Annotated in this window: 46 protein-coding genes and 1 pseudogene (2 of these 47 running past the window's edge); 19 read left to right on the plus strand and 28 right to left on the minus strand. The window is 46.1% G+C overall.

The annotated features are described in order from the left end of the window. Positions 1-376, minus strand: partial view of a formyltetrahydrofolate deformylase gene (gene purU, locus ACXAGP_RS14450; RefSeq protein ID WP_475262271.1) — the start only. It extends 482 nt beyond the left edge of the window; 376 of the gene's 858 nt are visible here — the first part of the coding sequence; its start codon is at positions 374-376; its stop codon lies off the left edge, out of view. Positions 377-448: 72 nt separating this feature from the next. Next, on the minus strand, positions 449-952 hold the full coding sequence (gene thpR / locus ACXAGP_RS14455; protein WP_475262272.1) for an RNA 2',3'-cyclic phosphodiesterase: 504 nt from the start codon (positions 950-952) through the stop codon (positions 449-451). Between the two features lie 91 nt (positions 953-1,043). On the opposite strand from thpR, the gene mrcB reads away from it, so the two are divergent. Next, the gene (gene mrcB / locus ACXAGP_RS14460; RefSeq protein WP_475262273.1) at positions 1,044-3,332 is read left to right on the plus strand and encodes a penicillin-binding protein 1B; all 2,289 of its coding nucleotides are present in this window, start codon (positions 1,044-1,046) and stop codon (positions 3,330-3,332) included. Positions 3,333-3,364: 32 nt separating this feature from the next. Here the strand turns inward: mrcB and ACXAGP_RS14465 are convergent, their stop codons facing one another. The 5 genes from ACXAGP_RS14465 to ACXAGP_RS14485 all read right to left on the minus strand — a co-directional run bounded on the left by ACXAGP_RS14465 (position 3,365) and on the right by ACXAGP_RS14485 (position 9,513). Further along, complete coding sequence (locus ACXAGP_RS14465; RefSeq protein WP_475262274.1) at positions 3,365-4,321, minus strand: hypothetical protein; 957 nt, start codon at positions 4,319-4,321, stop codon at positions 3,365-3,367. A 170-nt stretch (positions 4,322-4,491) separates the two neighbouring features. Then, positions 4,492-5,772: a glutamate-1-semialdehyde 2,1-aminomutase gene (hemL, locus tag ACXAGP_RS14470; RefSeq protein WP_475262275.1), complete on the minus strand. Its 1,281-nt coding sequence runs from the start codon at positions 5,770-5,772 to the stop codon at positions 4,492-4,494. 48 nt (positions 5,773-5,820) lie between these two features. Then, on the minus strand, positions 5,821-6,831 hold the full coding sequence (locus ACXAGP_RS14475; RefSeq protein WP_475262276.1) for an aspartate carbamoyltransferase: 1,011 nt from the start codon (positions 6,829-6,831) through the stop codon (positions 5,821-5,823). A 106-nt stretch (positions 6,832-6,937) separates the two neighbouring features. Then, positions 6,938-8,431 carry a methyl-accepting chemotaxis protein gene (locus ACXAGP_RS14480; RefSeq protein ID WP_475262277.1) on the minus strand — a complete coding sequence of 498 codons (1,494 nt, stop codon included), beginning with the start codon at positions 8,429-8,431 and terminating at the stop codon, positions 6,938-6,940. 227 nt (positions 8,432-8,658) lie between these two features. Continuing rightward, positions 8,659-9,513, minus strand: coding sequence for a hypothetical protein (locus tag ACXAGP_RS14485; protein ID WP_475262278.1), 855 nt, complete (start codon positions 9,511-9,513; stop codon positions 8,659-8,661). 132 nt (positions 9,514-9,645) lie between these two features. On the opposite strand from ACXAGP_RS14485, the gene ACXAGP_RS14490 reads away from it, so the two are divergent. Continuing rightward, complete coding sequence (locus ACXAGP_RS14490) at positions 9,646-10,569, plus strand: MBL fold metallo-hydrolase (RefSeq protein ID WP_475262279.1); 924 nt, start codon at positions 9,646-9,648, stop codon at positions 10,567-10,569. Here ACXAGP_RS14490 and ACXAGP_RS14495 read toward each other — a convergent pair. Then, a complete protein-coding gene (locus ACXAGP_RS14495; protein ID WP_475262280.1) occupies positions 10,544-11,179 on the minus strand; it encodes a TetR/AcrR family transcriptional regulator in 636 nt (211 codons plus the stop codon). The two genes, ACXAGP_RS14490 and ACXAGP_RS14495, sit on opposite strands and share 26 nt — an antisense overlap. Positions 11,180-11,298: 119 nt before the next feature. On the opposite strand from ACXAGP_RS14495, the gene ACXAGP_RS14500 reads away from it, so the two are divergent. Together ACXAGP_RS14500 and ACXAGP_RS14505 are read left to right on the plus strand one after the other, a co-directional pair. Next, positions 11,299-12,486, plus strand: coding sequence for an efflux RND transporter periplasmic adaptor subunit (locus ACXAGP_RS14500; protein ID WP_475262281.1), 1,188 nt, complete (start codon positions 11,299-11,301; stop codon positions 12,484-12,486). Between the two features lie 13 nt (positions 12,487-12,499). Further along, a complete protein-coding gene (locus ACXAGP_RS14505; RefSeq protein ID WP_475262282.1) occupies positions 12,500-15,691 on the plus strand; it encodes an efflux RND transporter permease subunit in 3,192 nt (1,063 codons plus the stop codon). Here ACXAGP_RS14505 and ACXAGP_RS14510 read toward each other — a convergent pair. Genes ACXAGP_RS14510 through ACXAGP_RS14520 form a run of 3 tightly spaced genes read right to left on the minus strand, consistent with a single transcriptional unit; the run spans position 15,658 to position 19,828 of the window. Then, the gene (locus tag ACXAGP_RS14510; RefSeq protein ID WP_475262283.1) at positions 15,658-17,661 is read right to left on the minus strand and encodes a S9 family peptidase; all 2,004 of its coding nucleotides are present in this window, start codon (positions 17,659-17,661) and stop codon (positions 15,658-15,660) included. The two genes, ACXAGP_RS14505 and ACXAGP_RS14510, sit on opposite strands and share 34 nt — an antisense overlap. 8 nt (positions 17,662-17,669) lie before the next feature. Further along, a complete protein-coding gene (locus tag ACXAGP_RS14515) occupies positions 17,670-18,098 on the minus strand; it encodes a CopD family protein (RefSeq protein ID WP_475262284.1) in 429 nt (142 codons plus the stop codon). 11 nt (positions 18,099-18,109) lie between these two features. Continuing rightward, on the minus strand, positions 18,110-19,828 hold the full coding sequence (locus ACXAGP_RS14520; protein WP_475262285.1) for a chloride channel protein: 1,719 nt from the start codon (positions 19,826-19,828) through the stop codon (positions 18,110-18,112). A 198-nt stretch (positions 19,829-20,026) separates the two neighbouring features. On the opposite strand from ACXAGP_RS14520, the gene ACXAGP_RS14525 reads away from it, so the two are divergent. Both ACXAGP_RS14525 and ACXAGP_RS14530 read left to right on the plus strand, forming a co-directional pair. Then, complete coding sequence (locus ACXAGP_RS14525) at positions 20,027-20,737, plus strand: DUF6776 family protein (RefSeq protein WP_475262286.1); 711 nt, start codon at positions 20,027-20,029, stop codon at positions 20,735-20,737. Between the two features lie 10 nt (positions 20,738-20,747). Continuing rightward, positions 20,748-21,158, plus strand: a complete 411-nt coding sequence (locus tag ACXAGP_RS14530) for a DUF4112 domain-containing protein (RefSeq protein WP_475262287.1) — start codon at positions 20,748-20,750, stop codon at positions 21,156-21,158. Between the two features lie 6 nt (positions 21,159-21,164). On the opposite strand, the gene ACXAGP_RS14535 is transcribed toward ACXAGP_RS14530, so the two are convergent. Next, a complete protein-coding gene (locus tag ACXAGP_RS14535) occupies positions 21,165-21,542 on the minus strand; it encodes a PH domain-containing protein (protein ID WP_475262288.1) in 378 nt (125 codons plus the stop codon). A gap of 18 nt (positions 21,543-21,560) precedes the next feature. Further along, on the minus strand, positions 21,561-21,743 hold the full coding sequence (locus ACXAGP_RS14540; protein ID WP_475262289.1) for a YqaE/Pmp3 family membrane protein: 183 nt from the start codon (positions 21,741-21,743) through the stop codon (positions 21,561-21,563). A 153-nt stretch (positions 21,744-21,896) separates the two neighbouring features. Here ACXAGP_RS14540 and erpA point away from each other — a divergent pair, with 153 nt between their 5' ends. The 7 genes from erpA (at position 21,897) to ACXAGP_RS14575 (ending at position 31,815) form a co-directional block, all read left to right on the plus strand. Then, positions 21,897-22,241, plus strand: coding sequence for an iron-sulfur cluster insertion protein ErpA (gene erpA, locus ACXAGP_RS14545; RefSeq protein WP_338291307.1), 345 nt, complete (start codon positions 21,897-21,899; stop codon positions 22,239-22,241). Between the two features lie 186 nt (positions 22,242-22,427). Beyond that, a complete protein-coding gene (locus tag ACXAGP_RS14550) occupies positions 22,428-23,522 on the plus strand; it encodes an efflux RND transporter periplasmic adaptor subunit (protein ID WP_475262290.1) in 1,095 nt (364 codons plus the stop codon). Continuing rightward, complete coding sequence (locus tag ACXAGP_RS14555; RefSeq protein WP_475262291.1) at positions 23,522-26,662, plus strand: efflux RND transporter permease subunit; 3,141 nt, start codon at positions 23,522-23,524, stop codon at positions 26,660-26,662. The genes ACXAGP_RS14550 and ACXAGP_RS14555 overlap by 1 nt, the downstream gene beginning before the upstream one ends. A gap of 23 nt (positions 26,663-26,685) precedes the next feature. Next, positions 26,686-27,261: a glutathione S-transferase family protein gene (locus tag ACXAGP_RS14560; protein WP_338291310.1), complete on the plus strand. Its 576-nt coding sequence runs from the start codon at positions 26,686-26,688 to the stop codon at positions 27,259-27,261. A 5-nt stretch (positions 27,262-27,266) separates the two neighbouring features. Then, entirely contained in the window at positions 27,267-27,662 is a 396-nt protein-coding gene (gene gloA2, locus ACXAGP_RS14565; protein ID WP_475262292.1) for an SMU1112c/YaeR family gloxylase I-like metalloprotein, read from the plus strand. Between the two features lie 204 nt (positions 27,663-27,866). Then, positions 27,867-28,256 carry a DUF1842 domain-containing protein gene (locus ACXAGP_RS14570; RefSeq protein WP_475262293.1) on the plus strand — a complete coding sequence of 130 codons (390 nt, stop codon included), beginning with the start codon at positions 27,867-27,869 and terminating at the stop codon, positions 28,254-28,256. Positions 28,257-28,497: 241 nt separating this feature from the next. Next, positions 28,498-31,815 carry a ligand-binding sensor domain-containing protein gene (locus ACXAGP_RS14575; protein ID WP_475262294.1) on the plus strand — a complete coding sequence of 1,106 codons (3,318 nt, stop codon included), beginning with the start codon at positions 28,498-28,500 and terminating at the stop codon, positions 31,813-31,815. Between the two features lie 7 nt (positions 31,816-31,822). On the opposite strand, the gene ACXAGP_RS14580 is transcribed toward ACXAGP_RS14575, so the two are convergent. The 5 genes from ACXAGP_RS14580 to ACXAGP_RS14600 all read right to left on the minus strand — a co-directional run bounded on the left by ACXAGP_RS14580 (position 31,823) and on the right by ACXAGP_RS14600 (position 38,861). Continuing rightward, entirely contained in the window at positions 31,823-32,836 is a 1,014-nt protein-coding gene (locus ACXAGP_RS14580; RefSeq protein WP_475262295.1) for an acyltransferase family protein, read from the minus strand. Between the two features lie 84 nt (positions 32,837-32,920). Continuing rightward, entirely contained in the window at positions 32,921-33,829 is a 909-nt protein-coding gene (locus ACXAGP_RS14585) for a hypothetical protein (protein ID WP_475262296.1), read from the minus strand. Between the two features lie 144 nt (positions 33,830-33,973). Then, positions 33,974-35,527 carry an adenylate/guanylate cyclase domain-containing protein gene (locus tag ACXAGP_RS14590; protein ID WP_475262297.1) on the minus strand — a complete coding sequence of 518 codons (1,554 nt, stop codon included), beginning with the start codon at positions 35,525-35,527 and terminating at the stop codon, positions 33,974-33,976. A 29-nt stretch (positions 35,528-35,556) separates the two neighbouring features. Then, positions 35,557-36,150: an HD domain-containing protein gene (locus ACXAGP_RS14595; RefSeq protein ID WP_475262298.1), complete on the minus strand. Its 594-nt coding sequence runs from the start codon at positions 36,148-36,150 to the stop codon at positions 35,557-35,559. A gap of 14 nt (positions 36,151-36,164) precedes the next feature. Further along, positions 36,165-38,861: a DUF2339 domain-containing protein gene (locus ACXAGP_RS14600; protein WP_475262299.1), complete on the minus strand. Its 2,697-nt coding sequence runs from the start codon at positions 38,859-38,861 to the stop codon at positions 36,165-36,167. A gap of 134 nt (positions 38,862-38,995) precedes the next feature. Here ACXAGP_RS14600 and ACXAGP_RS14605 point away from each other — a divergent pair, with 134 nt between their 5' ends. The 5 genes from ACXAGP_RS14605 to ACXAGP_RS14625 all read left to right on the plus strand — a co-directional run bounded on the left by ACXAGP_RS14605 (position 38,996) and on the right by ACXAGP_RS14625 (position 46,147). Further along, the gene (locus ACXAGP_RS14605; RefSeq protein WP_475262300.1) at positions 38,996-39,415 is read left to right on the plus strand and encodes a hypothetical protein; all 420 of its coding nucleotides are present in this window, start codon (positions 38,996-38,998) and stop codon (positions 39,413-39,415) included. A 110-nt stretch (positions 39,416-39,525) separates the two neighbouring features. Further along, positions 39,526-40,452 (plus strand): substrate-binding periplasmic protein, encoded by a 927-nt coding sequence (locus ACXAGP_RS14610; RefSeq protein ID WP_475262301.1) that lies wholly within the window; start codon positions 39,526-39,528, stop codon positions 40,450-40,452. A 114-nt stretch (positions 40,453-40,566) separates the two neighbouring features. Next, positions 40,567-43,212, plus strand: coding sequence for an alpha-amylase family glycosyl hydrolase (locus ACXAGP_RS14615; RefSeq protein ID WP_475262302.1), 2,646 nt, complete (start codon positions 40,567-40,569; stop codon positions 43,210-43,212). Continuing rightward, positions 43,209-44,156 carry an alpha/beta hydrolase gene (locus ACXAGP_RS14620; RefSeq protein WP_475262303.1) on the plus strand — a complete coding sequence of 316 codons (948 nt, stop codon included), beginning with the start codon at positions 43,209-43,211 and terminating at the stop codon, positions 44,154-44,156. Before ACXAGP_RS14615 ends, ACXAGP_RS14620 begins: the two co-directional genes overlap by 4 nt. Positions 44,157-44,329: 173 nt before the next feature. After that, positions 44,330-46,147: a trans-sulfuration enzyme family protein gene (locus tag ACXAGP_RS14625; RefSeq protein WP_475262304.1), complete on the plus strand. Its 1,818-nt coding sequence runs from the start codon at positions 44,330-44,332 to the stop codon at positions 46,145-46,147. Positions 46,148-46,177: 30 nt separating this feature from the next. On the opposite strand, the gene ACXAGP_RS14630 is transcribed toward ACXAGP_RS14625, so the two are convergent. The 8 genes and pseudogenes from ACXAGP_RS14630 to ACXAGP_RS14665 all read right to left on the minus strand — a co-directional run. Then, complete coding sequence (locus tag ACXAGP_RS14630; RefSeq protein WP_475262305.1) at positions 46,178-47,434, minus strand: alpha/beta hydrolase-fold protein; 1,257 nt, start codon at positions 47,432-47,434, stop codon at positions 46,178-46,180. A gap of 166 nt (positions 47,435-47,600) precedes the next feature. Next, a complete protein-coding gene (locus tag ACXAGP_RS14635) occupies positions 47,601-48,950 on the minus strand; it encodes an amidohydrolase family protein (RefSeq protein WP_475262306.1) in 1,350 nt (449 codons plus the stop codon). A gap of 37 nt (positions 48,951-48,987) precedes the next feature. Continuing rightward, positions 48,988-49,695 (minus strand): LytR/AlgR family response regulator transcription factor, encoded by a 708-nt coding sequence (locus tag ACXAGP_RS14640; protein ID WP_475262307.1) that lies wholly within the window; start codon positions 49,693-49,695, stop codon positions 48,988-48,990. Further along, a complete protein-coding gene (locus ACXAGP_RS14645) occupies positions 49,689-50,672 on the minus strand; it encodes a sensor histidine kinase (protein ID WP_475262308.1) in 984 nt (327 codons plus the stop codon). The genes ACXAGP_RS14640 and ACXAGP_RS14645 overlap by 7 nt, the downstream gene beginning before the upstream one ends. A 21-nt stretch (positions 50,673-50,693) precedes the next feature. After that, complete coding sequence (locus ACXAGP_RS14650; RefSeq protein ID WP_475262309.1) at positions 50,694-51,227, minus strand: hypothetical protein; 534 nt, start codon at positions 51,225-51,227, stop codon at positions 50,694-50,696. Between the two features lie 201 nt (positions 51,228-51,428). Next, on the minus strand, positions 51,429-52,544 hold the full coding sequence (locus ACXAGP_RS14655; protein WP_475262310.1) for an anhydro-N-acetylmuramic acid kinase: 1,116 nt from the start codon (positions 52,542-52,544) through the stop codon (positions 51,429-51,431). A gap of 102 nt (positions 52,545-52,646) precedes the next feature. Next, entirely contained in the window at positions 52,647-53,858 is a 1,212-nt protein-coding gene (locus ACXAGP_RS14660) for a peptidoglycan DD-metalloendopeptidase family protein (protein WP_475262533.1), read from the minus strand. Between the two features lie 372 nt (positions 53,859-54,230). Beyond that, a pseudogene (locus ACXAGP_RS14665) lies at positions 54,231-54,326 on the minus strand (OapA N-terminal domain-containing protein); the annotation flags it as partial. 361 nt (positions 54,327-54,687) lie between these two features. Here ACXAGP_RS14665 and tyrS point away from each other — a divergent pair. Further along, a complete protein-coding gene (gene tyrS / locus ACXAGP_RS14670) occupies positions 54,688-55,887 on the plus strand; it encodes a tyrosine--tRNA ligase (RefSeq protein WP_475262311.1) in 1,200 nt (399 codons plus the stop codon). 54 nt (positions 55,888-55,941) lie between these two features. On the opposite strand, the gene ACXAGP_RS14675 is transcribed toward tyrS, so the two are convergent. After that, the gene (locus tag ACXAGP_RS14675; protein WP_475262312.1) at positions 55,942-57,297 is read right to left on the minus strand and encodes an NAD(P)/FAD-dependent oxidoreductase; all 1,356 of its coding nucleotides are present in this window, start codon (positions 57,295-57,297) and stop codon (positions 55,942-55,944) included. Between the two features lie 11 nt (positions 57,298-57,308). Next, on the minus strand, positions 57,309-57,671 hold the 3' portion of the coding sequence (locus ACXAGP_RS14680) for a GNAT family N-acetyltransferase (protein WP_475262313.1). It continues 204 nt past the right edge of the window; only the last 363 of its 567 coding nucleotides appear in the window; the start codon falls outside the window, past its right edge; the stop codon is at positions 57,309-57,311.

A 57,671-nucleotide genomic window follows, 5' to 3' on the forward strand; every position in this document is an offset into this window, starting at 1 on the left:
GAGGATGGTTGGCGATAATGCAGGGAATGTCGCAATGCAATTCGCCCGTGTGCCACCGGTGCAAGATATCGTTTAGACAGTGAGACTCTTTACTGGCCAGCAACGCTACTTTTTGCTTTTCGTGGGAATCGATGAGCTTCCATTGCATGTTGAACTGCTCGGCAATGGGCACGAATTGGCTTTTAAATTGATTTAAGTCCATGGAAATATTGTCGGCGCAAATTTCGTGGCGCATAAAGAATCGACCCGTCTGAAGATCCGTGTGGTGGCTGGCCTCAACGATAGTGGCGTTGTGCTCTGCCAAAAACTGACTCACTGCTGCCACCAGGCCCACCTGGTCAGGACAGTCAATGATAAGGCGAAACGTTTGTCGCATAGTGTTCCTGAAAAATTTTGACTAAGTGGTCCAGTATACCCAATTTTTTTGCAAAATGGTTTTTGCTTATTTTTATATCCTATTCCAGGTGTGGATAACGCGGTAGTGCACTCTGCCTTTGCCGGGCAATGATTGGTACAAATGATAATCATCCACTTCAAACTTAAAATCAGGTGCGATTGCCGGTGCCGGTAAAGCGTTTTCAATGCCGCGACAAAAACTAATATGAGGCACAAACTGAGACTGTTTACGCAATCGTATCAGGCTGCTGAGTTGTTTTACCAGTTGGGCTTGCAGCAGAGCAAGTTGAGACGTTAACTCAATGGCCAGAAAGCCAATAGCGGGTTTGGCAAAGTAGCCAACTTCGTGACTGCTCAGTTGCAAATAGGTGGCAATACTGTCCAATTGAGTAATGTGCTCTAGTTGCTGTTCATCGATGTTACCCAAAAAGCACAGTGTTAAATGCAAGTTCTCAATTGGAATTTCGCCCTGCAATTGCGGATAAGCTTTCTCCCGCCAATTTGCGATGCTTATTTTGGTTTGAGGGGATGGCTCCAGGCCAATAAATGCGCGCATTTTTTCCATGTTTTGCTAACGATTTCGCGATAGTATAGCCCCCCAATGGCCATTGGGCATAGATCCACCATCTTAATATCAGGATTGAACTTTGAAATTATTAAGCACACCATTTCGCTGGTTCAAACAATATTTCTGGAAGCTTACCGTTGTCTTTTTAGTGGCGTTATTCGCTTACGGTTTTTATCTGGATGCACAAATCAAAACGCGGTTTGCCGGCAATAAATGGGTGGTTCCGGCGCAACTCTTCGCACGGCCTCTGCTGTTACAACAGGGGCAGGAGATCAGCAAAGCTGAGATATTGCAGGAGCTGGAATTATTGGGCTACCGCAAAGTCGCCATTCTCAATCAGCCCGGCGAGTTCACTGAACAAGGTAGTGAGCTGCGTATCTTCCGACGTGCGTTTGCATTTGCTGAAGGATTTGAGTCCGCCAGACAACTGCGTATTAAGCTGCAGCATAATCGACTGGTGAGTATTTTCGATAATGCGGTATCCAGCCAGGTTAACGCAGCGCGCCTTGAGCCTATGATGGTGACGCGTATTATTACCCAGAGCCGGGAAGATCGAATTTTATTGCCGCTGGAGGAGGTTCCACCATCGTTAATTGAAACCCTGGTGATGACCGAAGACAGAAACTTTTATCAGCATCATGGTGTGGCGCCATTAGCCATTTTAAGAGCCTTGGTGGCCAATATAAAAGCAGGCAGAACGGTGCAAGGTGGTTCTACCTTAACGCAGCAATTAGCCAAAAACCTGTTTTTAACGCGGGAGCGCAGTCTGGTGCGCAAAGTCAATGAAGCAATTATGGCGGTCATCATTGATTTGCGTTACAGCAAAGATGAAATTATTGAAACCTATCTCAATGAAGTCTTTCTCGGTCAGCGGGGAAATCTGGCCATTCACGGTTTTGGGCTTGCCAGTTACTACTATTTTAATCGCCCTTTGGCGGAACTAAATCTAGCGGAACAAGCGACGTTGGTAGGCATGGTTAAAGGACCTTCCGCCTATAATCCGTTTCGTCATCCTAACAATACCCGCAAGCGCCGAGATGTAGTATTACGCACTTTATTTGAGCAAGATAAGATTGACCGGGAAACCTACACTCGTGCAGTAGAGAGTCCGCTTAATGCAGTGAATAAGGGCATATTAAGTCAGCATAAGTATCCGGCGTTTATGCAGCAGGTAAATCGCGAACTACGCGAAGTGTTGCCTGCCCAGGAATTAAGAGACTCCGGCATCAAGATTTTCAGTACCCTGGATCCGCATATTCAGCGAGCGGCGGAGCATGCAACAGAGCAGACCTTGGCGGGGTTACAAACAAGCCGAAAAACCGTGGAGTTGAACGCAGCCATTATTGCTTCTGATTTTCGCAGTGGCGCTATTCGGGCATTGGTGGGCGGAAAAGATTTCGATTATCAAGGTTTTAACCGGGTGCTGGATGCCAGACGACCGGTGGGGTCATTAATCAAACCGGCTGTTTATTTAACGGCACTTGAACAGCCTGAGGTTTATACCCTGGCCAGCCCTATTGAAGATAAACCTATTAAGTTAAAAAGCACTTACGGCAAATATTGGGAGCCACAAAATGTGGACAAAAAATTCCGTGGAAGCGTACCCCTGCTGACGGCGCTTTCCCATTCTCTCAATGTGCCAACAGTGAAACTTGGGATGTCTCTCGGACTTGAAAATGTAGCGGATACTATTGAGCGCCTGGGCGTTAGAGAGAAGTTCGATACTTACCCCGCTATGACGCTTGGAGCGCTGAATTTGTCTCCTAAACAAGTGAACCAGATGTACCAGACTGTGGCTAATCTCGGGATCAGGCAAGAACTGCATTCCATTGCTGCTATTTCCTCTCACGATGACAATCCCATCTGGTATCGCATGAATGTTCCGGAGCAGCGAGTGGATAAAGCCGCCGCGTACCTGGTGAACTACGCCTTGCACAAGGTAACCCGAGAAGGCACCGGAAAGCGCCTTAAACAAGTGTTTCCAAGGGTGAACTTTGCCGGTAAAACCGGCACCACAGATGACTATCGAGATAGTTGGTTTAGCGGTATGGACAACCGCATGGCTACTACCATTTGGGTGGGCAATGACGACAACCTGGAAACCGGGCTTACTGGCTCCGCTGGTGCTATGTCTATTTTCATCAACATGCAGAAGTCGATTTATCCGAAAACCTTCAATCAGACCTTTCCTGAAGGGGTTGGTATTGCTCACTTTTCTGGTGTGGATGGTAGTCGCAAGGTACCCGGTTGTACTGATGGTTTGAGTGTGCCGGCCTATTTACCTGCATTGCCAGATGCCACCACCTGTGATGGCAAGGTACCTGAGCCGAAGAAAAAATCCTTGTGGGAGCGGCTGTTCGGTTCCTGAAGTGCTTTCTATATCTGGCGGCTGGAACCGGATTATTTTTGTTTTGACGGCTTATTCAGTCGCGCGTCTATATACTTTTGGAAGTCCGGGGTGTCACTACAGCGCAGCGTGCCGCCCATCAATCCAGATAATAATCCTGCAGCTTTGCCAGCAGTGCCGCTGCAATCTATTTTCTTTATTTTCATTTCCGGCTCGGCTTGTGGTAATTGGTAGCCTTGCGTCTGTTGCTGATAAAATTGTTGCTGTCGATTGGCAGTAGCCGCTTCGCTCATCGCTTGCATTTGTTGCGTATTAATGCGGTTTAAATGTGAACTGAGTGCCTGGTTGAGTCGCTCAAGTTGATTTCCCGTTTCTGTTGTTTCGACTGCCGACTCCGTAATGGGATTTTCATTAGCAACGGCCACTTCAGGAGACGGCTCGGTTGGTTCAGTTATCGCTGCATCGGATACTGTTGCTTTTTCTGACTCTGGGAATGTTTGGGCCAATGGCTGCTGATCTGACTCGAGAATGTTGTTTTGGAGCTCAGCAACAGGTATTTCAGTAGGGGCTGTCTCGATGGGCACTGTTTCTAAGGCTTCTGGTGATTCAGCCGGAACTTCGTTAAGCTGGGGTATTGGTGGATAATAGAGCGTTGCCTGAATGGGGGTGATTTCTTCAGGGATACTCAGAATGTGAGGGATATGACGGGCGCTCAGCCAGGCTAGCGCAGCAATTCCCAGTGCATGTATAGCTAACGAACAGAGCACCAGCGCTTTATTGCTTTTATCCCTGGTCTTGTTGGCCTGATTGTCCTTTGTCTCAACCTCAAGCCCCAGGCTGATACCGGGCAAGGGCAACACCGCAATATCTTCCGTTAAGCGGATTTTTATGGCCGCCTTCGAATCGGTATCCGAAATACCCGCAATGCTTTGCACCACAATACTGTGTGATGGTTCTAGCGAAACTTCGTCCAGATTGAGATTTATCAGGTTTAAATTAATGGTGTGCAACTTAGCTTACTTACCAAATAAAACTAAGTGATAGAGGCTTATGCGAGAAATAAGTTCCCAAAGGAATGTTACCAATTGCTACTGGAACTAAAAATAACGGATATCACGGATAGTTAAAAAATGTATTTGAGAGCCGGAGCGATACAGTCGCCCCGGCTTTTCGTGAGCAATTACAGGCTTTCCAGCGCGCTACGGGCCACCTGAATTGTTTGGTCGATGATGGCTTCAGAGTGCATGGCTGATACAAAGCCTGCTTCGTAGGATGCAGGAGCCATGTAAACTCCTAGCTCCAACATTTTATGGTAAAAGCGATTAAATTGCTCGGTGTTGCAATTGATAGCTTGCTGGTAGTTCACCACCTTCTCTACCTCTGTAAAGAAAATGCCAAACATGGAACCGGCGTAGTTTACCGTCATTGGTATGCCAACGGTCTTGGCTTCCGCCTGAATGCCCAGTGCCAGCTTTTCAGTGTTGTGGCTCAGGGTTTCATACAAACCCGGCGCCTGAATCGCATTCAGCGCTGCAAGACCTGCGCTCATAGCAATGGGGTTACCAGATAGCGTACCCGCCTGATACACGGGGCCGCTTGGTGCCAGATGGGCCATAATTTCGCGTTTGCCACCAAACGCACCTACCGGCATACCGCCACCGATAACTTTACCTAAACAGGTAAGATCTGGTTTGATGTTGTAGTGCGCCTGTGCGCCACCCAATGCCACGCGAAAGCCAGTCATAACTTCATCGAAAATCAGTAATGCGCTGTGTTTGTCGCAGATTGCGCGTAAACCTTCGAGAAATCCGGGGACTGGCGGGATACAATTCATATTCCCGGCTACGGGTTCGACAATAATACAGGCGATATCATCGCCGCATTGGGCGAAGGCTTCTTCCACAGTTGCCAGGTTATTAAATTCAACGGTTAAGGTATGTTGTGCCACGCTTTCTGGCACGCCTGGTGAACTAGGGACTCCGAAGGTCAGGGCACCTGAGCCCGCTTTCACTAATAAACTGTCGGAATGGCCGTGATAACAACCTTCGAACTTCAATATTTTGTTTTTACCGGTAAAACCACGGGCCAGACGGATGGCACTCATAGTGGCCTCGGTGCCCGAATTAACCATACGTGACATTTCCATGCTTGGTACAAGTGTACTGATGAGCTCTGCCATCTGTACTTCCAATTCGGTGGGGGCACCAAAGCTCAAGCCGTTTTCTATGGCGTCAGCCACTGCTTTGCGGATCATCTCATTGTTATGACCCAACACCATGGGCCCCCAGGAGAGAACGTAATCGATATACTGTTTGCCATCGGCATCAAACAGGTAAGGGCCATCGGCTTTGCTGATGAAAGGCGGGGTACCACCAACGGCTTTAAATGCGCGCACGGGGCTGTTTACACCGCCGGGTATATGTTGCTTTGCTTGGGAAAAAAGTTGTTCAGATTTTTGCATTGATGCTCTCTTTGCTGGTCTGGTTTTAATATGTCAAATGAGTCGTGATTAATTGCTGTGATAATGCCAAGGCACGGCGCGCTCGTAGTCCTTAACCTTATTTTCAACACCCAATGCTAAGGCAAATAACGCCATTCTTACTAATACACCGTTATCAGTTTGACGGAAAATCGCCAGATTGGGGTTTTGATTCAGGTCGTTGTCCAACTCGTTGGCATCGGCGCGTGAATCTCGCGGCAGCGGATGCATTATCACTGTTTTGGACTGAAAATGCTGGGTGTAAATCGCCTGATTGAGGCGAAATTTCCCTCGGTACTTATTGGCCTCTTCTTTGGAGGGGAAGCGTTCCTCTTGCACTCGCGTCTGATAACAGATATCGGCATCAACCTGGCCATCTAATGAGTCCTGGATGTTGAATTGGTGTCCGGCATTCGTGATGGTATCCAGAATGTAATCAGGCATGCCGAGCTCTTTCGGCGCAATAAACGTAAAGCGAATATCTTTAAACAGGCATAATAGCTTGGCCAATGAATGTACGGTGCGGCCAAACTTTAGGTCACCTACCATGGCAATGTGCAGTCCGTTAATATCACGCTGATGGAAAGCCAGTTCTTTTTTAATGGTGTAGAGATCTAATAAGGCCTGAGTAGGGTGTTCATTGGGACCGTCACCGCCATTGATACAGGGGACCCGGCTGCCTTTGGAAAATTCCTCAACCGAACCCGCATCCGGATGGCGCATGGCGATGACATCAGAATAGCCGCTCAGTACTCTGGCCGTATCGTATAAGGACTCTCCCTTGGCCAGGGCAGAATTGCTCACACCAACCGTTTCCCGTACTTCACCACCTAATAAGTTAAAGGCAGTACCAAAACTGACTCTGGTACGGGTACTAGGTTCAAAAAACAGGTTACCCAAAATGGCACCATCTAACACGGTAGTGCGCTTTTCCCGGCGCGTGTATACCTGCATGGTATCGGCGACATTAAAGATTTGGGTTATGGCATCCAGATCAAACTGATTAACCGAGAGAATGTGTTGACCCAAGAAACGACTCATGGCGCAAGTTCCTGCTGAAAGATAAAATTGCTCTATTGTCCTTTGGTTATAAAAAAAAGGGAAGCGTTAGCCTCCCTTTTGTTGTTATCTGCAGGAACGTTATACGTTAATCCAGTTTAAAGCGACCTAATACGCCTTGCATATCGTGACACTTGTCTTCCAGCTCTCCAGATATTTCATCTACTTCACTCATCGTTGTGGCAAGTGCATCTGCTGAGTGGCTGATGGACTCTATGCGTTTGCTCAAGTCGTTGCTCACTGCGGATTGCTCCTCAGATGCCACTGCGATTTGGTGATTCATATCACTCACATTGACGACGGTTTCCTGAATGCCATCCAGGATCTCACTAATGCTATCGGCCTCTGTTGCCGCTTGCCCAACAGCATTGGTGCTGGAAGACATGGACTGATGCGCGTCTTCTGCGGAGCTTTGCAGGCCAGTAACGATATTTTCAATTTCTTCAGTTGAAGATTGAGTGCGTTGTGCCAGGGTTCGAACTTCATCGGCAACCACCGCAAAGCCACGACCTTGTTCACCTGCACGGGCTGCCTCAATGGCTGCGTTCAGGGCCAGCAAGTTAGTCTGTTCGGCGATGGATTTAATTACAGTGACCACAGAGCCGATTTTTTCACTGTTATCTCTGAGGCGATAAACCTGGTCTGCCGTACCTGAAATACTACTTTCCAGACTCTTAATAATGCCAACACTGCTCACTACCCGACTTCGGCCTTGCTCAACTTTTTCTTTGGCAATATCGGTTTGCTCTACCGTGTGTTGTGAGTGTTCTGCCACTTTCGACGCGGTAATGGACATTTCCTGCAATGCTGTGGCTATCATCTGCACATCAGATAACTGTGCGTCTGTGGATTTGTTAGCATCCACCATCATGGATTTGATGGTTTCTGAGCGATTCTCGATCACATTGCCCGTTTGCAAAACGTTTTTAATCAGCTCGGTGAGCTTTTCCAATAGTAAGTGGAAGTTGCGGGCGAGGCTGGCAAACTCGGTGCTGCGTGCGCCTTTGAGTTTCCGCGTTAAGTCGCCATCACCCATGGCGATCTCTTTGATAGACAGTGTCACGTCTAACAGTTGTGAAAGAACCAGTTTTCGGGTGGTGATAACCGCAGCAACGAGCATAACCACTACCAGAATCAAGATGTTTAGCATGGCGGAGAATGCGTTGCTGGCTAATTTGCTTTGCATGGGCTCTTTGGTAAACACCACGCTTATTTTCCCGATCTCTTTGTTGTCTCGATTGATAAGACCGGATTCGTACACTTCCACTGAATCGTCCGTAAGGCGGGTTTTACCGGATTTGCCTAACTCTTTATCACGGTGATCCGTGATGGTAACTCCAGAGACGATGTCGATGTCGGTCATGGCTTTGGCGATTTGCTCCACCTGGCCATAATCATAAGTAAACACCGGTTCGATTAATGCGACTCTGGCATAGCCCAGCTGTGCTTGCATTTGCTTTTCGAAATCACTTTCCGCTTGCCCTGATGAGACCATATAGGCCACCGAGCCTGACAAAGTCGCTGCAATAAAGCCACTGACAAACAACCAAAATACGAGTTGGTTACTAATCGATTTAAACATGGGCGTCTTATGCCTCTTTTATTTGTACGTTCCTGAATCAATCAGTCTCAAAAATGGCTTTATCGAAGCTGATAAATTGGGGTCATTAAAGAAACTGAAACGTTTTTGTAACACTATAGTTACAATGTTCGGGCACAGCAAATCTTTGCTTACCGCCTTCCAATGGCGATTTTGTATATTGTTTTTATTATTTTTGTTAACAAAGAATATAAAATCATCATCCTAAATCAAAGATTAAAATAATATTTTTTTTCTTTATCGTCTGGTTTGTGAAAAAATCCATTTTTTAATGAAAGTATTTTTCGTTCAGATAATTGTGCTTTATCTAAAATGTGTTGGTAAGTTTGCTGGAACATACGTTCGTACTCACCAGACTCTATCAGTCGATTGAAGCCTTGTTCAATATCCTGCGCTAGTTGCACATCATCTCTGTGTACAAAATAAAAATTAGCATAGGGGTAGTGCACTGCTACATTGGGCTCAATGGCAATGCCCATGTTTTTATAGCTTTCCAGTTCGCCCCAGATTTCCAGTACTGAACGCGGGAACAAATCAAAACGGCGTTTTTGCAACATCTTGAACAAGGCTTCGTAAGATGTCGTCGTATGGACTACAAAACCATTGTCGCTGAACAGGGCCACATCGGGCCATCCGCCGCCCAGCCCGACACTAAATAGCTTTAATTGCTCTGTGGAATGAACGTCTCTTAATAGGTTTTTTTTGTCCTCATTCACCAATAGCAAGCGCCACCCCAGTAATCCTTTTTGAATGGGAATGCGCACTGCGCGGTAATGTTGTTCTCGATGATCGGAAGTACCAGTCCAGACAATATCCAGTTTTTTATCGTTCAGTAATAACAGCGCTCTATCCTGCTGGGCGGGATACAGTGATTCTTGAAGCTGATATTTGTGGGGGATTTCGGCAAGAATGGCCTGTAAAACATCAATGGCAAAATCCTGGCGTTTATCAACACCCGCTTCCGGACGTGGATATATCAATAATCGCTCTGTGCTGGATACTGAAAAAGACATCAGTATTAAGCTACAAATCAAACTGCTTAAAATAGCTTGTAGACCTTTCAAAATCACGCCCCGGGGCAAAAGCATTTTGGAGATAATTGTGTATTATGATAATCATAGTTGCTTAATCTCTCCTTTGCTTTCTGCTAAGGTCTTACCAGTGATGGAATTTTGAACCTGGAGCAGTTACTCCTTATGCGTATTTTGTGGATGGCACTAGTATTATTAGTCTTGGCTGAATCGGCCAATGCTTCCAGTTGTGGGGCTGAAGTGCAATTGCAGGTTTTGGGAACAGGGGGGCCGGAAATAACCGACAGTCGAATTTCTTCGGGTTATCAACTTTGGCTCGATGGACGCAGCCGACTGTTACTGGATACTGGCAGTGGCAGCAGCTTTAGTTTTGAGCAAAGTCAAGCCGACTTTGCCGATGTAGATGCCGTTTTACTTTCTCATTTGCACACCGACCACAGTGCAGATTTACCCACCTACATTAAAGGTTCTTTCTTCACTCACCGAAATCGGGATTTGTTCGTTATCGGTCCTGATAAAAATTCTCGTATGCCTGCAACCAGCGAATTTGTCACCCGTCTATTTGGTCAAGAGGGCGCTTTTCCTTATCTTTCTGATTATTTAGTGCAAGGGCAGGAGAGTTATCAGCTCCTAAGTGAGGATGTGCCGATGGAAAAAGGCACAGCGTTATATGAAAAAACATTTCCGTGGGGCAGGGTAACCGCCATTGCGGTTGATCACGGTCCTATTCCCGCTCTTGCCTGGCGCATCGAGATGGTTGGCTGTGTTGTGGTATATAGCGGAGATTTGAGCAATAAAACTGATAAACTGGCCCAGTTTGCACAGCAGGCAGATTTGCTGGTGATCCACATGGCTATATCGGACAGTGCCGGTCAGATAGCGAAAAATTTACATGTAACACCAACAGAAATTGCACGGATTGCCCAAAAAGCTAAACCGAGAAAGCTGTTGATATCGCATTTGATGCGTCGTAGTGAGCCCGAGCTAAGTAAAACCTTAAAACAAATCCAACAAAATTACGGTGGGGAGATTATTGTGGCGCAAAGGCTATTAACCGTGCCTGTTAGCCCGCGTGACGCTGCAAAATAAGTAAATAATCCTCAACCACAAGGTTAACAAAGTCCCGTTGTTGTTGCTCATCCAATTCACCGGGAAGACCCATCAAGCTTAGCATGTGGTGCTCTCCTTTGAGCATATTGAAAAACGCCATGACCAGATGCTTTAAGTGTTGCTGAGGAATATGGACTTCCTGTTGTTTTAACAGATAGTCTTTTAAAATCAACATGGCCTGTTTGGGACCCGCTTCGTAAAATAGTTCCGCTACATGTACGTTGGTGCTTACTTCGCCCATGACTACTCTGTACATTGCAACTACATCTTTGTCATGCAGTAATCTGACAAATTGCTCTGCAATTAAAAGTAATACAGCTTTCAGATTTTTCGGGCATTCCAGAATATGTTCTTCGTCCATCTGATATTGGCGACACTTTAATGAAATAACCGCAGTAAAAAGGGCGTCTTTGTTTTTGAAGTGGGAATACACGGTTTGCTTGGAGACACCTGCCTCTTTTGCAACGTTATCCATCGAGGTGGCATTGAACCCCTGGCGTAAAAACAGACAACTTGCCGCCTTTAAAATTTGCTGCTGTTTTTCTGTACTTTTCGGGCGCCCCGCCTGTGATTTTTTCTCATTCGTCATGCGTTATATCACTTTGCATTAATTATCAAACTAAACAGTCTAGTATTTTTATTTGAAATATCATACTATACAGTCTAGTATTATTTTCGGTTAGTGGCAATTACTGGTTTGGAGTTCACATGTCATCTTCTCAATTGCGTTCATGGGTTACACAACGTCCCGGTTTAGTGGTGATGTTATTTTTTGTTGTCCCTGCGCTGTTTTTATTTTTATTAATGAGTGCTGCAGGCGCAGGTCAGGTGCCGCAAGCACCCGCTGAACCTTTCCCTAATAAAGTGGATGTCATTAAGGTGGAACGTCAAAACGCCTATAGCCGCTCAGTCAAGGTTGTCGGCAGAGTGGAGGCCAGTAAACAAGCTAGTTTGGGCTTTGAGCGCGGCGGTACTTTGCTGACTGCGCTGGTTGATGAAGGTGATAAAGTCACTGAAGGGCAATTGCTTGCTGAATTGGATACACAACGGCTAAATGCCCAGCTACAAGAAATTGAAGCCGGAATTGCCAGAGCGACAGCGGATGCGCGCTTAGCCAAGCTTTCTGAAAATCGCATTGCTTCACTGGTAAAGCAAAAACTTGAGTCTTCCCAGCGCCTTGACGAAACGCGAGAAGCAACGCTGGCTGCACAAGCACTGGTGCGAGAGATGGAAGCGCGTAAAGCCAGTGTGTTGGTGGAGTTTGCCAAGTCCAAAATAATTTCGCCTTTTACCGGCACCATCTTGTCCCGTCCGGTTGATCCCGGCTCTGTTGTGGGGCAGGGGATGACCGTCTTTACCTTACAACAAGATTCAGGTACCGAAGTGCGCATGGCGATGGCTGCTGATAAAGCGTTTCAGCTGGTAAAAGGGCGCTCCTACCAGGTATTTAGCGGACCTGAATCTTTCAATGCCAGGCTGAAGTCTATCGCCAATGCCAGAACCATCAGTACCCGTACAGTCGACGCGATATTTGAAATTGAAGCCGGTAGCAATGATAAAGCCGCGATTTTACCGGGCGACTTGTTAACCTTGTTATTGCCAACGGAGACGCAATTGGCAGGATACTGGGTGCCTAAATCCGCCCTTACCAATGGCATACGAGGCATGTGGAATCTGTTTACGGTATCAGATGCTAGTGGTGCCCAAACCATAAAAACGCGCGCCGTCACAGTGTTATTTTCAGATGAGAGCAAGGCTTATGTAAGTGGCGCATTAAATGCGCAAGACTATGTCATTTTGCGCGGTGGACAACGTCTTGTTCCCGAGCAAATGGTTTACGCTACACAAGTCCCTTTTCCTGAATCTGCTAAGCCTATGGCTGTGGCCGGTTTGTAGTTGCCGGGAGTAAATGATGTCATCACATAATTCCTCCGTTCGAAAAATGCCTTGGTACAGTTTGTTTTTCCGCAATGGTCATCTGCTGCTTTTGAGTATTGTGATTGTCATGGTGGCGGGGCTGTCAGCTTTGGTGAATTTGCCACGACTGGAAGATCCTCGAATTGATTTGAGAAATGTCATTGCGCTTACCCCTTTTCCGGGGGCCTCCGCCGAACGCGTTGAAGCCTTGGTGAGTGACGTTATAGAAGATGAGTTACGCCAGCTTGATGAAATCAAAGAGCTCAAATCTACCTCCCGAGCGGGTATATCCGTGGTGAGTATTGAGTTGCAGGCGTGGGTCGATAACAGCACCAATGAGCAGATTTTCTCAGAGATACGAGATCGCTTATCAGAAGCTGCCAAAAAATTTCCGCAAGGAGCAGGTGAGCCCAATTTAGATACGCAACGGGGAGCCACATCTTTTACCTTGAAAGTAGCCTTATCCCCTGTTGCAGATGTGCAGACAGAGCAAGGGTTTAAAGACCTCAGCATCGCGACGCGTTTATCGGAAGAGTTGTCGGATCGTTTACGCAACGTGCCCGGAACGGAAATCGTACGTATTTATGGCGATCCAGAAGAGGAAATTCTGGTGAGTATTGATGCTGTGCAACTGGCGAACGCCGGTTTAACCGTAGCACAAGCTGCTGCACTGATTGCCGCCAATGATCCCAAAGCTCCGGCAGGTGTGGTGCGAAACCAAAACAATAATTTGCGGGTTCAGGTGGCCAGTGAACTGGATACCCTGGAGTCGGTACGCGACATTCCGCTGCGCAGCGATGCGATTAACGGCTATTTGCGAGTGGGAGATATCGCTCAGGTTGAACGCAGTTGGCAGCAGCCCCAGCAAGATATTTCTTTATTGGATGGTGAACAAGTCATCCTTGTGGCAGCCCGTATGCAAACCACTGTGCGTGTCGATAAATGGATGGCCAATGCCAAGGAAGTTGTCGCTGAATTTGACGAAGAATTCGCCGGTACGGTGCACACAGAGGTTATTTTTGATCAGAACATCTACACGGAACAGCGCCTTGCCGATTTGACTCAAAATTTGTTACTGGGGAGCGTTGTGGTGATGTTGGTGGTGCTGCTTTTCATGGGGGCCAGAGCCGCCTGGATTGTGGGATTGTCCCTGCCGCTTTCAGCCGCGTTTGCGATATTTTCTTTGTCCTTTTATGGACAGCAAATTCACCAGATGTCAATTTTCGGTATTATTGTGGCCATTGGCTTGTTGATTGATAACGCAATCGTGATCACCGACGAGATACGCGCCAATTTGCAAAACAAAGCCATGTCTCGTCTGGATGCACTAGTCACTAGCTTGCGGCATCTGTTTGTTCCCTTATTAGCCTCAACCCTAACCACTATTCTCGGGTTTATGCCGATATTCCTGCTACCGGGTAACATTGGTGATTTTGTCAGCCCCATCGCCATCAGCGTTGTGATGGCCTTAATTGGCTCACTGTTTATTTCACTGACCATTATTGCGGCTCTTGCGGCGCGATTTCTACCGCGCAAACCCGGTGACAGTGAGGCTTCCTGGTACCAGGCTGGGGTACAAATGCCTTTGATAACACAGCTGTTTAAGTCACGTTTGCAATCAGCGCTTGAAAACCCGTTGAAAGTACTATGGTTACCTATCGGGCTACCCATTTTAGGTTTTGTGCTGGCGGGGCAACTGGGCAATGTGTTTTTCCCCAGCGCTGACAGAGATCAATTTGAGATGTACATCTGGATGCCTGCAGGCACCAGTATCGAGCGTACTTATGATGTAACTCGTGAGATAGACGTGCAAGTGCGCGATCATGATTTGGTACAGCAGGTGACCTGGTTGGTAGGCGGCTCAGTACCTTCGGTATATTACAACCAGGTAATGACTCGAGATAACACACCCTATTTTGCTCAGGCTGTGGTGTCTGCCGTTAGTGTTGATGGTGCCGCGACACTGATTTCAGAATTGCAATTTGAATTGAGTGAGCAGTTTCCGCAAGCTCAAATTGTAGTGCGTCCTTTTGGTCAAGGCCCACCGATTTCGGCCCCGATTGGCGTCGACATTTTTGGCCCCGACCTGGAAGTATTGCAGCAGCTGGGTGAGCAAGTGCGCCTGGCGATGTCAGAGATACCGGGTATTACTCAAAGTATTGCTTCAATTGAAACCGGAGAGCCAGAATTAATTTTAAGTACCAGCTACAACGAGTCATTATTAGCCGGATTGAGTTATAACGATATCGCAGCACAATTGCAATCTGCGTTAGATGGTGCAACTGGTGGCTCTATTCTGGAAGGCACGGAAGAAATCCCGGTCCGGGTGCGTCTGAGTAATCAAGAGCGCAAGGATACCAGCGAGTTGGCCAGCTTACCTATCTTAAACAGTCAATTGTCGCAACAGCAAACATGGGTACCGCTTTCAGCATTGGGGGAATTTGAGTTAAAACCCACAATGTCAGGTATTTCCCGAAATGATGGGGTCAGAGTCAACCACATTGAAGCGTTCTTGTTGCCCAATGCCACAGCCATTGATGTTTCCAATCGGTTATTGGAGTTGATCAATGACGGACGTATCCAATTGCCTCAGGGTTATAGCATCAAAATGAAAGGTGATGCCGATAAACAGCAAGAAGCGTTAGGCCAGTTAGCCACTTATGCCCCGGTTTTACTGGTACTCATGCTGGCAACCCTGATCCTGTCTTTTAATAGCTTCAGACTGGCGGGTGTTATAGGGGCGGTTGCAATGTTATCGGTGGGATTAGGCATGTTAAGCCTTTGGATTTCTGGTTTGCCCGTGGGTTTCAATCCTATTTTGGGCAGTGCGGGTTTGATTGGTGTGGCTATTAATGGCTCCATTGTGGTGATTGCCGCAATTAATGCTGATGAGCGAGCCGTGATGGGGGACAGTGCAGCCATAGTTGAAGCTACCATGAGTTGTAGTCGTCATATTCTGTCTACTACCGTCACCACAGTGGGCGGTTTTATTCCACTACTGCTGTTCAGTGAAGGCACGTTCTGGCCACCGCTTGCTGTGGTACTTGCCGGAGGCGTAGGCTTTTCAGTGATACTGTCTTTGATTTTCACTCCGGTTGTGGTGAGTGTGATCAATCGCCGTAAAGCGAGAAAAATCAGGGCCGGAAAAGCTCAATCTGCAGCATCGCTAGCCTTTGGTCGATAAGTATTGAGCCATTTGGTAACGCGTTCTGCGATATCTAGTTGTGTGTGGGCATCGATGATGTGATGCCCTTGCTCAGGGTAAAGCAGCAGTGAAACTGGCGCATTGTTGCGGACTTTAAGGTGACGATACAGCTCCACCGATTGACTGTAGTGCACCCGGTTATCTCTTATGCCATGCATGATGAGAAGTGGCGTATTGTGCTTCTCGCTATAGTAAATGGGACTGGCCTGTAACCATGCATGCCAGCTTTGCCAGGGCGTGCTCAAGGCATGGGTTTGCAGCATTTCTGTGGGAATATCCGTGGTACCGAATTTAGAAATCTGATTACTAATCCCGGCGATACTCACTGCTGCCGAAAAGTATTGTGAAAATTTTGTTGCTCCCCAGGCTGCGGCATAACCGCCATAAGACGCACCTGAAATTCCCAGCCAATCAGTGGACAACTGCTTATCGAGTAAGTACTGTCGTGCCGCCAGCAAATCGTTAAATTCGGCTCCTGCATAATCTCCTTGCCCCAGTTTTAAAAAGGCATCGCCGCGTCCTGAAGAGCCTCTGTAATTGGGTAAAAAACTTTGAATGCCCATAGCAGCAAGGCTATGCACTGGCTGGCTATATCGGGCAACCCAGCCATCACTAATATGGGATTCTGGACCACCATGGACAAATATCACTGTGTCATACCTGGAAGAGGTATTTGCATCGCGGGGAGATATCAGGATTCCTTCCAGTTCAACGCCGTCTTCGGCCATAAATTTGTGAACTTGTTGCAGGCCCAAGCTCAACTCGTCTAACTGGCTATTGGAGTTAGTGGAGCGCAGCATTTTACCCCGCTTAAACCAGAATAATTCGTCAGGATGCAAACGGCTGTTGGCGATAACCGCCAGGTTGTTATCACTATCTGTGCTGTGTATGCCGCGGATGATGAGTTGTCCATCATACAAGGTGCGGTAACTGTCGCTATTGTTGTTAGCGCGCTTGCTGGCAATAATAGAGCGAACCCCGATATCGGCGCTAAATACCAGATTTCTGGTTTCAGGCCACAACACATTAGTTATCATGCCTTCAAAGTTACTGAGTAATTGCTGACTTTTCTGGCGCTTTATATCCATCAAAAACAGGCTGCCGTGATCCGGTGAGTTTGGGGTTTGTGCAGCAACAAAGGCAAGCTTGTTGCCATCAGGAGAGAACACTGCTTTCCCCAGTTTTCCTAACCCTGAAACTAGCGTCGTTGTTGTGCCTTGGGCATCGTTCAATACATACTCAGCGCGCATGGTGACATCATCTTGCTTGTAGGATGGCGCTTTCTTAATCAGTAGTTTTTGGCTTTCCGGAGCGAACTGAGCCTCTATTACGTGGCCATCAATAGCAATTAGCTGCTCACCCTTGTCCAGCTGAGCTAGAGATAACAGGTACAGGCGGTGGTTCTTGTGTGGTTCATTTTCAAATTCGTATACGCTATCCAGCTTAGGCGTCTTGCTCTGCTCTGCTTGTGGAGTGGGGTACCAATAAGCGAGTGACCCGCCATCATCGTGCAAATCAAAGCCGTGAATATGCTGCTTTTTTGCCACTGCTTTAATGGCTTCCCCACCATCCGTCCTTATCATGTAAATGCTAAAATAAGGCTCTGCCTGGCGTCGCATCAGCAGCCAGATTTGTTGCCCGTCGGCACTCCATTTTATTTGCTGAATCTGATTCATACCTCTTATGAGGTGGCGCATTTGGCCTTTGTGATCCAATAGAAATAGTTCCTGCCAGTCAGGGCCGGGAGAGGCTTTGCGGCTATCACGAGGAATATTTTGAATAAAGGCGATGTGTTTGTTATCGGGGGAAAGCCGAGCATCATTGATTTGTTTTAAGCCCACCAATAACTCAGGCTTCATACTTTGAGGTGTCGCCTCGGTAACTGAGGCGACAATTGAAAACAACATCAGCAGCGCTAGTTTCAACTGCTCTTTAAAAAATTGTTCCATGTTTTTCCCTAAAAGGGCTTAACAACCGCAAGTACGATGATGGCCAGAAAGATAAACACCGGTGATTCATTTAATAAGCGATAAAACTTATGACCATGGCGGTTTTCATCCCGTTCAAAGCGCTTCATTAAAATGAAAAGATAAGCATAGTAGGCATAAACCAGTAGTACTAATAACAACTTGGCGTGTAACCAATGGGAAGCACCTAACCAACCCATACCGTATTGATAGATTAAAGCAATACCAAATACCAAAGTTAAAATGGCGAAGGGTAAAACGAACCACCAAAGTCGCCGTTCCATGATCTTGAATTGTTGCTTTACTTCATGGGATTCAGATTGAGCGTGATAAACAAATAGTCTCGGCAGATAAAATATGCCCGCCATCCATGCCACCATAAAAAAAATGTGAAGTGCCTTAAGCCACAAAATGGTCACAATCTGACTCCTTAATATTCTTTGCGATATAAATAGCTTCGCACCGCATCCCAAGTTATCACGCCAATAATGGAATGAGGTGTCGAACCCTGAACATACACAGCACCTTCTCTGCGATTTTGCAGTATTTCATAGACTTCCGCCAATGTAGCCTGTGCGGATACCCCTTGCATTGGGAAGAAGCGCAAGGGGGAACCCTCTTTGTTCAGACTGAAATCGTATTGTACCAGGAAGTATTGCACATCGATTTCGTAGGTGGATTTTTGCACCACCGGATGTGTGGGAGCCGTATCCAGAAAGTCCAGAATATGTTTGTCTGTGGCATCCATAAACAGTTTGTATTCACGGTCGATAAGTGCCAGCACGCCGACTTTCTGCAAGGTAGAGCGTATGGAGGAAGTTGAGTAGGGCAGGTTTTGATAATCCAGTTGTCGAATAAAAATGGAGCTGTTTTTAAACAACTGGTTGGCCGTTACATAAGAAGGTACGATTACCATCATGGCAGGTAGCACAACATCTACAGAATTTGATAATTCCATCACTGCAGACAATGCCGCCAAAGGGGCATGCACTACAGAGGTGAGAAACGCGGCGATGCCCAAAATAGCAAAGCTACTGGTTAAGTGGCTGGGATCATCATAGGCCAGGCCCAATGGATACATTAAAATTGCCCCAAGTAGTGCACCCAATCCCAATACCGGGCCAATCAGTCCTCCGGGAATACCCAATCCAATGGCAAAAATGGTTAGAATAAATTTAGCCAACAGTATGGCAAGCAGTAGTTGGATGTCTTGTGGTGCAGCCACCACCCAATGAATGGCACTAAAACCGGTACCCATGGCGTTGGGAATAAACCAGCCAACCAAGCCTGTAATTACCCCGGCCAATAGCAGACGACTGAACATGCTCATGGGACGGAACCAACGAATAATGTTCATTATTTGCATATTGAACAAAGTCGAAATACCGCCCAGTACGGCTCCAAATAAGATGAAATACAGATACATCCAGGTATCAAATTCAGCAATAGTCAGAAAAGCCAGTTCATGGTCATCGCCAAACACCAAGCGACTCAATACTGAGCCACAAGCCGCAGAGAGCATTATGGGGATAAAAATATGGATTTTATACTCTCTTAGCACCACTTCCATTACGAACAAAACCGCTGCAAAAGGGGTGTTAAATGAGGCTGATATGCCGGCGGCGATGCCACAGCCGGTTAAAATTCGGATGCTGTTGTAAGGTAGTTTGAGCCAGTTCCCAATGAAGCTACTACCGGCTGCCCCCAAGTGCACGGAAGGGCCTTCTCGACCCACAGAAAAACCGCTGGCCAGGGCCGCCATTCCGCCGAAAAACTGGTTTAAGGTATTTTTAAAGGGCATGAGTCCGTTGTGATTTTTAACACGATAAATTACAAACGGAATACCCGTACGATAGTGTTTAAAGCGGGTGATGATAGCGAATAAGAATATCGCCAACGCCCCTAAAATGGGGATCAATAAACGCATTTCCGGCTCTAGTGAAGCGAAGTTATCCACCTCGTCCAGCCAGAGTAATTGTAAACTCTCGTAGCTGAGACGAAATAATATGATTAAGCTACCGGAACAAATACCTGCGAGGACACCCAGCAAACTGAGTTGTACTGACGTACGGGGATGGGAGAGCGCTACTCGCAGTGAAGCGAGAGAAAGGCGCCTCTTCATTGCTCTGATAAAGACTTTTATCGGCATTGGGCGGCTCGGTTCAAGAGAAAGTCCATAGGATCGTTTAGCTATATTGGTATCATAAAATAGGCTACTTGGCGATAGTAAACACAACGCAAGTCTATGAAAAATTTCTGGTTTTGCGCTCTCCCGAGACAATTAATCAATACTTTAAGATGTTGTCGCTGCTGTCTATAATGGTGGAAATTCCACAAGGGCCAACATGTGACCAGCCAACTTCTCAAAAAACGACTCGGTGCATTCCGATATTATCTGGTGGTGATTGCCTTGCTAATATTATCCGGGTGGCTTGGCTATCAATGGGCAGGTATTGAGCAGCAACGGTTAAATGAAGAAATTAATCGTCTAAACCAATCTATGAATAACCTGGTGACGGAGAACAATCGTCTGACTCGAGATATTAATATTCTGGGAGTCGACCTTGAAGTCGCTCGACTAGCGTCAGAAGAGAGTCGAAAACAGATATTGCAACAAATGACGGCTGAAAAAGAGCTGCGTAGAGAGTTAAGCTTTTATCAAAAGGTTATGGCCCCGGAACTGGAGCAAGACGGTTTCATCATTGATTCTTTTAATCTCGAGCCCAGTGCCAGCGAAGGCTTTTTTCGCTATGCGCTTATTCTGATGCAAAAAGACAAGCATCGCACCACGGTAAAAGGCAAGGTGGATATTACGCTGATTGGTAGTCAGGATGGCAAGCCTACAGAGCTAAAACTTAACGAGGTGCTGATTGAAAACTCTGATGCGCTCAGTTTTAGTTTTCGATATTTCGAAGTGCTCAAGGGGGAGTTTATGTTGCCCGAGGCCTTTGCTCCGGAAATCATCGTGGTGGAGTCTCGTTTAAAAGACAAGAAGTGGGGCAGTGACTATTTAAAACGCAGCTTTGACTGGCAGCTGTTTGAAACTCAAGCGGAGTAGCGGATACATTATGAGTGAAATTAAGGCACCTGATGAGTTATTGAAAGCACAGTGGATTGCCAATATTACTGATACGGCAGTGCGTATACCCATTTTAAATATCAATGTCGGTTTAGACTTTCTTATCGGTTTAATTCCGGGGTTTGGTGACGCTGTCATGACTCTGGTAGCGCTACGCATTGTGTATCTGGGTAAGAAGCTAGGTATGCCGAAACACTTGCTACGCAAAATGGTGCGCAATAGCCTGCTGGATTTTGGCTTTGGTTTTATTCCGGTGGTGGGGGATCTGGTGGATCTGTTTTACAAAGCGAATAAGCGCAATGTTCGTTTGATGGAGCGCTGGTGGCTGCAACAGAACCAGTCTGAGCTTGCGAGCAATACGCAAGCCAAACTGGATTCATGGCAAGCGCCACAGGATTAGTACTAATTAGCAGAACATGCTATTGGCAAGGGTCTTTTGAATGCCCACTACATCAGTGCCGCGCTTCAGCTCTTTTACTAGTGGGGTAGGATCGCTACCTATCCAGATTTTCAGTTCACTATCCGTATCAAAGCTGCCGGCGGTTTCTACCGCAAATTTGGCTATGGATTTATAAGGTATTGATAAGTATTCCACCTTTTTACCAGTTACGCCTTGTTTATCGATTAAAATCAGGCGCTTATTGGTAAAGACGAACATGTCCCTGAAGACTTTGTAGCCCATTTGAATGGTTTCATTGTCCGCGGTGATAGCTTGTAGTTCTTCTTCTAATTGCTCCAGATCCACCTCTGAAGCATCGCCCATTAAACTTGATAATAATCCCATAATATTTCCTTGTTGTTATTAAGCTGTTCTTTTCGATACCACTAACCAAGCGGCGTGGATCATACCGGGAATACCACCCATTAGTGTGAGCACAATATTCAGGAAAAAGTGCAGTGTTAAGCCAACTTGTAAAAAGGCTCCTACTGGCGGCAGAATTATGGCCAGAATTAGATTTAATACACTCACGTCTTTGTTACTCATGCGGTTAGCCCTATTTTTGTTTTATCGAGTTAAGTGTAGGCAAAAAATCAAGCCTGTCGAATAGTTGACTGATTTACTCAGGTATTAGATAATCTGCCGCAATTCGCCATCGAGATCTGATGGCGCTCTATATGATGTTAATCCGAGGTATCAATGTCCGACACGCCAGAATTTCCTATTAACTTTTCTGATGCAGCCGCTTTAAAAGTGAAAAGCCTGATCGAAGAGGAAGAGAATCCGGAACTGAAACTGCGTGTTTATGTCACTGGCGGTGGTTGTTCTGGGTTTCAATATGGCTTTACTTTTGACGAGAAGGTCAATGATGGTGATATGGTTATCGAAAAGCAAACCGTTTCCCTGGTAGTGGATCCTATGAGTTTGCAATACCTTATGGGGGGGACTGTAGATTACAGTGAGGGGCTACACGGCGCTCGCTTCCTGGTAGATAATCCCAACGCTGAAACCACCTGTGGCTGCGGCTCCTCCTTTAGTATCTAAGCTTTTTCTACTCACCTTTCACTAGTACGCGCAACTGAATTCACGCGGTTGCGTTTTGTCACACTTTTTGTAAGGTTTTTGACCAATTTTTGATAGTTTTTCTGGTCAATTGCCTTAAAATGATCCCTTGTATTTCGTTTTATCGCCTTCTCTGGCGATGGTTTCTATTGTTCGCAAGGATTGTTCATGTCTGCTTTGATTACCCGGTTTCGTCAACAGCCTGTTTGGCTGGCATTAATTATTACCTTATTTCTTATCCTATGGATTGTATCTGGCATGGTCTCTGGGCAGACCGAAGGGCCGGTTAAAGAACAGCATGAGGCACCGCTGCAAAAGGTAGAAGTGACTACTTTTGTGGCAGACAGGGTCAATAAGGAGGTTTCGGTATATGGCCGTACTGAACCAGACCGAGAGGCTGTGCTCAAGGCCGAATTTGCTGCACAAGTCATCGACATTTTGGTGCCCGAAGGTAGTAAAGTAGAAAAAGGTGCGCTGCTATTCAAATTAGATGAAAGAGATCTGCAACAGCAATTGCGCTCTGCCGAGGCAACCGTTACTCAAAGAAAACTGGAATTACAGGGCGCAGAATCATTAAAACAAAAAGGTCTGCAGTCTGAAGTTAATATCGCTCAGGCGATGGCCAATTTAGAATTGGCAAAGTCACAATTGGTGAGTTTGCAAATCATGTTGCAAAACACAGAGATAAAAGCCCCCTATGCCGGGGTATTAAATACCCATGAAGTGGAAATTGGCGACTATGTCAAAGTCGGTGATCCGGTAGCCACTTTAGTAGACCTCGATCCTTTAGTCATCAGAGCGGATGTCACCGAAAATGATGTTGCAGCCTTACGCAGAGGCCAGGCAGCAATGGCCCGATTGGTTTCAGGGCAAAGAGTGGCAGGTGAAGTGCGCTATATTGCTGCAGTCTCTAACGAGGGTACCAACACCTTTAAAGTAGAAGTGGCCGTGCCCAATGCCGAGGGGCAATATCTGGCGGGTATGAGTACGCAACTTATTATTCCGTTGCAGGAGACATTGGCAGTACGTGTTACTCCTGCCGTGATGTCACTGGATGAGCGCGGTGAGCTGGGAGTGAAAACCGTGGATGAAGACGAAACCGTGCACTTCGTGCCCATTGATATGGTGAAAAGCGATAGCGAAGGCGTTTGGTTAAGTGGCTTAGGACCTCAAGCTGACATCATTACATTAGGGCAAGGCTTTGTGCGTGATGGTGACAAAGTGGAAGTCGTGCGCGCTTCTGATATCGCACAGGTGAACTAATGCGAGGTTTAATTTCTTCTTTATTAACGCGCACCCGAACGGTGCTGATGATCTTCCTGTTGCTGTTGATTTCAGGGACGGTGACTTATATCAATATTCCCAAGGAATCCAACCCCGATATTCCTATTCCTTTTATTTATGTTTCTATTGTGCATGACGGTATTTCACCGGAAGATGCTGAGCGCATGTTAGTTAAACCTATGGAAAAAGAATTGCGTTCCATTGAGGGGGTGAAGGAAATGACCGCCAATGCCGGCGAAGGTCACGCCAGTATCACTCTTGAGTTCTTGGCGGGAACAGATTCCAAAGTGGCATTGGCAGATGTGCGGGATAAAGTGACTGTGGCCCGAGGCAAACTGCCTTCTGACAGTGAAGAGCCCACGATTCACGAAGTTACGATGGCAGGACAGCAGCCCGTGGTGACAGTGGTGCTATCGGGTGAAGTCAGCGAGCGGGCTTTGATTAGCTTAGCCAGAGAGCTGAAAAACCGTCTCGAAGGTATCAAAGAGGTGCTGGAAGTTGAGGTAGGCGGGCAACGTGAAGACCAGGTGGAAATCATTGTCGATCCACTACTTCTGGAAAGCTATGGACTGGATCAGAATGACATTCTCAATCTGCTTTCTCGCAATAATCGCTTAGTACCTGCGGGTACATTGGATACTGGCGCAGGAAGTTTCGCTGTAAAAGTGCCGTCGGTTTTTGAAACCGTGAAAGATATTTTTGAGCAACCCATTAAAGTAGAAGGCGACAGGGTGATCACCTTCCAGGATGTGGCCACCATTCGTCGTGCCTACAAAGACGCTAACAGTTTTGCGCGGGTAAACGGCAGTGCCTCGGTTTCCCTGGAAGTTAAAAAACGTCCCGGCGAGAACATTATTGATACCGTAGCAAAAGTAAAAACCATGATCGGCGCGGCCCAGCAAACCGCACTTTGGCCCAATAGTGTAGAGGTGGCTTACACTGGCGATCAAACCAAAGATGTATTGATGATGCTCAGTGATTTGCAAAACAACGTTAGTACTGCTGTGCTTTTAGTGGCGATTGTCATTGTAGCGATTTTGGGGATACGTACAGCTACCTTAGTGGGTATCGCTATTCCGGGCTCGTTCCTGACAGGAATACTGCTGATTTCACTGTTTGGCTACACCCTTAACATGGTGGTGTTGTTCTCCCTGATCATGGCGGTAGGTATGCTGGTGGACGGTGCCATCGTGGTGACCGAATACGCCGACCGATTGATGAGTGAAGGTGTGGACCGCAAACAAGCTTATGCCCGGGCGGCGCAGCGCATGGCGTGGCCAATTATCGCTTCAACAGCAACAACATTAGCCGCATTTGCACCGTTAATGTTTTGGCCAGGCATGATGGGCGAATTCATGAAGTACTTGCCCTTTACGCTTATTGCGACCTTGTCAGCATCATTACTTATGGCACTGATCTTCGTGCCTACTTTAGGCACCATAATTGGCAAACCCCGCTATGTGACTCCTGAAGCTAAAGCGCAAATGATTCAGGCGGAAGAGGGCGATATCCGAACTCTGTCGGGCTTTACAGGGAAATACGTGCGGGTATTGGACAAGCTAATCTATCATCCATGGAAAGTTTTATTGGCGGCGATTGTTATCGCGGTTATGTCTTACACTGCTTATGGCGTTTCCGGTTTGGGGGTGGAGTTTTTTCCTCATGTAGACAGCCCGGGTATCAATATTAATGTGCGCTCACACGGCGATTTATCTATTTATGAAAAAGATGCGGTTGTACGCAAAGTGGAAAATCGTTTGCTGGATATGGACGAAGTGGAAACCTTGTATGCTCGTACTGGCGGCGAGCAAGTGGGCTACCTGCGACTCAATCTTGTTGACTGGCAATATCGCCGTCATTCCGATGAGATCCTCACAGAGGTACAGCAGCGATTACGAGATCTACCCGGACTGGATTTGGAGATTACACCCGACCAGAATGGCCCACAAAGCGGTAAAGATTTGCAGATTCAATTGGCGTCTCGCTATCCGGAGCTGTTAGATGAAGCTGCTTTAAAAATTCGTCGTGCTCTGGATGCCAATGAAAGTTTCACTGCAGTGAGTGATACCGCTACTAAGCCGGGACTGGAGTGGATGTTAAAAGTGGAGCGCAGTGATGCTGCGCGCTTTGGTGCTGATGCCACCTTAGTGGGAAATACAGTGCAGTTCGTTACGGCAGGTTTGAAGATTGGCGAATATCGCCCCGATGACGTGGATGATGAAATTGATATTCGTGTGCGCTTTCCCGAGGAAGACAGATACATAGGCAAATTGGACGAATTGCGGGTGAAAACCGCCACTGGTCTGGTGCCAATATCTAATTTCGTGGAGCGCAAGGCTCAGCCCAAAACGGATCTTATTCGCCATATTGATAGTCGCCGGGTTATCCGTGTTGAGGCCAATATGGTGCCGGGTATTTTGCTGGATCAGGAATTACCTAGACTAAAAGAGCAGTTGCCCACTCTGGACATTAACCCCAATGTTGAGATCACCATCAAAGGACAAAATGAGCAGCAGCAAGAATCGCAGGATTTCCTGGTTAATGCCTTTCTGGTGGCATTATTTGTTATGGCGATTATTCTGGTGACCCAGTTCAACAGTTTTTATCAGGCATTTTTAATTTTAAGTGCCGTATTATTTTCCACTGTGGGAGTATTTCTGGGGCTCGCTATAGTACAAAAGCCGTTTGGTATTGTGATGTCAGGTATCGGGGTAATTTCTCTGGCGGGTATTGTGGTAAACAACAATATTGTGCTTATCGATACTTTTAATATCTTGCGTCGTGAAGGTATTCCGGCCATGGAAGCCATATTGCGTACCGGCGCGCAGCGTCTTCGTCCGGTGATGATGACGACTGTCACCACTATTTTAGGGTTGTTACCTATGGTATTGGAAATCAACATTGACGTTATCGGGCGCAATGTTGAGTTGGGTGGCCCTTCAACGCAGTGGTGGTCGCAGCTGGCGACAGCGGTTGCAGGTGGACTGGCATTTGCGACAGTATTAACATTGGTTTTGACACCTTGTCTGTTAGCGTTAAAAGTGAGAAGAGATTTGCGCAAGCAAAACACTCATTCCGCCAATAATAACGCTGACATGATGCCGCAAGTGGCAAAATAATTGGTTATTTGAAAGGAATAATAATGTTAAAACTTTACGGCTCTACGACTTCTCCCTACGTTCGCCGCATTCGAATGTTGCTGGCCAATGTTGAGCATGATTTTGTCAACATGCAGATTTTTGCTGGCAAAGATCGCGACTATCTGATGTCGAAAAACCCAACTCTCAAAGTACCGATGTTGGAGGATGGAGAGGACATTATTTACGACTCTCGAGTGATATTCCGCTATCTGGTGGAAAAGTACAGTTTACCTGCCTTAACCTGGCAGCAAGAGAACCTGCTTACTGTGATTGATTCCATCAATGATTCGCTGGTGCAATTACTGTTATTACAGCGTTCCGACATCGAATCCGACGATGACAAACTTTATTTTAAGTTGCAGGATGAACGAGTCAGCCACGCCTTCTCCCACCTGAATAACGCGGTTGAGCAGGGTGCTTTCAATCATTGGGAATATCCAGAAATTTGCCTGTTTTGCCTACTGGATTGGACTGCCTTCAGACAGCTTCACGAACTTGCCAGTTATCCGGCTTTATTGGAGTTTTTGAGTCAGCACAAATCCCGTATTGAGGCTTCTTCAACGGATCCTCGTGAGTAACTACAGTGCTCTCAGGTATGCATCATGTGGCGATAATCTGCAGTGATTACCGTCGCTCTAAATACTTTTATACGGAAGTGCTTGGATTGCGTGTTCTTGCTGAAAACTATCGGCAAGAACGAGACAGCTATAAGCTTGACTTGCTGCTACCTGATGGCACTCAAATAGAGTTGTTTTCCTTCCCGGAACCGCCATCACGTCCCAGTCAACCCGAAGCCTGCGGTTTACGTCATTTGTGTTTTCGCACTGAAAACCTGGAAGACAGTATTCGTCACTTGCAAGATCATGAGATAGAGGTTGAATCAGTAAGAGTAGACCCTTACACAGGCGCGCGTTTTACTTTCTTTCAGGATCCCGATGGTTTGCCGCTGGAGCTTTATGAAGTAGCCCGGCAAAAATAATAATATCTGCGCTTTGGCCTAATTCATTCGCCAATAGCGCACCTTCCGTACCTTTATTGATTCACCACATAAGCATAATTCAGGTCTGTAATCCCCTGTAATAACAAAGCTCAACTGGCTCAACTAGATTAAACCTGTCGCTTCGGCAAACACCATATCCAAATGCCGATGAGATGTAATTTAATTATTGATTAAGGAGTTATCATGTCAGATACAGGTCTTTACTTATTAAAGCTGGGTTTCAAACCTCAAGAAGGTATTGTTGGTGCAGGTTCAATGACGCTTGCTGTCACAGTGAATGCAGCAACAGGCGAATTACACGGCCAGGCACAGGGTACGGTATTGGAGGGGACTGAACATCCGCAAACCTTCAGTGCAAAAGTAACGGGTTCAATGCACAGCACAGGTTTTGGCACTATTGTAAAAGTCGGTGCCGTATCGGGTGAAGCGGCAGTGCCTTTCACGCCTCCAGCGATTGGTTTTTCTTCAGTACCTTTTGCGGCAAGCTTTAGCCTGGATGCCGACTGGAAAGGCGAAGGTCAATTCTCGCTAGGCAAAGAAGCCTACAAATCAGATGTATCTATGATCGACTAAACAATAAAATAATTGTGATTGCGCCGAACCAATCCGGTGCAGTCACATTGGAAACCTTGTTTGATTATCGAATCTTGCCTCATCCCCTCTTTTGATAAAAAATTACCCACTTTAAAAGTACCAGAATATATAGACTGCGCTAACTTCCTTCAAACTATGCTTGTTTTTAAAAGGGCGCTTTGACGAGACAATATCCGCTATCTATGATTGTTATTTGAGCGGAATATTACGGAATGTTTTGATGCACAATTGTGCGACAATTGGTTGGCTTTTTCACACTGTATTGAGACGTATCGTTTCTCCTTGTTTTTTTATTTCTTTTTGCCTGTTTATCCAAGAAGCTCGTGGCCAGCTCTCGTTTGCCAGTATTGGTGATGCTGAATTGATCCCCGATAATGTCGTTACTGATATTGCGCAAGATAAGCAGGGGTTTCTCTGGATAGCAACCGCTGCAGGTATCGTTCGCTACGATGGTTATCGGTTTAAGATGTTCGAATACGATGCCACCGATGAGCATTCTATTGGCGGTAATTTTGTGCGCAATATCAATGTGTTTGATGACGGTTCCGTATGGCTGTCGACAGAACCTGGAGGCGTTTCTATTTATCATCCAAAAACGGAAAAGTTTACCCGATTATTTAGCGAATCGTTTTTGTCAGATAATCCAGGTTTAGCCAGTGTTTCGCAAGTGATCAGGGGCGCAAAGGGTGAGTTGTGGTTAGCGACAAATTCCGGGGTATATGTAACCACCATCGATGGTGCGCTCTTGCATCATTACACGGTTAAAAATGGCTTGCCTCACAATGGAATCCGCGCATTGTTGAAAGATCAAAGCGGTTACGTTTGGGTGGGTACCCGAGCCGGACTGGCTCGCTTTAGTCCAGATAAGCGCCAGTTTGAGCCTGTGAAGGGCGACCTCTATTCCAAAAGCAATATTTATATTCGAAGTTTGTTCGAAGATGCTCAAGGCCGTATCTGGATAGGCAGTAATGCCTCAGGTGTGTTTGTTTTTGACGTTGAAAAGCAAGTATTTAAGCGCACCCTACTGGACCAGCCGGAGCAATATCAAAAGAACACTGTTTACGACATCTTTCAGGTGGATGAAAGACATCTCTGGATTGCTCGTTTTGGCGGTATCGACCATGTTGATGCCATCGGAGGGGCATGGATATCCAGAAGCATTCATGATCCCTCTGATAGTTTTAGCCTGGCCAACAATGATATTCGCACCCTGTTGAAAGATCAGTCTGGCATGATTTGGGTTGGTGGCTATGGAGGAGGAGTGCAACGCGTATTGGGCGTCAAAGACTGGCTCAAAACATTGCGTTTTAGCTTATTAAAAAATAATGCGTTAACAGATCCTAACGTCAGCAGTTTGATGGCGCGTGCTAATGGCGAAATCTGGGTGGGCACACGAGGCGGTGGTATCAACATTGTGAAAAATGGCCAGGGTGTTGTGGCACGGCATATCCCCGATGTATCTCAACCCGGCAAACTGCAATCTGGCTGGATAACGGCGCTGACTGAAGTCAGTAATGGTGATATCTGGGTGGGGGTAAATCCTGGACAGCTTTATCGCTACGATGTGAAAACCGATTATTTCCATCTGTATAACCAGGGACAGGGGTTGCCCAGAGTGAATGTCAGGGTTTTAAAACCTGCCAAAGGCGGCGGAGTTTGGATTGGTAGCAACTCTGGTTTATTGCGTTGGCAACCAAACTCTGAGCAGTTCGAACGTTTTACCACACCGGATGGCGAGTTAATGCGAGAGGGTATTAATGCGCTTATGGAGAATGACGACGGCGATTTACTAGTGGCCACCGGAGCTACCGGGTTATATCTGTTAGATTATGGAGCCAAACACCTTATCTCCCTCGATGGAATTGATGAATATGGTAGATCCCTGAATACCATTAGCATCTTAGGGATGTTAAAGGACAGTGAGCAGCGTTTATGGTTGGATACACCTGTAGGGATGCAGTTAGCTAACTTTGATGGTTCAGGTTTTATTACCCTACAAAATGTAAGTGAAAAAGCAGGCTTCGGTGGTCGCCCCATGGGAGCCAATCTATTGCAGGATAAGTTGGGTAGGATATGGAGCCCATCTTTTATTTATTTCCCTGCTGAACAAAAAATGCTACCACTGCAGCGAGCGGATGGCATTGATATTGGTACTAGTTGGTTTCGTTCCTACACTCAAACCGAAGACGGAACAATGCTGTTCGGCGGCAGTCGCGGGCTATTAAAGATTTGGCCCGAACGTTTTTCGATATGGGATTTTGAGCCGCCGATCGTGGCGTCTGAAGTCAGAGTCGATGGCCAGCATGTTAATGCCGGTAGCTTGATGGTAGAGGGGTTGGCATTACTTCCCGGACAACGCAGTTTCACCATTGAATTTGCTGCACTGGATCTATCTGCGCCGGAGAAGAATCGATATCGATATCGGCTAATTGGCTATGAGTCAAATTGGTCAACGGTTGATGCTACCAGGCGTATCGCTAGTTACAGCAACTTATGGCCTGGTGAGTACACATTTGAGGTGCAAGGTACTAACAGAATTGGGGCATGGAATGATAAGCCGCTGAGGTTTCCGGTTTATATTCGGGCACAATATTGGCAAACACCTTGGTTTATTGGCTTGTGCCTTTTCATTGCTGTATCACTGCTCTATCTTGGTTTTCGCATCAGAACACAATGGATTAAAGCCAGAGCACAGGCTTTGGAGGCTTTGGTTGAGGAGCGCACCCGAGAGCTGAGAAAGACCCAGAAAGACTTTATCGAACAAGAGAAAATGGCTTCCTTGGGGAGTTTGGTTGCCGGGGTTTCTCATGAAATCAATACCCCTATGGGAATTGCATTAACCGCGGCCACTGCGCTGGACGATGATGCGCAGAATCTGGATAAAAAAGTGCAGAGCAACCGCCTTAAGCGCAGCGATCTTGATAAGCACATAAACAAACTTCACTCCTCAAACAAAATTATTTTGAGTAGTCTGGAGCGCGCCTGTAGCCTTATTGCCAGTTTCAAACAGGTGGCTGTTGATCAAACCAGTGAGCAGCGCAGAGAATTTGAGTTAAAAACTTTATTAAAGGATATCGAACGGGCGCTCAATTCTTTGTACAGCAAAAAAGGGCACAAGCTCTTGATAGATTGTCCAGAGGACATTCAATTGAACAGCTATCCGGGGGCCTTGTTTCAGATCCTTACCAACTTGATAAACAACTCGGTTTTACACGGTTTTGGTGAAGATACCGAGGGCAACATCAGCATTACCGTCACTGCTTATGAAGCCAGTGTTTCATTGGTTTATAAAGACGATGGAGTTGGCATGACTGAAGAGGTAAAAAACAAAGCCTTTGAGCCGTTTTTTACTACACGCTTGGGAGTTGGTGGATCAGGATTGGGGATGCACTTGGTATACAATTATGTCTCGCAGGTCTTGGGGGGCAAGATATCCATCGAAAGCGCTCTCAATCAGGGCTTTACTTGCGCCATTCAAATACCGCTTGATGCACCCAACAAGGAGGATGTAAACACTTTCGCCGGAAAGCCTCAATAAAGACTGACTAAATACCTTTCATAAATCTACTTCTGATTAATTTTGCCGCTGATTGCTCCAGGCAATAATAGCTAATAGTTGCGACAGCGATGCTTAAACACAGAGAGAGTAGTAATTTAATTTCTACAGATAAGGACAGCTGGGCAACTTGAGATATCACGGGTAGATGCAATAAATATAACGAAAATGAAATCTTACCTAAAAAATCCCCCACTTTATTGGACAACAGAACGTTGTTATCTGGTACTAGAAATACAATGCTGAAAAATACACTACTCATAATCAATAACACCTCGTAACTTAGCCACATTCTGGTTTTTGCATCTGACGTAACAGGACTCAAGTCGGGATAAAGTAGCGGGATAAGTACTAAAGTCGCGACAAACCAATGACTCTTCATGTAACGTGGCATAGTCAGCCGTTTGTAATTCATTCCCATTAGCAACCCAATGAAAAAATAAGGCAGGCTTCGAATTACATTAAAAAGGTTATATTGGAGCCCATTCCAGTCACCATGAATTCTCGGAAAATTGACTAAAAAGATCAGGATAAGACTGCCGACAACCAGCAGATAAATAAAGCCGGGACGTCGACGCGCCAACGCCCAGAAAAGCAAAAAAAGCCCATAGAACTGAATTTCAGGCGAGATGGTCCAAAGAACACTTTCCCCATAAACAAATAGCAGGTGGGACAAAAGCTCTCCACCACTTTCTATTTCATAGAGCCATTCAAGTTGCCATTGAGTAAGCAAATAAGAGCAGAGCACCACGGTGAGGTAGAGGGGGAAGATGCGGCCGGCCCGGGCTAGCAGGTAACTACGTATATTTTGTGCACTGAAGCCTTTTTCAAAATATAAATAAGCCATCAAAAAGCCGCTTAACAAAAAGAACAGCATAACCCCGTATTGACCGGCACTACCACCCAACAAACCATCTAACCACTGAGTGGCGTTGCTGAAGTGAGTAACAAACACAATGAGTGCAGCCAGCGCCCTTAAGGAGTTGAGTTTGCGTATTTCCATGTTTCGCTTTTTTTCCTTTGCTCGAAACGCAAGGCTGCCGTTTATACCCCACCTGAAGTGACATGAAAAGAGAGATGCCAAAAGTTATCCTGGCCTAAGTTGTTCAATCACCTTAGCATCCACCCAAAAAACATCGATATCAGGAATGGTTTCAATTTTGCCATCGGGATTAGTCCATCGAAATTCTCCTACCTTGCGATTAAACATCAGGTACTTACCATCTGGTGTTACTTTGGCTCCAAATTCACCGGCAGAAGTATTGATATCGGGACCGAATTCAATGGCTTCGCTCCAGGTATCGTCATCCCGCTTAAAACTAATGAATAAATTGGCATTGCGAACCGAGCTATTGCGTTGTCCGTCCCAGATGATGTAGGACTCATCAGGGGCAATAAAAGGATGAACGTTGTATTGTCCTGTATTTATTTCAGGGGGGAGAGCAACCGGGGGGTGCTGTACGCCGTCTACACGCTGGGATATGCGAAGAATATTTGTGCCGGGAGTCATTTCGTCAAAAACCAAGGTGCCATTGGCCGAAGAGGTCAGACTCATAATGCGAAATTGCTCGAATTCAGCCCCCAAGCTTTGCAATTCTGACCAACCATCAGTTGTGCGCTGTTTGAAGCGTTTGCCCAGGTGCATTGTTTGGCCATCTGGAGAGATAAAGGGTTGGCCAATTCGAGGTGATAGTACTTCCAGGTGCCACTTATTGTGCCGTTGTTGGTAGACAACAAATTGTTGTTTAAGCTGCCCGTCGACTTCCACTTCATTGATGTGATAATAAGACTGTAGATCCGGTGAAAATACGCCGTTTACTTCCCATTTTTTGGTAGACACAATGCCAGGTGCAAACGTCTCTGGTACCATACCTGGAGGTTTTTGTCCCAAATAAGGGCCAGTTATATCTAGAGGTGCGGCCATCACAGCGCTAGCCGTTAACAAACTTGATGCCAACCAAAGTCGAAAATTTAAACCGAATTTCAGGTGTCTCATGGTTAATCCTTTGAAAGTTGAGGGTCCGATTGAAGGAACCACAAAGACTATCTAAAAAGAGGAAATAAACCTGACTGATGAGTGAGTTTATGCTGATTTTTCGCTGATTTGAGGACTGGTTCTTTTGCGGGCCTGAAATATACCTTAAGCGAGTGAATTTAAAAAATACATCTGCTGCGGCTGGTGGTTTTTAACCTCCAATGTGCCTCTGGATTCGGTAACAGCTTTATCGCCTAATAAATCTAAGGTGGCTTGGGAAATGTTGATTTTACCTGCGTTACTGGCGCTCTCCATACGCGCTGCCAGATTGACTGTGTTACCCCAGATGTCGTAGCTAAATTTGCGTTCGCCTACTACACCCGCCATTACCGGACCACTGTGAATACCAATACGGATATCAAATACACACAATCCTTTTGCAGGGTTTTCTACTTTTAGTTGTTCGCCGATTTCTAACATTTTAAAAGCAAATTGGGCGCACTTTTGTGCGTGTTGAGGGTCTCTCACTGGCAAGCCCCCGGCCACCATGTATGCGTCGCCAATGGTTTTGATTTTTTCCAGACCTGGCTCTCCTACCGCGCGATCATAGCGTTCAAAGTAGGCATTGAGGGAATCCACCAGGACTTGCGGCGATACACTTGAGGCAATGCGGGTAAAGCCCACAAAATCTGAGAACAATAAGGTGGCACATTCGTAGAATCGCGCTTCGGTTTTACCTTTTTCTTTGAGTTCTATTGCGGTGTGTTCCGGCAGAATATTCAGAATGATTTGCTCTGACTTTTCCTTTTCCACACATAACTCGCGAGTGCGTTCTTTAATGAGCTTGTCCAGCCAGGCATTTTTACCTAAGCGCTGAATGCGCTCCAAAACCAGGTCTGGATCCGGGCGCAGGCGAAAGTTGTCGCTGCGTTGTAACATAATCACTTTATCGCTGTGATCAATCAGTACCAGTGTGGGTAACAGGGTATCTTGTCCAAATCGGCCTAAACCGGGCAGTACTGCTCCTTCATGCACTAGCTTGTATTTTGACGAGAAAGCGAAATCAACATCCACCAGATAGTCACATTCCACATCGTATTTTGCCGCCAGTTTTTTCATTTCTTCATGGGGTTGGGTGCTGACAAAAGCCAGGTGAATACCCTCATCCTGGATTTGTTTGTAATGATGCATCAGCATGGCAATTTGCGTTGTACAAAAGGGGCACCAGTTGCCTCGGAAGAAATAAAACAAGACTGGCCCTTTGGCCAATTGCTTGCGGGTGACCGGGTTGCCGTCAGGATCATCAAACACGAAGGCCGGAAACTGATTACCTTCCTCCAGCCCCGTTAGTTCTAGCCTGAGCTTAGGCAGTACCATAGTTAACAGGTACACCATCACAAGGTGGAATGCGGTTATGGATACCGGGGCTGCGTAGTGATAAACATTATCCAGAATGCTCAAGGTTAGGATGGTAAAGCTGACAATGAGTATCAGCATTAAAGACTTCTGCATGGTTGGAGTTTCAGTGCGCTGCTTGTGGCTGTTCCACGCAGCATAAGCTGGAAACAGACAGTTTAGCAGCAGAAAACCCAGCCCGGACCAGGAAAACTGAAAATACAGCCATAACAAGAGCAGTGGACTGGTGGCATGACAAAGCAGCATCACGGGAATGATTAGGCTGCTTTTGATACGCTCTTTAAGTCTCTGCCCCTGTTTCATTTTTGCCTCTTAGATTACAGGTATATACTCTATTGGTTTTTTAGCCAACCTTTTGTCACGGCAAGGTCGATTTGCTCGCAAACATATTGCCATATCCCCGGAGCGATGCCTTCGAGGTATTGATTGCGTTTTAATACCTGAGATTTTTTCACTCCGTGTTTTGCCCAGCTGCCGCCGTCGTTTTGCATGTTTTGCAAAAGCGGAAGAATGCGATCCATAGCTTTGGCAAACCGTGCATCGGCGCTTTCAGCTGCTTCAAACTCCAACCATAAAGAACGGTATTCGTGGAATTGACTTTCAGGTAGCAGGCCAAAAATACGGTTAGCCGCGGCCAGCTCTTTATCGTGTTGTGCGTCAAGGTCGCCTTGTTCCGAAAAAGCGAAGGTATCACCGGCATCAATTTCAACGATATCGTGAATTAACAGCATTTTTATAACCCGCAGAAGATTCACATCTTCAGAGACATGTTCCAGTAAAATCGGAGCTAGCATGGCTATATGCCAGCTGTGTTCAGCGCTGTTTTCCTGACGGTTGTTATCGGTTTTTACCAAAGCCTGACGATAAACGGCTTTGAGCTTATCCAGCTCCAAAATAAAGTTGAGTTGCTTGTTAAGTGAATCCATTACTCGGTCCTTAGTTAAATGGTTGCAGCGTTATCGTTGCTGGGTTTTTGAATTTTCTGAAATAACCAGCCGATTCCCACCAGTGATAAACCCAACCCAATGAATGATAAGGCTCTATACAAACCTTCAAGGTTTGCCATGTCCACCAGAAAGGCCTTCAGTACTACCATTGCCAGTAGCCCAAATCCTAACTTTTTGATTTTTTCATTGTTTTTGTGATGGGCCACAAATATACAGGTAGTTGCCAACAACAACCAGACAATGGAATAAGTATATAATTCAGACTGAGGTGTTGCCGAGGTTAAACTGATGTTGCCTTGCTGAAATTGGTTGCGGATCATGCCGTTGACAAATAAAAAGCCAAATACACCTGCGATGATTTTGGCGGGCTGCTGCAATGCTTCCAACAAAAGTTGCTTGTGGCATAGGAGCAGCAAAATTAATGCAGGCACAGCCCACAAAGGGAGCAACCAGTTCAGCAGACCCTCTCCAATAAAGAGCTGTGAAAAATAAGGAGACTGCCAAAATGTCAATTTCACATGCAGCAGTAGTGCAAGTGTCAGCAGGCTGGTTCCGGCAATTTGATAGAGTCGGTTGTTATTGAGTTTCTGTCGCCATAAATACACACCTCCTAATATCATCCAGTTTAGAGACATCATGACACTCTCGTGAAAGGTGAGTTCAGAAAATACGGGATAACCACTCGTAAACCACCATGAGGTTTCTGTGGTGACGAATAACGCAATAACATGCAGAATTGCACCCGTCATCCAGGCTTTGAGTGTCTCTGATGTGCTGAATCTGTGCGCCAAGAATAAGGTAAATACTGCGCAGGGATAAATCAATAATGTCCAATGTATACCCAGTAAGGTTTCTTCGGCGTAACTTCCAATCCAGGGACTGAAGGTCAAACGAGCAGTGGCTACCAGGATTGCAACTTTGTATATCCAGTCTGGCAGCAGAACCAGGTATTTTCCTGTCAGATAACACATAAGGGCAACCTGTACTAACAGTGCCAAAGTGAGCAAACTTTCACTTAATGCAATACTAAGCGCCAGAGTCACACAGGCATTGCTCAGCAGCAGCCAGGTTATCTTGTGTAGTCTAAGCTGACTTTTATTGGCGACAATGCAACTCACAGCTGACAAAATCAGTAATTCAAAGAGCCATAGCGGGGTGAGGATATTCGTTGCTGCTGCGGGTGCCATGAAGTAACTCAAAGCGAGCAAGCCAATTGGGGCCACAATTAAGAGCAACAGGTAGGCAGAACGTTCTGGAAATAGCTTTGCCGAGAGTGCGGCATATATAGTGAAAGACAATGCCATAAGCTGAGCGAACAGGTAGCCACCGCTGAACGGAAACAGGTTATCGGCAAAATCTTCAGGAGTGGTGAATAAGGATAACGAAAATAAACAAAAAGTCAGGGCAACGAAGGGCCAGCTGTCAAACGCGCTGTAGCGAAATGAAACCCAAAGCAATATACCAGAGAGTAGCAGGTTGGTAAGTACTATAGCAGTATCTGAGGTTTGCTGTGCTATAGAAAAAGCGACAAATAGCACTGACAACAGCAATGGTAATTGTTCTTTGCGCGGCATCAAAAGCGCTGTAACTGCCAAGGGAGTCTGCATTTTGTGTTGCAAACGCCAACCCATCACGCCAGACAGAACAAATAAATAGATCGAAATCAGCGCGCCGCTGAGGATGGCAATAGTATCATTTCCATCGGGAATCAGTACGGCCGCGAGAAACCATAAAAAGTGCCCGGTAAAACTGAGCCACCAGAGCCATGGTTTTTGTACTTTTTCGTTAACCCAAATTGCCGCGGCTGAAATAAAGCAAACGTAGCTAAGTAATATGCTTACATTCCCAGCCCCTGAAGATACCAGCATGGGCACCAGGTACGCACCAACAATACCAACAGCAGCCATAATGGGGCCATAACGCAGCGCCAGAGAAATGGCGATAAGCGAAATGCCTGCCATTAATCCAAAGGCGATTGGCATAGCGATAAATTGATAAACGTCCCAAGCCACCATGACCATGGCAAAACAAGTGATGCTGCCACCACTGGCGATCGCGGCAACGATGTGTTTGGAATGTATAGCAAAACGTTCTGCGTTGCGATTCAGGTATTCGGCGCCAGCCAGCAGAGACAAGCCAAAAGCGGCTCCTGCGAATATGCGGATCTCAGGTGAGATTAACCCAGCTTCAATGGCAAATTTTGCCAGGAAGATGCCTCCCAACGCTAATACCAAGGCCCCCATCCACAACAACATGTTGTTCTTAAGCCATAGTTCAATAGCAAAACTTTTACTACTGGAAGAGGCTTGCTGTGCTGTTTTGTTTTCCAAAACACTAGCGGGTGAAACCGATTGTGCATTGCTGTCTTGTTCTCGAGCGAGAGCGGAGATTGCCGATGGGATTCCGGATGTCGAACTTCTATCTGCCTCTTCCTCAGCGGTGAGAGTCTCACTATCGGTACTTTGTGGCTTTCCAGTGGCGGAAGCCGTTGCTAACTCGTCAGGTTGAAGCGGCTGTGAATCAAGACGAGATTGCAGTTTGTTTAACTGTATGTTTAACAGTTCAATGCGATTCATCAGTGTTTTATTCAGCTTAGAAAGGCGATTTATCTCGCCTCGGTTTTGAAACGAGATGACTGCACCAACTAACAAAAATAACGCCAGCAGTGCTGCGACAACAATCATTTCCATATTGGCTATTTCCTCTTAGAGCCGTTTTTTAGCGGTGCTCATCGCAAAGCTAACCACAAAAACAAGGTAAAGGTCCTTTGCACTGAGCGAAAAAGCGTTACACTAAAAGCAAGTTTTTGCAATCGGATTTCGCTATGGCCATGTTGTTTGAAGGGCACTGTTCTTGCCAAACCATTGAGCTGAAACTGCGCTTACCGCACCCGCTTAAATGCTACGCGCCACGGGCGTGTGATTGTGATTTTTGCACAACAAAGGGGATTAACTGGTTGTCTGATCCAAAAGGCTCGCTAGAAATACACTGCACCAAAGCACCCAAAATGGTGAGACAAGGTTCGCAGCAGGCTGACTTTATCAGCTGTGCGCAGTGTGCTGACGTTGTCGCTGTAACCCTGGATAAAGGAGGTGCTAAATTAGGCGCCGTCAATAGCAATATGCTGGACAAAGGCAAAGACTGCAAAGAGCCACAAACTGCTTCACCGCAAAAACTTAGTGCCGAAGATAAAGCGCGTCGATGGAGCAAGATCTGGATGCCCGTGTCAGTTGACCTCCTTTGATGTAAACAATCACCATGGACTAATGGTGGATAAAATAATATTCCGGATGCTGCTATGCTTATGCACAGATAAAACTTACTTGCACGGTTAAAGGCAAAATCTGCTTCGCTATGTCTGATTCTGTTCTCTCTTTAAAGACTTTCCTTATCCTGACGGGTGTTGCTGTTGCTTTGATATTGGCTCCTGAAGTTGCGGCCCAGGCAACTGACGATTCTGTTAAAACCACTGAGGTGGAGCCGTTAACTATCGTGCATTCAGGGACTTACTCCGAAAACGATTACACTATCGAGCTGTTGCGCCTTGTTTTGCAGCGAGCGGGCAATCAATATCAGTTACAGGCTCTGGGTTATTGGCCGCCAAGAGGGCGAGACTTTGCCATGATGGAGAGCAAAGATGGCATTGATATTATGTGGGGCAGCGCCCGTCAAGATCGCGAAGATCGATTCTTGACCATTCGCATACCGCTTTTTAAAGGATTGATCGGCTGGCGCATTCCGTTCGTGCACGAAAGCAAACTCAATTTGTTTGAGGACGTTAGCGACTTAAGCGCACTCAGTAATTATCGGCCTGGTCAGTACTTTTCCTGGACAGACACCCGTATTTTAAAGCACAACGGTATTGAGGTGTTCGAAGCCAATAATCGCCCAAGGTTGGTGGATATGTTGGTGAATCACAAATTCGATTACTTCCCTCGTGCCGCGATAGAAATAATGCACGAATATCAACAGCATCAGCATCAAGGCGTGCGCATTGAGCCGCACCTGTTAATCATCTATCCAACCGCGTTTTACTACTATGTGCATAAAGAAAATCAAGCACTGGCAGACAATCTGAAACAAGGACTAGAAACCATTATTGCCAATGGCGAAATGGATGCCCTGTTTTTCCAACACTTCGGCGAAATCCTCAAAACATTGGCCATTCACAAGCGTAAGGTTATTCTCCTGGACAATCCTTTTATCCCACCCAAAGCGCCGTTCGAGCGCAAAGAGCTGTGGTTACAGCCAAAACAGTTTACTGCTACTTCTGTTGAATGAGCGAGTGAAAATAAAGCGCTAGTAATTAACTGTCTTTTGCAAACGTATTCATCAGCGAAAAACAAGGTTTCTAAGTAGTATTAACAACCTGTTAACCTGAACGCGGATGTTTCTGTGTTGCTCAAAAAATCATTGCTGCTTTCTGTCCTGGCTGCGTTAATTGCAGCGGGATGCCAATCTGAAAACAATAAGGGTGCTAGCGAGAGCGACTTAGCGCTTGAGAGCACACCTGTCGATGAGTCTCCAGCGCTGCGTCATGTTCCCTCTCCTCAGTGGCAAGATCAGATCATCTATTTTTTGATGACCGACCGATTTAATGACGGTGATCCTTCCAACAATGATATGGGCCGTGGCGAATACAACCCAAGTAAAGAGAGTCATTACAATGGCGGTGATATTGTCGGTATTACCCAAAAACTGGATTACATCCAGCAACTTGGGGCGACCGCAGTTTGGTTAACGCCGCCAGTTGCCAACCAATGGTGGAGTAGTGCTTCAGAATATTCGGGTTATCACGGCTATTGGGCGCGAGATTTTAAAAAGGTGGATGAACATTATGGCACCTTACAGGACTATCAGGCTCTGTCAGAGTCATTGCACCGCCGTGGAATGTTCCTGATCCAGGATATTGTAGTAAATCACAGTGGCATCTTTTTCGGTTACGACGGCGAATATGCCCCTGAAGATACAGCAAAAAACTTTGTTTTATTTGAACAAGGGTTTCAGGCAGCACCAGACATGCCGCCCTTTGATATGGTGAATCGTCTCAACCCGGAACACGCCGCCGCTAACATCTACAACTGGACTACGGGCACCTCCAATTATCAAAGCGAAGAGCAGCAGTTTACTTACCAGTTGGGCAACCTTTCTGACATTAACACCAAAAACCCCGAGGTTATTGCTGCATTTAAAGATGCTTATCGATGGTGGATGCAGGAGGTGGGAGTGGATGCCTTTCGTATCGATACCGTAAAATACGTTGAGCACAGCTTCTGGCGACAGTTCTTGCACGATGAAGATGGGATTTACGCTAAAGCGGCGCAGTTGGGTAAAGACCATTTTCTCACTTTCGGAGAAGTGTTTGATTCTTCTAAACCTTATGAGACTCATGGGGAAGAAAAGGTTATCAAATTTCTGGGCAGCGAGGAGGAGCCAGAGCTAAATTCGGTGATTGGCTTCCCACTTTATTTTGAAATTGGCAATGTGCTGGGTGAGGGCAAGCCCACGGCGCAATTGGCGTTTCGTTTACAGAAATTTATGGAGATGTATCCAGACCCTTATGTCACACCGAATTTTATCGATAATCACGATACCAAACGTTTTTTAGCCGGGGCCAACGAATCTGCTTTAAAACAAGGGCTGGCGTTATTGTTTACTATTCCGGGTATACCTGTGATTTACCAAGGCACCGAACAGGGGCATGAGGAAACTCGCCAGGCCATGTTTGCTGGTGGCTTTTTAAGTGAGCGAGATCAGTTTAATCAAGAAGCTGAGCTTTACCGCTATATTCAGCAACTGGCAGAACTGAGAAAAAGTGATTTACTGTTCAGTCGAGGTGATTTGAGGCTACTGGCCTCGAATCAATCCGGACCCGGCCTATTGGTTTATGAGCGCCAGTATCAAGGTAAAACCGCCATCGTAGTGCTTAATACCGCAGAGCATGGTGTACTGCTTAACAATGTAAAAACCCGGCTCCCGGGTAACAGCCCTTTGCATTCGATGTATCAAAATTTTTCTGCTGAAGCGCCAACGATGGATAACGACCAGAATTTGTCGATGGAATTACCAGCCAGGGCTATCGCCATATACACTGCTTCCGCTACATCAGTGGCAAAGGTACAGCAGGAATCGCCCGAAGTATGGTTAAGTTTCGATACTCAGGTTGATGGCCAGGTATTCACCCAAGATACACCGATTGGAGGAAGCTTCAGCGAAGCCAATGCAAGCCTGAAAGTGATCCTTAATGGCAATCTGGATACCGCGTCTTCAGTTAAAACGGATGCACAAGGCAACTGGCACACTACCGTTGAAGTACGGGATTTTGGTAATAGCGAAATGAGTCTGCAACTTTATGCCCCAGACTTTAACTTTGTATCGAAAACCCAATCCTTTACGGCCTCTGTTGCAAAGCCTGAAATTAGTCTGAAGCTGGTGGATGCACAAGACGATGATATAGGCTTGTCTGGCAGCTATTTTGCGCCTCAACAAGATGCCAGTGAAAAACAGATGGATATTGTATCTGTTACTGCTGAATCGGCAGGTGCGAACCTTAAACTGACGTTGAAGATGCAACAAGTGAGTGATTATTGGGCACCGTCCAATGGATTTGATAATACCAGTTTCAGTCTCTTTTTTGATTTGCCCGATGTTAAAGGTAATGAGGTATTGCCGATGCTGAATGCCAACATGGTGGATGGACGAGATTGGGATTTGGCCCATGTGGCTTATGGCTGGGGTAATTATATGTATCGCGCCAGCAATGCCAGTGCGGATGAAATGGGAGATAAGGTGGGCATTGCCCCACAGATATCCGTAGATAAAGAAACATCGGAGATTATTTTCTTTTATCGCGGCGGACAGATTGGCGTCGAAGACTGGCGTGATGTGGTCATCTATCTCACCACTTGGGATATTTCAGGCGAGGGCTATTATCGCGAATTGACTCCCGAAGGCGGCGAATGGCAATTTGGCGGGGGGCAGCACCATGATCCTAAAATCATGGACTTTGTAAAACTTAAACTTGTCGCTGGAGCGCAATGATGAGATTGAAGGTTATCGCAGTATTTTGGGCCTTGTGTGTCTGTAGTTTCAGCAGCGCAAGCAAAGAGGTTTCGATGGTACAAGTAAGTAGTGGCACACTGGATACTTTGGCACCTTTTGAGAACAACCTGTTTCCCGATAAAACGGTGCAAATCTGGCTACCCGAGGGCTACAGTGACAGTAAAAAATATGCTGTGTTGTATATGCATGACGGGCAAAACTTATTTGATGCTAACAGTACCTGGAATAAGCAAGCCTGGGATATTGACGATGTGGCAACCCGCTTGATGGCAACCGGAAAGGTACGGGATTTTATTGTGGTGGGGGCATTTAATGGCAATGTAAATGGCAAGTTTACCCGCCGCAATGAATACTTCCCACAAAAGGTCTTTGAAGCACTGCCTGCAAAATGGCAGCGACATTTAAAACAGTCCCAAAGTTATAATACGGCATTATTTGAGGGGCCGATTAGCTCCGACAAATATCTGCAGTTTCTAACGCAAGTACTGAAGCCTTATATCGATACTCACTATTCGGTGCATACTGATAGAGATAATACCTTTGTCATGGGCTCCAGTATGGGCGGTTTGATTTCTCTCTATGCTATCAGTGAATATCCAGATATTTTTGGTGGCGCGGCCTGCTTATCTACTCATTGGCCTGGTGGTAACCCCGAAGCAAACAGCCCGGTTCCCGCGGCCTTTGTAAAATACATGCAAGAGCACCTGCCTGATCCTCAGCATCACAAAATCTATTTTGACTTGGGGACTGCGCAGCTGGATAGCCACTACCCACCATCTCAAGCATTGGCCGATGCCGTAATGAGAGAAAAAGGTTACAACTACCAAAACTGGATTACTAATACCTTTGTGGGTGATGGACACGAGGAGCGCTTCTGGCGAGAGCGATTGCACATTCCCTTAATGTTTTTACTGGGTAACTGATGTTTTAACCTATTGATACTGTTTGAGGCTTTAAAACAAAGGATTCGATTTGAGTTGTTAATAAAAAGTAAACATATCTTGCCTATGTGAATAAATTTAATTGCACTGCTTTTCTGGAAAAAAGTAAGCGTGAGCGTTAAAAAACAATCACAAAATATCCGAGAAGTAAGAATATGTCCGAACAGGTTGAAACCGCAAAGATCCTATCTCCCAAGCGCAACACCAGTGTTGCTACTACAGTTAATCAACTGGCAGAAGAGCAACTAGCCCATTTTGGTATTGATCCGCAAACCGAATATGGCAAGTGTTTGTTTGAGGCGGCAGCCCATCTTTATCAGGCACAGATTGATATTTCTAATCTGTGGCAAGTAACCTCTAAAACACTGGCTACCCTGGATCGCAAAGACAAAATAGCTTACTTCAACGCTAAGAAGTTTTTGAGCTTTCAGATTGCTAAGGTATTGGATACGCTGCAAAACCCATTTCGCGCTACTTTCCAAAGCTTGCAACAGCAAACCGGCTCTCAGGTGGCAAAAACTCACTACCCATTGTTTGACAATACCACGGCACTTTTCTCCGCAACGCCTGTTGTCGTGCGCACCGCAACCTATGTTTATGCCTGTACTGAATGGGTAGATGACGCATTCCAGGGCAAAGAGGCTACTCACCAGATTTATTCTCGTTTGTTGAACCCGACTAATATCTCGTTGGCAAACGCCATTGTTGAAATGGAAGCAGGTCCTTATGCTGGTGATTACCTGGCATGGAACTTTAATTCAGGTATGGCGGCAATCGACGCCATGTTATCCAATGTTTTAGGTCATGGTGATGTATTGATTGTATCGCGCAATGTATACGGTGGTGTGTACCAGTTATTGCACGACTATTTTGCCAGAAAGAACCGCATGGATATTCAAATTGAATGGTTCGATGGCTACGATGCTGAAACTTTCGAAACGTTTATGAAAGAAGTTAAGCTGAAGCACGCTCAGCGCCTGCAAGAGCACGAACTGCATATTTATATCGAGTCACCTTGTAACCCACACGGTTATGTACTGGATGTGGCGGGGATCTGTAAAATTGCGCATCAAGACAACCACGTGGTAATGCTGGATTCAACTTTGGCTACTCCGGTGTTGCATCAGCCACTGCAGCGCTCCGATAAGCGTGAACGTCCAGATTACGTGGTACATAGTTACACCAAGGATATCTGTGGTAGCGGTGCCACCACGGCAGGTGTGGTTATCGCTGAAACATGGCGTATGTTCCAGGCCAAGGGCCAATCTGTTAATGATTACGACTGGTCACGCACCATGTTCTGGGATGTTTACTATATTAAAGGCGCATTCCTGGACTCAGAAAAAGCCTTTGACGTACTGACCGGTATGAAGACGCTAGAGCAGCGTATTCTGGCCAAGAGTATTAATACTCAGGTATTGAGTGAGTTCTTCAACTCTCACCCTGAAATTAACGTGCATTGCCACAGCATCGCCGACAATCACAATGCAGTCATCAAAAACAATCAGATGCGTCACGGTTGGCCCTGTGCCTTGTTTACTCTGGATATGGAAAAATCCGGTTTGGAGCGCGACACCTTTGTACGTTTCTTTGATGCCCTGGAGCCAGCATTCAGTCACCAGGTGAGCATTGGTCAAAACAATACCATCATCTTGTGTCCGGCATTAACCTCCCACTCCGAAATGGGCGAAGCGGAGCAAAAAGATGCGGGTATCTACCTGACCACCATGCGTGTTGCCACAGGTACCGAAAACATCAAAGAGTTGATTGCACATTTCATTAATGTTGTGCGCTTGCATATCGACCCGGTATCGCCTGGTTTCAGTGATAAGTTCATGACGCCAGAAGCGGTGGATGAGTTGTATCTGACAGTTTCCAGTAAGTTCTGTCAGCAACACTATGCCAGCACAGCGCCATTAACGCAGTTATTGAGTGGACGTTTTGATGATTCAGCGAACTCGGTTGTTGCTTAAAGTTTTATTATCACAATTAAAACGCCGCGTTTAACGCGGCGTTTTTGTTTCTATCTGTGTTATTTTTTCCAAAATTTCTGCTTTTAGTCGTTCATTATTTCCAGCGAAACTAAGTGCCGTTTTAAACGCAATAAGTGCTTCGTTGACCTTTTTAATACTTAGCAACGCTTCACCATAGAGTTTATAACCCAATGGATCATTTGGCATGTAGAGTAAATACTGTTCCGCTATTTCAATGGCTTCCTGGTTTCTACCTTCGCGCATGAGTCTTTGTGACACGTAGCCAAGCCTGTTGATACTGCGCCAACGCTTGACCCTGGGAAAAACATCAAAACCAGCTGATTCAGTGAGTTTATTAATTGCCTGAGTTAAATTTTCCTTTGCATTACCTTGTTGAGAGACAATGTCTTTATATGCAATAGACCATGTTTGGTAGGGGTACTCGAATTCGATAGCTGACAGCAGAGCCTTGATGTATGAGTCATAGTGACCTTCGTTTTCAAATGCGACAAACTTTGCTGAGACACCCTTTGGATTTTGACTGTTAAGGTTCTGCTGAAGTTGTTTAAAGTTGTTTTGATATCTTTCATCTTTAGTGAGATCTTTGTCTCCCACTGAAAAGTGAACAACTATCTCATTGTCTAATTTAGTGGCCAGTGCTTTGGGAATGCTATGGTAAAACGCACTTTTAGAATCAAATCCCATTCCTAAAACATCGGCTGCAGCGTGGATGATATAGGTGTCAAACAAATCCGGTTTCTCGTGGAGAGCCCAGATTGGAAAAAAGGCACTTCCGGACACACCGATTATGGTTGCATGTTCATTGGCCCGATAGCTTTGCATCAAGAATGGCATTAATTCGGTTTCAAAAAACTGCACAAAATGTTTTGCTTCCCCCCATTTTTCAAATATTTTGGATTGCTGCTCCCCCCACATCCCATTGTGATAAACCTCAGGATAGCTCCCTCCGTCATTTAACGAAACAATGATACTCTGCGGTAAACGTTCCATACCGCCCAGATGGTGATAAACCTCACTGGTTAATCCGAAGAATCTCTCACCGTGAAGATCATTGATAAATATGACGGGGAAAGTCACTTTATTACCGTAGTCCTCGAAAAACTCGGGCAGTGAAATGTGCAATTGAATGTCTTTTTTCAATATTTCAGAGTGCAACTTCAGCTCAAAGTTTTGAGATAGCGGCCTTTCTTCCATTACCTTTAGCGGCGAAGAAAAAACAATTCCTGAATGCAGTAGCAGGAAAAAAAGTAGAGCCAGGGCCTTCATTCGCTCATTCCTTTATGAGGTTTTGTCGTTTTTGAGTGTTGCTATCGACTAGCGCTCAAAAATGATGGTGCAATATTATCGAGGATAATCCCAGCTCAATAAGTAAACAAATGTGAATGAAAAGTTAAGTCATCTCAGTTATATAGTTGGTATTTACGGTACTTCTTTAGTCTTCAAAACCCAAAAACAGTTTACTGTATTGCCACCAACCTGGTTTGGCATACTGCAACAGTTCTGCTCGCTGCACTTCTTTGCCATAAGAATAAATGGTTTGCACATCGTGGGATATTGAGATGTCTTCCAGTAGTCGTTTACCAAATACTGAAAAGTGAGCAGGGGCACCGGGTTTCAATCCCCAATTTAGTCCAAGAAATTCATAAGCGTTGTTGCTAGCGGCTAGCAGCAGCTCACTGGCAGGAATGCCCATAGCTTGCAAGTGCGCCATTTCTCTGTGAAAGCCCACCCCTTGATACATGGCCTCATTGCCGGCATCCGAGCCAATCATGATCTGTACACCTTCGGCATGTAAAGTTAATAATGAGTTGGTCATATACGTCATGGCTTCAGGATACTTGTTAAGCCAGGCCAGATAATCCATATTCTTCCCCTCTATTGGGAACTGGGATGTAAGTTCATGCTCGACAAGGGCCTTCGTTAGCCTGGCGGCAGAATCGGGCAAGTGTGCAGATTTTTGCAACAACTTGAGTTCGGCCAGTATTCCCACAGTGGGAATGATGGCTGTGTTGTTGCTCTTCATCAGTGGCGCAATATCCGCGGGCATGGCGTTCCAGGGGAGATGGGTTACCGCATCTGCGCCAAATTCCGTTGCGGTGCGAATGTCATCCCAGTTGCCAACATGGACAACAGAAGGAATGTTGAGTTGTTTTGCCTTTGCCAGAAAGGCTTTCAGGGTTGGCTTATCAATGGTGGGGGCGTCACTTTTGGTGTGATATACCACTTTAAGCACGTTGGGTTTGCGCTTTGCCAGCTCAGTGACTTCTCTTTCAACATCTGCAGGGGAATCAATAATACGTGTAGGGGTACCAAATTGCGAACAGTGCCCGCGTGACGCAGTAAAGCAGGGGCCCGCCGCAAATATCTCTGACTCTTGTCGATGTCGTGAGTGATGCTGATCGCGATAATTCAGAATTTGCACTTCATCGTTAAATAAATCCAGCCAGCCGTGGACTCCTGCATAAAGCATGGCGTTGGCTGTGCCACGCAGACCGATATATTGATAATCGTCATTGTTTCTCAGGCTGGCATTACCCCAACCATGGGTGTGCATATCAATCAAACCTGGTACCACTAGCTTGCCCTGCAAGTCGATAACTTGTTGCGCTGGATACTCTTTTTCGTCCTTCAGGGAGATAATGATCCCGTCTTGTACCTGAAAGGAAATTGGTTCGATTTGCTTGGTTTCCGGGTTCAGATAGAAAGCATTTTTAAATAATGTCGTGCTTGCTTGCACGGAAAATACAGACAAAAGTACCCCATATAAGAAGAATTTAAGCATCTTATTTCCTTTGATTTATGTGTTTTAAATAGAAAGTTTACAAATTGAAGTATTGTTTGAGTTTGGCGGTTCCTTGACGACTACTGGTCAGTGTTTTAGCTGAATCATTGAAGCGCAGCAGATAGTTGCCGTTTTGCCATCTTTCTAACTGATAGATGTGGATGGCGTTGACCAGTGCGTTGCGGTGAATGCGTAAAAAGCCGGTTAATCCTTTTTGGGAAAGTGACTCCAGAGAATCATCTAATAAATAGTCGCGCTCCGCCGTTTGCGCGTGTGTAATACCCTCTTGGCTGTACATGAAGATGATTTGCTCAGGTTTAAGCAGATTTATCTTGTCGCCTATACGGGCGGCTAATCTGATGTCTGAGGTTTTCTGGTTTTCAGGCTGGGCTTCAGGTGCACAGGGCAGCCTGCTCAAAGCTTGTTTTAAGCGGCGTAAATCAAAAGGTTTAAGCAGGTAATCCAGCGCCTTGCGCTCAAAAGCGTCTACAGCAAATTCATTGTAGGCAGTCGTAAAGATAACGTGAGAGGCGATATCTAGTCTGTCTAGTACGTCAAAGCCAGTCATGTCCCCCAGTTCTATATCAAGGAAGATAACGTCTGGCCTGGTTTCCGCTAATATTGTCAACGCTTGTTGGCCACTACAAGCTTCTGTAATTGAGCCTGGTTCCGATATTTGTGCCAATTGGTATTTGAGTTTTTCTCTGGCCGGGGCTTCATCTTCAATAATTAAGATATTTAACATGCTGCCTCCACTGAGATTTTCGCCAGAGCACCATTGTGGTTGGATAACTCCAAATACCCCATCTGTAATAGTGACAATCGTTCGCGAATCAAACCAATACCAACTCCCTCTTGCTGGTTGTCTAATATCGTTTGTTTGAAGCCTTTACCATTGTCCTGAATCTCAATGCATAATGCGTTTTCTTGTTGATAGAGCTTCAGTGAAACCTGCAAGGGTCTGACTCCTGCGTGTTTCAAACAGTTTTCCAGCAGCGGTTGTAACAGTAAAGGTGGTACCTTTTGAGCTAATAGCTGTTCATCTACTTGCCAAAGTACCTGCAAATTATCACCGAAACGGGCTTTTTCCACATCCAGATAAAAGCGCGATATTTCCAGTTCGGTTTTTAGATCAATAAGCATATCCTTTTTATCAATGGCGTAGCGCAGTATGTCGGCAAACTTATGCAGTACTTCGTCGGCTTTTTCCGGGTTTTGAAACATTAACGCCGAAATGGTATTTAATCCGTTGAACAGAAAATGCGGGTTGAGCTGATGATTTAGATGCAACATCTGCATTTGCTCTCGCAGCAGCTTTTCCTGGGTGTAGCGGCGATAGAGTTGCAACGACTCCCAAAGCACAAACAGAAATATGCCCCATATTAAGGCTGAAAAAAAACGCTCGAAGATATCAATGTTAAAGTGTGAGAAGTGCAGTTTGTGCAATACATTAACCGTACTAATACCGATAAACATCAGTATCACAAAGAGATGGCCACGCCAAACAATGTGCGCTTCCCGAATAAACTTGAACCTCTGTGCAGCGTAATAAAGCCAAAACGGACCAACATAAAAACAAGCCCACCAGATTGGGGCACTGATCAATAACACATCGTCGGCAGGAAATCCCAGTTGTATCCATTCGTTCAATGCCGGTAATAAGTGTAGAAAACACAAAAACAGCGTGATAAATATTTTGTGCTTAATGGAGAGTTGCATCATTGCTTTTCCTGAGCTCACTACTTATTGATGCAACGCATGCTGCCTGATATTGAGTTCGTGACCGCGAACCGCATCTGCGGGGCGTAATACCAGCCAACCGTCTATATATAATGATTCAGGCCTGGCACCGTCATAGACAATGCCTTTTTCGCGCCACTGCTCAAATTCAGCTCGGCTAACGCGTTGTTCCTGAGCATTGAAGTATCCGTAATTCAGGGCAACATCAAATTGCACGTGTTTCTGAATAGGCACCTTGTCGCTGTGGGCATAGTTGCTGTATTGATAAACAATCTGGTCTTGCTCAATTGAGTTAATTTTGATCGTTACGTAGCGGTATTCCGGATGTTGACCGGGATTGACTTGGGAATAATCCATCAAATAAAAATCATTCACCAGTGGGTAACCCAATTGATTGAGTCGGGCGATTCGCTGATATTCCGAGAATGCAAAAAAAGCTAAAATGAATGCGGGGATAAGCAAGAACTCTGAAAAGCCTTTGAGCACAGTAAAGGGGCTAACACCTTGTTCTGTCTTATGTTTTAAGCTAACTACCATGTGTTCGCTCCCGAACTTTCCCTACATGCTTGATACAATAACTGACATTCGTGCAATAGAAAATAAGACAGACCTGTTAACTGAGTGAACAACCGGATGAACCGGGTGAGTCACCGATATAGATGAGTGAATGACATGAAGGTTGTGTTGGTTTTGTTCCGCGGAGTGTATCGCCACTCCGCGACAAATTCATAGTAAATGCTAGCTGTGCTTAAACAGTGACCCTAACACTGCACCGCGGCTTGCCCCGGTCACTTTAGGTACGTTGCCTTGAACATTGTGTTCGTACGCCCAGGCAAGCCAGGCGAAGGCCAGCGCTTCAACCGCATCAGGGTGAATGCCCAACTCTTCAGTGGTGGTGAGTTTAATTTCAGGCAGGTGCTGAGCAATACGCGTCATTAAATGAGAATTACGCGCACCGCCACCACAGACATAAACACTATCCACAGCTGCCAGAGCTTTGATGTCATTGGCAATGGTCAGTGCGGTAAGCTCTAACAGGGTGGCCTGAACATCTTCAGCCGGAATTTCTTCTGGTTGTACAATTAAACTTTGCTGCAACCATTCCAGATTGAACAGCTCTCGGCCGGTACTTTTGGGGGCGGGTAGTTTAAAGTAATCTTGGTTTTTCAGGCTGTGCAGTAGTGGCAAATGGCATTGACCTGATGCTGCCCAATTACCATCTTCATCAAATTCTTTACCTGTGTGGGTTTTACACCAGGCATCCATTAAACGGTTACCGGGACCCGTATCAAAGCCCAACACTTTCTCTGGGTCGCAGCCCTTGGGTAGATAACTGATATTGGCAATACCGCCAATATTGAGCACCACGCGATCCTCATCAGGTGAACTGAATACCGCTTGGTGATAAGCGGGTACCAGTGGCGCTCCCTGACCGCCCAGAGCTATGTCTTTGCGCCTGAAGTCGGCAACCACATCAATCCCTGCCTTGGCTGCAATGGAATTACCATCCCCGATTTGCACGCTATAGCCATACTCACCATCAGGATGGTGGCGAATGGTCTGGCCATGACTGCCAATTAATTTAACGTCTTTTGCCGTGAGGTTATTACGGCTCAATAAATCCTGACAAGCCAAGGCAAAGCACTCTGCCACTTTCCGGTCGGCTTGTGCCATGCGGTTCACTTCGTTAGTGCCCGGTTTGCACAGTGACTTTAATTCTACCAGCAGTTCATCTGGGTAGGGGTAAGTATCGAAGTCCAGGGTTTTACACTGGTTGTCGTCGTAGTCAACGATAACGGCGTCAATACCGTCCATACTGGTACCAGAAATCAGACCAATATATTTTGAAGTCATGGTTTGCTCCACATAAGAAGAGGGACACGCCGGGAAAGCGTATCACATGATAGTTGAAAAAATGTGACTTGAATAACGGTTATCAGAGCAGAATTACTTGCTCTAGTTCATAGCCAGCATGATGCGGCGATTGTTATCCAGCTTGGCCTGGTAATCTCGAGCCAGCTCTAAAAACTCGGATTTTTCACTTTTCTTAATAGGTAAAGCTTTAGGCAATTTCACGGTTCTTGGGTTTTTGTGCACCCCATTTACCAGAAACTCGTAATGCAAATGTGGGCCTGCAGCCAGACCTGTGGCACCCACATAGCCTATCACTTGTCCTTGTTTTACCCATTGGCCTTTTTTTACAGCGCGTTTACTAAAATGGATATATTTGGTGGTGTAGGTATCGCCGTGTTGCAGGAACACATAATGGCCGTTGAATCTGTTATAAGAAGACTCGATGACTTTGCCGTCTCCTGCGGCTACTACAGGTGTGCCGGTTTTGGCGGCGTAATCTATACCATTGTGGGCTTTGTAACGCTTTTGCACAGGATGGAAACGGCGCGGATTAAAGTTCGAGCTGATGTATTTGAAGTTAACTGGCGCGCGCAAAAAGCTTTTGCGCATACTGCGTCCCTCTGGCGTGTAGTAGTTGCCATCTTTATAACGAATAGCGGCAAACTCTTCTCCTTGGTTGGAAAACTCTGCAGCCACTATATCGCCATAACCGACGAATTCACCTTCAATGTAATTTTCTTCAAAGATAACGTTGAAGTTGTCGCCTTTGCGAATGTCTAATGCGAAGTCGATGTCCCAGCCAAATACGGTGGCAAGACTCATGATGAGGTTATCAGACAGACCTGCTTCGACGCCGGCATTCCAAAAGTTAGAGCTGATTTCACCGCTGGCATAATTTAAGCGAGTATAAAGCTCTTTTTGTTGCACTTCGGACTTGTAGTTATCGCTTTGCTTAAAAACTCGCACCGCTTGGGTTGGGGAGTAGCTGTATTGCAGTTCTCTGAAGTCACCCTCTTTAGACTTTAGTATCTCCAGGTTCTCACCAGGCATGATCTTTAGTAGCTTCTTAGCGGCATTACCTGCACGGCTGACGTGATGCACTTCTTTAGCGGTCAGTCCTGCGCGAGAAAATATCTTAGCCAGGTTATCACCGCGTCTAACGGTATAGGTTTGCCATTCTTGCTCGTCTTCAAAACTGATATCACTGTCCGTTAAAATACTTGCATCAATAGGCAATACATAACGGGTACCCGGTGATAGTTCTAATGCTTCTCCGTGTGGAATGTCATCAAAACCCGATGGCAGTTTTGCCAGTTCCGCATCGACCACGATACTGGCTTGGGTGACAATACTTTCATCAAGGTTTGTTTCGTCAAGTGGCGCAGCGTTAAAAACCGTTTCTTCAATAACGCTTTCTTCAAGCACCGTCTCTTCTGGCTGGGCTTTATCGTTATGTGTAGCGGCGAGTTGTTCGGCATCCGCTAATTCAGGTTCTGAAACAGGGAGAGGTTCGATATTGCCTTGCTCAGGCTGTTGTTTGTTGAGCATTTGCTGAGTGACAATCAGTGAAGAGGCCTCATCGCTTTTGGCTATGCTATCGGGCAGCGCAATGCTGACTCTTTGTCCTGGCTTCAATTGGTCGGCTTGTGGCACATTTTTGCTATCGGCTTCCCCGGGAATTAGCATCAGGAACAGCGTGAACAGCACCAGTACAGACAATACCAATTTGTGTTTTTTAGGCAGCCTGTCGAAGTGCTGCCGGGCAACATGGATATGTTTCATGATTCTTATTGTTTTTTGACCCTTAACGGGTTTTTTGCGCACAAATTTCACGATATTGAATCGTGAATCACTTATCTTGTTTTTTATTCTTATTATGGCGTGTTTTACGTTAATTAGTTCCTCTAATTCAGCAGTTTATTTATCGCAAAAGCACACTAACTAGCAGCATAACTCGTATATGCTCATTTTTCTAGCAATTATCCTCAATCAGCGCCTTTGTTTCAAAGGGCTGTGGGGCATTATTGAAGATTGTGCGGGAACAATTGACAATGATTTAGTGATTGTCCTTTCAATCAGGCTGTACGCCCGGTAAAATCCTGCAAATTTGTAAAATAATATTATTCGAAATTGGAGTCTGTCGATGTCGGACTGGCAAAGCGCTTTTGCTGAAATAAAGCGAGGTTCAGATGAAATCCTCGTTGAAGAAGAGTTAATTGAGAAATTAAAAACCGGAAAGCCACTAAAAATAAAGGCTGGCTTCGATCCAACTGCACCTGATTTGCACCTAGGTCATACGGTCTTAATTAACAAGCTACGGGCGTTTCAACAATTGGGTCATGAAGTCATCTTTTTGATTGGTGACTTTACGGGTTTGATTGGTGACCCTACGGGCAAAAATGCCACGCGTAAGCCTCTTAGCAAAGAAGATGTATTGGCCAATGCTGAGACCTACAAAGAACAGGTATTCAAAATCCTGGACCCGGAAAAAACCACCATTCGCTTTAACTCTGAATGGATGGAAGCGCTGGGTGCGGCGGGCATGATCAAGCTGGCTGCCAGTCAGACGGTAGCGCGTATGTTAGAGCGTGATGACTTCAAAAAACGCTTCGCCAATAACCAGTCTATTGCTATCCATGAGTTTTTATATCCACTGGTACAAGGCTGGGATTCTGTCGCTTTGGAAGCTGATGTGGAGTTGGGTGGTACTGATCAACGCTTCAACCTGTTGATGGGCCGTGAGCTGCAAAAAGAACAAGGGCAGTCGCCACAGTGTATCTTGATGATGCCTTTGCTTGAGGGCCTTGATGGTGTTCAGAAGATGTCTAAGTCTCTGAATAACTACATTGGTATTACCGATGCGCCAAACGACATGTTTGGCAAGGTGATGTCACTGTCTGATGATCTGATGTGGCGTTATTTTGATTTGCTCAGCTTCCGTCCATTGGAGGAAATCGCAGAGCTTAAAGCCAGTATTGAAACCGGCAGAAACCCCCGTGACATTAAGATAGAGTTAGCCAAAGAGCTGATTGCGCGCTTCCATGATGATGCTGCAGCTGAAGCGGCTCATCAGGACTTTATTACTCGCTTCCAGAAAAACGCCATTCCGGATGATATCCCTGAGTTGGAATTAGCCTTACCAGACGATGGTTATGCCATTGCCAACTTGTTGAAAGATGCGGCTTTAGTGGGCTCTACATCAGAAGCGATGCGTATGATTAAACAAGGTGCGGTTAAAATCGACGGTGACAAAGTCTCTGACAATAAGCTGAACCTGGCTGAAGCTGGCACGGCTGTGTATCAAGTGGGTAAACGCAAGTTCGCTCGCGTGACTCTAGGCTAAAGACGTCTAAGACCACCTTATCCGCAGCTGCTCAGCTGCGGATAACGGCACTATCTACTTCTGTCCACCTTGCATGGTGACCTGTTCCAGCAGTCGATGCCAGGCGTAATACAGTGTTAATCCCGTTCGGCGCATACTGCTGAAAGGAAATGCGGGGATCTGTTTTTGATACACCGGGCTGTTCAACAGGCTTTCTGGTTTGGTTATCATATCTGCCAGTCGCTTGCCCGCCTGACAAGAAAAAGACAACCCAGAGCCGCAGTAGCCCGTGGCGTAATAAATTCCAGGATGTTGCTCACTTTCCAATACATGGGGAATGTCATCAGCGGAGACACTGACCCAGCCACTCCAGAACCATTCAGTAGACAATGTGGTCAGGGCCGGAAAGTATCGATCGAATGCCGCCTTGAGTTTTTTCTGACTGGCTTGAGTATTGGCATCTGCCCCGGTAACGGCACCGCGGCCACCGAATAAAATTCGGTTGTCATCCAACAAGCGAAAATAGTATTTCAATGAGCGGGTATCCATGGCCATTAAATGGGCGCGCCATTGTTTGGCAATGCTTTCTGGCAAAGGCGAGGTTACCAGCACACTGGAAAGTACCGGAAACTGTTTCTCTGTCAGACCGGGTAACAACGACTTTAAACTGTAGGCATTACTGGCCATAACCACTTTTTTGGCTTGTAAAACACCCTGTGGTGTCTTGAGCTGGTAGCCATCGTTGTTTGCCACAATACCTTTAATTGCCGAATCGGCATAAATCGGCACGCCATCTTGTGCCAACTTGTGCGCAATCGCGACACTGAGCTTTAGCGGGTTTAATGCCTGGCCAGCGGTTCTGAAAACCCCACCAAAAGAGGGGTAATCAGGAATAAACCTAGTGCGAATTTCTTCCGCTGACACCACCGTGTATTGGCTTTTATAGGCGTCAGGTAATTGCTCACTGGCGCTGCGCAATCGCTCAAACGCTTGCTGCGAGTGACCTATCTTAAGGTAACCGCCAGAGGAGACATCACATTGGGCGCCAGCGTATTCTTTAAGCTCGTGCAGCGTATCTATTGCCTGATAGTATTCATCCAGCGTAGTGGCTGCCTGTGCTTGCCCGTATTTCGCAGACAGACTGGTATAATCTAAGCGACCACTGCCGGGTAAAATAAAACCGGCATTACGCCCGCTGCAACCCCAACCCGGTTGGTTGGCATCGACAAGGGCAATATTGAGGGAAGAATTGGTACTTAGATAGCGAGCGCAGGCCATACCGGTAAAGCCTGCACCAATGATCACCACATCGTAGCTTTCATCTTGCTGCAAACTCAGAAACTTGGGAGCTGCCTTTAAGCTTTCTGTCCAATAGGAATCAGGGTAAGCGTCACCAGAGGCGGTGGCTTTATCTATTAACGGATCGTACATGTTTTGGGCGCTTAGAAACGGATCATCATTTCTGCAGCGGTGCAGTTACATTCCGGACCGCAAACAGGGCAAATGTAGCCATGGCTTTCATACCAGCCAGCCCAGCGATTGGGATGTTCTTTAACTAGCTCACCACCACATTTTTTAAAGTACTTAAAGGCACTGTTCCCGGGACTGGCAAGCCAGATATGAGCCAGACCTGCTTTAGCGCCTTGCAGTTTGGCCTGTTCAATCGACAACATAAGCAGTGATGAGCCAATGCCATGGCCGCGGTATTCAGCATTTACTGTGTTACTTTTGAAGTAGCACACCTGATCTTCTTGTAACTGCCACAATTCAGGAGAACACCACTCGTTAATGTCCCAATTATTGGC

The organism is Planctobacterium sp. AWM4_229 (assembly GCF_056160305.1).

Coding starts and splice junctions, on each gene's coding strand:
- ACXAGP_RS14520 (WP_475262285.1), bottom strand. CDS start 19,828: ATGCCGATAAAAGTCTTTATCAGAGCAATGAAGAGGCGCCTTTCTCTC.
- ACXAGP_RS14590 (WP_475262297.1), bottom strand. CDS start 35,527: ATGAAACAGGGGCAGAGACTTAAAGAGCGTATCAAAAGCAGCCTAATC.
- ACXAGP_RS14655 (WP_475262310.1), bottom strand. CDS start 52,544: ATGACTTCAAAATATATTGGTCTGATTTCTGGTACCAGTATGGACGGT.
- ACXAGP_RS14620 (WP_475262303.1), top strand. CDS start 43,209: ATGATGAGATTGAAGGTTATCGCAGTATTTTGGGCCTTGTGTGTCTGT.
- ACXAGP_RS14560 (WP_338291310.1), top strand. CDS start 26,686: ATGTTAAAACTTTACGGCTCTACGACTTCTCCCTACGTTCGCCGCATT.
- ACXAGP_RS14480 (WP_475262277.1), bottom strand. CDS start 8,431: ATGTTTAAATCGATTAGTAACCAACTCGTATTTTGGTTGTTTGTCAGT.
- ACXAGP_RS14645 (WP_475262308.1), bottom strand. CDS start 50,672: ATGATGCAACTCTCCATTAAGCACAAAATATTTATCACGCTGTTTTTG.
- ACXAGP_RS14550 (WP_475262290.1), top strand. CDS start 22,428: ATGTCTGCTTTGATTACCCGGTTTCGTCAACAGCCTGTTTGGCTGGCA.
- ACXAGP_RS14475 (WP_475262276.1), bottom strand. CDS start 6,831: ATGAGTCGTTTCTTGGGTCAACACATTCTCTCGGTTAATCAGTTTGAT.
- ACXAGP_RS14585 (WP_475262296.1), bottom strand. CDS start 33,829: ATGAGACACCTGAAATTCGGTTTAAATTTTCGACTTTGGTTGGCATCA.
- tyrS (WP_475262311.1), top strand. CDS start 54,688: ATGTCGGACTGGCAAAGCGCTTTTGCTGAAATAAAGCGAGGTTCAGAT.
- erpA (WP_338291307.1), top strand. CDS start 21,897: ATGTCCGACACGCCAGAATTTCCTATTAACTTTTCTGATGCAGCCGCT.
- ACXAGP_RS14595 (WP_475262298.1), bottom strand. CDS start 36,150: ATGGATTCACTTAACAAGCAACTCAACTTTATTTTGGAGCTGGATAAG.
- ACXAGP_RS14675 (WP_475262312.1), bottom strand. CDS start 57,297: ATGTACGATCCGTTAATAGATAAAGCCACCGCCTCTGGTGACGCTTAC.
- ACXAGP_RS14580 (WP_475262295.1), bottom strand. CDS start 32,836: ATGGAAATACGCAAACTCAACTCCTTAAGGGCGCTGGCTGCACTCATT.
- thpR (WP_475262272.1), bottom strand. CDS start 952: ATGCGCGCATTTATTGGCCTGGAGCCATCCCCTCAAACCAAAATAAGC.
- ACXAGP_RS14555 (WP_475262291.1), top strand. CDS start 23,522: ATGCGAGGTTTAATTTCTTCTTTATTAACGCGCACCCGAACGGTGCTG.
- ACXAGP_RS14500 (WP_475262281.1), top strand. CDS start 11,299: ATGTCATCTTCTCAATTGCGTTCATGGGTTACACAACGTCCCGGTTTA.
- ACXAGP_RS14535 (WP_475262288.1), bottom strand. CDS start 21,542: ATGGGATTATTATCAAGTTTAATGGGCGATGCTTCAGAGGTGGATCTG.
- ACXAGP_RS14490 (WP_475262279.1), top strand. CDS start 9,646: ATGCGTATTTTGTGGATGGCACTAGTATTATTAGTCTTGGCTGAATCG.
- ACXAGP_RS14605 (WP_475262300.1), top strand. CDS start 38,996: ATGGCCATGTTGTTTGAAGGGCACTGTTCTTGCCAAACCATTGAGCTG.
- ACXAGP_RS14635 (WP_475262306.1), bottom strand. CDS start 48,950: ATGCTTAAATTCTTCTTATATGGGGTACTTTTGTCTGTATTTTCCGTG.
- ACXAGP_RS14570 (WP_475262293.1), top strand. CDS start 27,867: ATGTCAGATACAGGTCTTTACTTATTAAAGCTGGGTTTCAAACCTCAA.
- ACXAGP_RS14650 (WP_475262309.1), bottom strand. CDS start 51,227: ATGGTAGTTAGCTTAAAACATAAGACAGAACAAGGTGTTAGCCCCTTT.
- ACXAGP_RS14575 (WP_475262294.1), top strand. CDS start 28,498: ATGCACAATTGTGCGACAATTGGTTGGCTTTTTCACACTGTATTGAGA.
- ACXAGP_RS14530 (WP_475262287.1), top strand. CDS start 20,748: ATGAGTGAAATTAAGGCACCTGATGAGTTATTGAAAGCACAGTGGATT.
- ACXAGP_RS14505 (WP_475262282.1), top strand. CDS start 12,500: ATGATGTCATCACATAATTCCTCCGTTCGAAAAATGCCTTGGTACAGT.
- ACXAGP_RS14600 (WP_475262299.1), bottom strand. CDS start 38,861: ATGGAAATGATTGTTGTCGCAGCACTGCTGGCGTTATTTTTGTTAGTT.
- hemL (WP_475262275.1), bottom strand. CDS start 5,772: ATGCAAAAATCTGAACAACTTTTTTCCCAAGCAAAGCAACATATACCC.
- ACXAGP_RS14625 (WP_475262304.1), top strand. CDS start 44,330: ATGTCCGAACAGGTTGAAACCGCAAAGATCCTATCTCCCAAGCGCAAC.
- ACXAGP_RS14495 (WP_475262280.1), bottom strand. CDS start 11,179: ATGACGAATGAGAAAAAATCACAGGCGGGGCGCCCGAAAAGTACAGAA.
- ACXAGP_RS14540 (WP_475262289.1), bottom strand. CDS start 21,743: ATGAGTAACAAAGACGTGAGTGTATTAAATCTAATTCTGGCCATAATT.
- ACXAGP_RS14630 (WP_475262305.1), bottom strand. CDS start 47,434: ATGAAGGCCCTGGCTCTACTTTTTTTCCTGCTACTGCATTCAGGAATT.
- ACXAGP_RS14640 (WP_475262307.1), bottom strand. CDS start 49,695: ATGTTAAATATCTTAATTATTGAAGATGAAGCCCCGGCCAGAGAAAAA.
- ACXAGP_RS14610 (WP_475262301.1), top strand. CDS start 39,526: ATGTCTGATTCTGTTCTCTCTTTAAAGACTTTCCTTATCCTGACGGGT.
- ACXAGP_RS14510 (WP_475262283.1), bottom strand. CDS start 17,661: ATGGAACAATTTTTTAAAGAGCAGTTGAAACTAGCGCTGCTGATGTTG.